This is a genomic window from Micromonospora sp. CPCC 206171, from assembly GCF_036906755.1.
Taxonomy (GTDB): domain Bacteria; phylum Actinomycetota; class Actinomycetes; order Mycobacteriales; family Micromonosporaceae; genus Micromonospora; species Micromonospora purpureochromogenes.
In genome coordinates this window covers 168,942-224,401 of sequence record NZ_JBAKHT010000004.1, presented here as the reverse complement: position 1 = coordinate 224,401, position 55,460 = coordinate 168,942, and the positions used below count along the sequence as shown (strand labels likewise).

Genomic DNA, 55,460 nt, shown 5'->3' with positions numbered 1-55,460 from the left:
TGAACTCCGCCTGCGACTGGGCCAGTTCCTGGGCCAGCGCGGCGGCGTACGGCGCCAGCCGACTGTGGTCGTACGGCGAGAGATCGATCACGTAGCGGTTGGGCACCAACGTGCGCCCACCGGCCAGGATGGCCTTGTGCGCCTCGGCCTCCCGCTGCATGGCGTTGAGGATCTCCACGGGGTGGACCACCCCTTTGAAGACCTTGGCGAAGGCCCCCTCGACCAGGCCTTCCAGACGCTTCTCGAAGCGTTGCAGCACGCTCACCGGCTCCTCCTCGGGTCCCGAGGACATGATGGTATCCGGCCGGCGCGCATGCAGCTCGCGCGCCGCTCGGCGGGCGCGTGCCGGCCCGTTCGAAAGGGGCCCTCCGGGCGTGCTAATGTTTCGTCCGCCGAGGCGGTGACTGCTCCACGGAGCGTAACCAGTCGAGGCGATGACGGAGGACACGTAGGCCCGCTGGCGACAGCGGGATCGGCACCAGCTACAGTGTTCGAGGTCAAGCCACGGGGAAGTGGCGGAATGGCAGACGCGCACGGTTCAGGTCCGTGTGTCCGAAAGGACGTGGGGGTTCAACTCCCCCCTTCCCCACCAGACAGACGAGGGCTCCGCAGCTTGCGGGGCCCTCGACTCGTATCGGGGCGTGCCGGACGTCACGCTATGCTCCGAGGGTTTCCCTGCCTCCTACTGACCAGGAGTGGCGTGTGAGTGTCGCGTTGGTGACCGGGTCGGGCGGTCTGATCGGGTCCGAGGCGGTCCGGCACTTCGCCGGCCTCGGCCTGGACGTGGTCGGCATCGACAACGACATGCGGCAGGAGTTCTTCGGCGCCGAGGCGTCGACCGCGTGGAACGTCCGGCGGCTCGCCGACGAGCTGGGGTCCGCGTACTCGCACCACAGCATCGACATCCGGGACCGGGATTCGCTGGCGAAGCTCTTCGCCCGCTACGGCCGGGACATCGCCGTGGTGATCCACACCGCCGCGCAGCCCTCGCACGACTGGGCGGTGCGCGACCCCTTCACCGACTTCGACGTGAACGCCGGCGGCACCCTCAACGTGCTGCAGAACGTGCGCGAGCACTGCATCGAGGCGCCGGTGATCCACTGCTCGACCAACAAGGTCTACGGCGACCGCCCGAACAGCCTGCCCCTGGTGGAGTTGGAGACCCGGTGGGAGATCGAGGCGGGCCACCCGTACGAGCAGGGCATCCGCGAGGACATGTCGATCGACGCCTGCCTGCACTCGGTCTTCGGCGCCTCCAAGGTCGCCGCCGACGTGATGGTGCAGGAGTACGGCCGGTACTTCGGCATGAAGACCGCCTGCTTCCGGGGCGGCACGCTGACCGGCCCGGCGCACTCCGCGACGGAGCTGCACGGCTTCCTCGGGTACGTGATGCGGGCGAACATGGAGCGCCGCACGTACAAGATCTTCGGCTACCAGGGCAAGCAGGTCCGGGACGCCATCCACAGCTCGGACGTGGTCTCCGCGTTCGAGGCGTTCTTCCGCAACCCGCGCTCCGCGGCCGTCTACAACCTGGGCGGCGGGCGGCACTCCAACACCTCGAACCGGGAGGCGTTCGCCCTGGCCGAGCAGATCACCGGCCGGGAGATGGTCACCGAGTACGTCGAGGCGAACCGGATCGGCGACCACAAGTGGTGGATCGGCTCGAACGAGGCCTTCCAGGCCGACTACCCGGACTGGAAGCAGGTCTACGACGTACCGATGATCATGCGGGAGATCTACGAGGCCAACGTCGACAAGTGGGTGCCGCAGGCATGACCGGCAAGGGCAAGCGGAACGTCCTGGGCGTCCTGGTCGACGCGACCGACTACGCCTCGGCGACCGAGCAGGTGGTGGCCGCCGCGCACGAGCGCCGCCCGCTGGCGCTGACCGCGCTGGCCGTGCACGGCGTGATGACCGGGGTGCTCGACCCGGCGCACAACGCCCGGCTGAACTCCTTCGACGTGGTCACCCCCGACGGCCAGCCGGTCCGCTGGGCGCTCAACCTGCTGCACCACGCCGGCCTGGCGGACCGGGTCTACGGCCCGACGCTGACCCTGCACGTGCTGCGCCGCTTCGCCGAGGAGGGGCTGCCGGTCTACCTCTACGGTTCCACCGAGGAGACGCTGGCCCGACTGATCCCGGCGCTGGAACGGATGTTCCCCGCGCTCAAGATCGCCGGGGTGGAGCCGTCGAAGTTCCGCGAGGTCCAGCCGGGCGAGGACGTGGAGATCGCCGACCGGATCCGGGCCAGTGGGGCCCGGCTCGTCCTGGTCGGCCTGGGCTGCCCGCGCCAGGAGGTCTTCGCGTACGCGATGCGGCCGTTGCTGGACATGCCGCTGATGGCGGTCGGCGCGGCCTTCGACTACCACGCCGGCCTGCTCAAGCAGCCGCCCCCGTGGATGCAGCGGGCCGGGCTGGAGTGGTTCTGGCGGCTCGGCCTGGAGCCGAAGCGGCTCTGGCGCCGGTACGTCATCCTCAACCCGGCGTACCTGACCCGCCTCGCCGGGCAGAAGACCGGCCTGTGGAAGGCGCAGCCTCCGGCGCCGGCCACGGAACGCCCGGCCACCTTCTCGGTCTGACCCGCGCAGCCGCGCCACCCGGCGGGTCTGCGGAGCCGGCGGGCCGGCCAGACAGGGTGCGGGGCCCCTTCCGGTGGGAAGGAGCCCCGCGGCGAGGGTGCGTCAGAGGGTCAGGGTCCAGGTGTTGAGGTAGCCGGTGTCGCCCGAGTAGACGTCGCGCACCTGGAGTCGCCAGGTGCCGTTCGCCGCCTCCGACGAGAGGTTCGCGGTGTAGGTGGCGTTGACGTTGTCGGCACCGTCGAAGAAGCTGCTGTTCTTCAGCCGGTACGCGGAGCCGTCCGGGGCGACCAGGTCGATGACCAGGTCACCGCGGTAGGTGTGGACGATGTTCACCGCGACGGTCGACGCCGACGAGGCGTTGCGGCCACACCCGGAGATCACGATCGAGCTGGACACCGTGGCGCCGGTGTCCGGGATCGCGACGTCCGTGCCGTTGCTGCCGGAGCAGCCGCCACCACCCGAGCCGGTCACCGTCAGCGAGTACGTCGCCGTACGGGTGCCCGACGCGGCCGTGCCCGTGACGGTCACGGTGTACGTGCCGGGCGGGGTGCTCGCCGAGGTGGCGATGGTGAGCGTGGACGAGCCGCCCGAGGTCACCGTGGACGGGTTGAACGAGGCGGTCGCGCCGGCCGGCAGGCCGCTGGCGGAGAGGCTGACCGACTGCGCGGAGCCGTTGGTGGTGGCGGTGGCCACGGTGGCGGTCACCGACCCGCCCGGGGCGGTGGAGCCGGAGGTCGGCGACACCGAGACCGAGAAGTCGTTGGTCGGCGGCGGGGTGGTGCCGTTGTCCACGTAGAGCAGCCGGTTCGGGGTCCCGGTGCCCACGTTGGTCACCACGTTCGGGGTCGCGGCGTTGACCAGGTTGTCGCGAACCTGCTGCGGGCTCCACGACGGGTTGGCGGAGAGGACGAGCGCGGCGGCGCCGGCGACGTGCGGCGACGCCATGGACGTGCCGCTGATGGTGTTCGTCGCGGTGGTGCCGGTGTACCAGGCGGAGGTGATGTTGACGCCCGGGGCCAGGATGTCGACGCAGGTGCCGAAGTTGGAGAAGCTCGCGGCGGCGTCGTTGTTCTGGGTGGCGCCGACGGTGATCGCCGACCCGACCCGGGCCGGGGAGTAGTTGCAGGCGTTCTGGCGGTTGCCGAAGATGTCGCCGTTGCCGGCGGCGACCGCGTACGTGATGCCGGAGTTGATGGAGTTGGTGACCGCCGTGTCGATCGAGCTGTTGGCGGAGCCACCGAGGCTCATGTTCGCCACGGCCGGCTTCACCGCGTTCGCGGTCACCCAGTCGATGCCCGCCACGACCTGGGCGTTGGTGCCGCTGCCCTGGCAGTCGAGCACCCGGACGCCGACGATCTGCACGCCCTTGGCCACGCCGTACGAAGAGCCGCCGACGGTGCCCGAGACGTGCGTGCCGTGGCCGTTGCAGTCGTCGGCGGAGCCGCCGTCCACCGCGTCGAAGCCGGAGACCGCCCGGCCGCCGAAGTCGTTGTGCCCGTACAGCACGCCGGTGTCGATGACGTAGGCGCGCACGTTGGACGCCGTGGTCGGGTAGGTGTACGAGCTGTTCAGCGGCAGGTTGCGCTGATCGATCCGGTCCAGGCCCCAGGAGGGCGGGTTGGCCTGCGTGCCGAAGATGGAGACGGTGTGGTTCTGTTCGACGTACGCCACCGCGGGGTCGGCGGCGATCCGGGCCGCCGCCGCCGCGCCGACGGTGACCTCGAAGCCGCGCAGCGCGGCGGTGTAGGTACGGGCGACCTGGCCGCCGTGCCTGCCGACCAGCCGTCGGGCGTTGTCACCCACCCGGCTCCGGCCGACGGCGCTGTCCTTGAAGACCACGATGTAGCTGTCCGGCACGGCGGTGGCCCCGCCCGCTTCCCGGATCACCCCGACGGGCTCGGCGGCCATGGCGGGTGCGGCGGTTGCCAACATCGCCAGGGTGGCCACCCCGACGAGTGCGGACCTGTGTGGAAGACCCATCTCCCTACCTCCCTCCGACCGGCAGCCGAGCGTCCACCCGCGCATCCGAGGCTGATCGATGGTTGCCGATCTATCCGAGGGTAGATCGGCGGGGTCCGGGAGTTAAACATGTCGAAACGTTCATAACGTCGGCGGGATGCCCCTACGGGTGAGGTAGGGGGCGAACGGGGGGCCGGCCCCGGATTCGCCGACGGCCGATCTGGGCAACGCTGGACCACATGGATGGCCATCTCATCGTTCTGCTGCCGATCGCCGGGGTCTGGCTGGCCGCCGGTGTGGTGGCCGATCGACTGCCCCGGCTGGACCGCGCCCGCGCACTCCGCCGGCGTACCGGATGGTTGCTCGCCCTGACCCTGACCGGCCTCGGCCTGACGGCGGCGGTGCTGGCGGTCGGCCTGACCAGTGCCGGCGCTACGCCGGTCGACCGGGCCGCCGCCGGTCTCGGCCTGGCCGCCGGCCCGGCGCTCACCGTCGCGGTCTGCACGGTACGGCGGCTGCGCCGGCTCGGAGCCGGTGCCGGCGCGTTCGCCACCGCGCCGGAGACGCCGGCGCCGCACGGCCTGCGGGCCGCCGGGGCACATCCGCTGATCGGCCTGCCGCTGCAGGCCACCGCCCTGGCCACGCTGCCGCCGGTGCTGTCCGCCGCGGGGTTGGACCTCGCCGCCGACCCGCGCCTGACCGGACCGGCCGTCACCCTGGGCGGTCTCGCGGTCATCGCGATCGGGGTACGCCTGGCACTCCGCCACAACCGGCTCGCCGAGCGGGCGTTACCGGAGGCGACGGCGACCTCAGCGCGTGCGGCTCGGCCCCTGCACGTATAGCAGCTCCAGGATCGCCCGGGTCGCCTCGAACCAGCGGTCCAGCCAACCGGGCGGCGGCACGCTGCCCTTCGGCGGCAGCTCCATCAGCAGGCCGCGCAGCAGCGGGTGGTCGACCAGCGACTCGCTCGGCTCCAACGGCCACCCGGCCGGCGGGAACGAGGGCTCGGTCAGCGGGTTCGGGTCGAGCGAGGGCAGCGTCAGCGGCGGCCCGGCCTGCTCCGGCGCGGCCGACCCGGCGTCCCGCCCGCCGACCTCGGTGTCGGTGGACACGACCTCGGTGAGCACGGTGTCCCGGCGCGCGCCGCGGTACTTGCCGCCGAAGCGCTCCGACTTGCCCGGGCCGTTGGTGAGGTTGTCTGAACCGATCGTCGTCATCCGTCTCGCCTGCCTCGCTCGGTTTCCGATCCGTGCGGCGGGTTGTCGACCAGCGCCGTATCGAGGGGTTCAACGAGACGGAACGCAAGTGGCGACGGGCCGGCCGGGGAGATCCCCGGCCGACCCGTCGTCAACGCCACGTTGCGTCGATCAGTGCTGGACGAACCCGCCGCTCCGGGTCCGGGTGACGAAGGCGTGCCAGTCTCCCGGAGCGAAGACCAGGGCCGGGCCCGTCTTGTCCTTCGAATCCCGAACGCCGACCGCCCCGGTCACGTACGCCACCTCGACGCAGTTGTCGCAGTTCGGCCCGCTCTTCGAACTCTTGAACCACGTCGCGTGCCTCAGGTCCACGGGGAACTCCTTGGTCGCCATTTCCACAGCGGCTCCTCTACCAGTTTCGCGATGTGAGCTATGGATTCCTCCGGGCGAATGGCCGCTGCTCGAATGTGATCGAAGATGAAGCTGTACTTCTGCAGTTCGTCGCTCTTCTCCAGGAAGAGCCCACCCGTGGCGTTCTCCGCGTACACGACATCGGGATCACTCGGTTCGGGGAAGCTGAGAATGGTGAAGGTGCCGTCCATGCCGGCGTGCGCGCCCACCTCGAAGGGCAGGACCTGAAGCGTCACGTTCGGCAGTTCCGCCACTTCCACCAGCCGCTGGAGCTGGCCACGCATCACCGCGTCGCCGCCCACCGGCCGGCTCAGCACCGCCTCATCGAGCACCACCCACAAATCGACCGGATCGTCCTGGGTCAACAACGACTGACGGCCCAGACGGACACGCACCCGTTGCTGCACCTGGTCGACGGTGAAGTCCGGGCGGGCTGCCCGGATCATTGCCCCGGCGTACTCCTCGGTCTCCAGCAGGCCCGGGACCACCTGCTGTTCGTACGCCCGGATCGAGCTGGCGGCCGCCTCCAGGCCGACGTACGCCCCGACCAGCACCGTGCTGTAGGGGTGCCACCAGCCCTTCTGCCGGGCCTCCCGAGCGATCTGCACCAGCTCGTCGCTCTCGACGCCCACCACGCCGTAGATCCGCAGCATGTCGCGGACGTCCCGCGGCGTCGCGGAGGTGTGGCCGGTCTCGATCCGGGAGATCTTCGACGCGCTGCACTCGAGCTGCTCGGCGACCACCTCGATCGTGATCCCCGCCGCCTCGCGCTGGCGGCGCAGTTCGGCGCCCAACCGGCGACGCCGGATGGTGGGGCTGCGCCGCTCGCTCACCGCGGCACCCCGCGGCTCACCGGGTGGTGTTCCCCGTTCCTCGCGCTCACCCGGTTACCTCCCGGTGGCTCGCGCCTGCGTCGACACCCGCCGAGGCGCGACCGACGAACGGCGGGCGATCGTTCGCGGCAGGGATGGTGCCGGTCGTCGACCGGCCGCGTCGGGCGAAACCGGCGTCCAGTGTGCCCGTCCGGGGTCGGCGTCATCAAGCGCCTCGTTCACGTGTCGCGCTCGCGTATCGGCAAAAGTCGACGTGCAACTTGCATGTCGCACGTCCCTGATGCACTCTGTCCGTATGGCTCGGGTTACTCACCGTCTCCCCACGCTTCCCCGGTACGGCGACGACACCGGCGGGACGACGGCCGGGCGACCCGGTCCAGCTGCGACGACGAGACCTGCCCCGGGGTGATGACCCCGCCGCTGCACGCCCGACGGCTGCGGCGGCGGGAGCGGTAACCGGGAGCAGCACGGTGATGGTCGGGTGGCGGTCCGCCACCAGCGGGCACGGCCCGACCACCGCCACCGATCCACCGGCCGGCGGGGCACGATCCCGTCACCGGGCCCCAGAAACCTTCCCCCATGACCTCCGGTCCGGCACCGCCGGCCATACCCTCCCCAGGAGCCCATGTGCTTCCCCGCTCCGGTGACGTACTGCACGTGACTCGCGCGGCGAGTGTCCAGTTCATCCGACCCATCACGTTCCGGGTCATCCGGGTGCTCGACTGGCCCACCTACGACGGTTGGCTCTGGCTCGACGGTTACGAGTTGAACGCGGCGGGGGACGCGATCAACCGACGGTCGATCTTCGTACAGGAGGCCGGTCTCCGGCGGCTCCAGGCGGCGCCCGTGCCGCGCCAGCACACCGTACGGACCCGACGGACGATCAACCGCGCCCCGGTGGCGGTGGGCTGACCTCCGCCATTACCCGGCCGGGGGGCGTGCCGTCGCCATAGACTCGGTACGCCCACCCCGGCGAAAGTCACCACCCCGCGCGTCCCGGACCCTGAACCTGGGATGGCCATGGTCAATATGCCCGCCGCGCGGCGGCACCACAGGTCCCGTATCGGTTATGCCTTCGGGCTGCTGGCGCTGGTCGGCGCCGTCACCACCCTCGTGGTGGTGGTGCGCTATCCGGCCGAATCGGCGACCCGGTTGGCCGAGCCCGTTCCCGCTCCCGAGATCACCGTGGTCGAGCAGAACTCACCACCTCCCGGCGTGGCCGGGTACCCAGGCTACGAGGACGACTCCGACCAGCCGGCCGACCTCGCCGCACCCGACGACCACCGGTACGGCGACACCGCACCGGGTCCCGAGACGAACGCCTCGGAGGATCCCCACAGCGACGCCGGCTCCCGGCCCGGCGACGGCGAGGCCGCCCTGGCCGGCTCGTCCACGGCCGACGCCCGGCAGGCCCTCAGCCAGTCGCTCTTCTACTCCGGCCTGCTCGGCCTGACCATCTCCCTGGCCGGGTTGGGACTGGTCGGCACGCGACGCCGGAGGTGGTGAGCCAGCCTCCTAGCCGGTGGGGGTGACCTCGGGCGTCGGCTCGACCGTCCGGGTGGGGGAAGCCGTCGGCGACGGCGCGGCGGCCACCACCAACGTCACCCGATCACCGGTGTCGACCAGCTCACCGGCCTCCGGGTCGGTCTCGATCACGGTGCCCGGCGGCTGCTCCGACGACTCCCGCGTCCGCACCCGGTACGACAGGTCGAGCCGGTCCAGGATCCGCTCCGCCGACGCCCGCGGCAGCCCCACCAGGGGCGGCACCGGAATCTGGGCGGCCGCCGTGGTGGCCGGTGTGCTGGGCGCCTCGGTGGTCGGGGCGGCGGTGGTCGCGGCCGTGGTCACCGGCGCGCTCGTCGGCGCCGGCGGGGCGGGTTCCTCGTTCCGCTCCTCGGCGGCCCGCAGCAGCAGCCAGATCCCCGTGCCGAGGGCGGCGAGCAGCAGCAGCGCCAGGATGCCCAGCAGGATCGGCATCCACCAGCGACGTCCACGCTGCTCCTCGCCGTACCACTCGACCGGCTCCCGGTAGTCGGCCGGACGCGGCGGTGGCACCCCGGCCCGCCCGGACCAGACGGGCGGCGCGGTCGGCCCGGTCTGCTCCCCGGCACCGGTCGGGGGTAGCGGCCGGGTCCGGTCCAACGGCTCGTGCCGGGCCGTGGCGTCCAGCGGCTCGTGCCGGGCGGTCGCGTCCAGCGGCTCCGGGGTGGGGCGGCCCGGCGGCTGCCCGTCGCCGGCGCGGGGCAGCGGGCGGGTCCGGTCGTCATCGGAGGGCAGCGGGCGGGTCGCGTCGTCGGCGGGCTCCTGACGGTCGTCGCTCATCGCACGTCCTCTCCCACCGGGGCAGGCGTCGTGGCCCTCGACGGTCCACGGTAACGGTCGGGGTCACCAGCCGCCGGGATCGGCGCGGCGGCCCGCCCGCGCCTACTCCTCGCCGCCGCAGGAGATGGCGACCTCGTCGTTCCAGTGCCGGGTCACGTCGGGCTCCGGATCCTGGGAGCGCACCTTGCCGACCCGACCCGTGCGGTAACGCGGGTAGAAGCCGCGCTCGACGATCGTCGCGGCGGCGTCGGCGCAGTCGTAGTCGTCCAGATCGGGCACCTCCGCCTCCGGTGCCGGCCCGGCGACGTACACCTTGACGGTGGTGCCGTGGCTCACCCGGGTGCCGGGTGCGGGGTCCAGGCGCTCGACCTTCTCACCCGACCCGGTGCCGAAGATCAGCCGCCACCCCAGCTTCCGGTCCCGCAGGTCGCTGCGTACCCCCTCGAAGCCGTCGCCGACCAGATCGGGGACGGTCACGTACCCGGTGGGGGGTGTGCTCGACGCGGCGGGCGGGGTCGGCCGGGCGGTCGTCGGTGCGACGGTCGCCGGCTGCGCCGACGGTGACGAAGCGGCCGAGGTCGGGGCGGGCGCCGAGGTCGGGGCGGTCGACGCGGCCGCGGCCGGCGGATCGGTGGCGGACGGCTCGTCCGGCCCGGCCAGCACCCAGCCGGCGGTCGCACCCACGGTGGCCAGCAGGACGAAGGCCAGCCCGCCGCCGATCAGCAGCGGGGCGCGCCCCCGCGGCCCCGGCGCCGGAGTGTCCAGAAGGGTGTGGCCGTCGCTCATCGCACTCTCCGCCTCGTCACCCGCGACCGTACCGGGCGATGCCAAGCCGTCACCGCACGTCGTCCGGGCCGTCACACGGCTCGCCGCGCCGACCAGGGGACGCTACGCTCCCCGGCATGGCCAGACTGGGCTGGGGAGGATCGGTCGCCACCGCGGTCGGCGTCGCTGCCGGCGTGGGTGCGGCACAACTGGGTTTCGCCTACGGGCTGGGCGTCATCGACTGGGCACCGGCCGAGCGCGGCGCCGCCGGCGCCGCCTGGTACGCCAGCCTCGCCTGGGCGACGTGGATCGCGGCCGTCTCCACCATCGCCGGGGCCGTCTGCGCCCAGCGGCTGGCGGAACGGGGACACGACGGCGACGCCGAGCGGGGCGGCACGCTGCGCCGGATGACGCTGGCCGTGGCCGGCGCGGTGGGCGCGCTGATCACGGTGCTGCTGGTGGCCGTGCCCGCCCGGGCGGCGACCGTGCCCGACACCTTCGCACCACAGAGCCTGGCCGCCGGGTACGCAGCGGTCGGGGTGCTGGTCGGGCTGCTGACCGCGATCTGGGCGCTGCACACGCGGGCCGTCGCGACCAATGTGATCGCCACGGTGGGCTGGATCTGGCTGCTCGCCGTGGTGTCGGTCGCGGACGGGGTGCTCGCGGGACGCGGGTTGACCACGGCTCAGCTCGGGATCTGGCAGATCAGCACGGACAGCGCCCGGTTCTGGCTGCGGGACTACGTCTACTGGCCGGGGGTGCTGCTGGCCGCCGGTTCGGCGCTGCTGATCGGCGCGCTGGCCGCGCGGCGTACCGCCCGGGTGGCGGAGCGTCGGCTCGGCGCGGCGGTGTCCGGTGCGGCGGGTCCGCTGCTGGTCGCGGTCGCCTACTTCGTCGCCGTGCCCCGGCTGGCCGAGGTCACCCCCGCGCAGGTCTCGGCGCACTTCGTCGCACCGTACGCGGTGCTCGTCGGCGCGGCCGGCTCGGTGCTGGTGGCCGCGCTCGCCCAGCGCGCCGAACGGCGCGCGGCCGCTCGCCCGGCGATGGTGCCCCGGCAGCGCACCGGCGACCTGGACGACCGCGGGTTCGACGGCGACCTGACGTCGGCCGGCGAGCCCTTCGACACCCCCGGCCCGTCCGGCGCGACGCGTCGGCCCGCCGGCCCGACGGGCGAATTGGAATCAGGCGCGGCCACCCGGCCGACGGCCGGCACGGCGACCACGACCGCCACCCGACCGGACGCGACAGGGCTCGCCGATCCGCTCGCCGAGACGAACCCGGCCCCGGCCGACAACCGGCCGGACGGGACCAGCCGCCCGGACGACGGCTCGCCCGCCACCGGCACCGGACGGACCCGACCGGCCCGCCGAGGCCGGGCCACCCCTCCCGTCCGGGATTCCGGGGCGCAGTCGACGACCTCGACCGACGAGACCGCGCCCGACCCGACGCCGGAGACCATCGACCCCTCGGACGCGTCACCCACCACCGCCCCCCGGACCCGCCCGTCCCGCCGCCCCCGCTGACCCTCACTCGCGCCCACACCCGGCCCGATGGCCAGGCACGTTCACCGAAAGAGTGGCTGTCCGACGCGGAATAGCCCCTCTTTCCGTGAAAGTGCAGTGCCATAACCGCCCGGTGTGGAGGGTGGGTCAGTCGACGGGCCAGGTGTGGACGGGTTCGTTGCTGCGCTGGAGTTCGGCGTAGCGGCGGGCCATGTGGTGCAGGGCGGCCTCGCGGTCCATGTTCCGGTGCCGCTCGGCCGCCCAGACCGCCTCGGTCTGCCAGACCGCGCCGTTGCGGCCGGTACGGCAGCGCTGCTCGATGACGCCGAGCAGCCGGTCGCGCTCGGCCGGGTCGACGCCGAACCGGTCCAGCCCGGTCGCCGCCGTCGGCAGCAGCGTGTCGAGGACCAGCTTGGCCACCGGCACGTCGCCGAGGCGGGGCCAGTGCAGGACGGCGTCCATGCCGCGCCGGGCGGCGGCGTGGAAGTTCTCCTCGGCGGAGCTGAAGGTGAGCTGGCTCCAGATCGGGCGGTCCGACTCGGCCAGCCCGCGGGCCAGCCCGAAGTAGAAGGCGGCGTTGGCCAGCATGTCCACCACGGTCGGGCCGGCCGGCAGCACCCGGTTCTCCACCCGCAGGTGGGGGCGACCGTCCATGATGTCGTAGACCGGCCGGTTCCAGCGGTAGACCGTGCCGTTGTGCAGCCGCAGCTCCGAGAGCTGGGGCACGCCGCCGGCGTGCAGCACCTCGACCGGGTCCTCGTCCTCGCAGATCGGCAGCAGCGGCGGGAAGTACCGGACGTTCTCCTCGAACAGGTCGAAGATCGAGGTGATCCAGCGCTCGCCGAACCACACCCGGGGTCGTACGCCCTGGGCCTTGAGTTCGTCGGGGCGGGTGTCGGTGGCCTGCTCGAAGAGGGCGATCCGGGTCTCGGCCCAGAGCTGCCGCCCGTAGAGGAAGGGGGAGTTCGCGCCGATCGCGACCTGGACGCCGGCGATCGCCTGGGAGGCGTTCCAGTAGTCGGCGAAGCTGTCCGGCGCGACCTGGAGGTGGAACTGGAGGCTGGTGCAGGCCGCCTCGGGGGCGATCGAGTCGGTGTGGGTCTGGAGCCGTTCCACGCCCCGGATGTCGAGCTCGATGTCCTCGCCCCGGGCGCCGACGATCTGGTCGTTGAGCACCCGGTAGCGCTCGTTGGTGGAGAGGTTGTCCACCACCAGGTGCCGCTCGGTGAGCGTGGGCAGGATGCCGACCAGGACGATCCGGGCGTCGGACTTCGCCGCCCGCTCGTCGGCGCGGGTCAGGCTGCTGCGCAGGTCGGCCTCGTACTCGGCGAACCCGCTGCCCTCGATCAGCCGGGGCGCGGCGTTCAGTTCGAGGTTGAACTGGCCGAGTTCGGTCTGGAAGAGCGGGTCGGCGATGGCGGCCAGGATCTCCTCGTTGCGCATCGCCGGCTCGCCCGCCGGGTCCATCAGGTTGAGTTCGATCTCCAGACCGGTCATCGGCCGGTCCGCGTCGAAGCCGAAGTCGTCCAGCATCAACGCGAAGACGTCCAGACTGCGCCGAACCTTCTGCCGGTAGCGGACCCGGTCTTCCCGGGAGAAGGCGCCCTGCTCGACGTCCCTACCCATGTGCCCTCCCGGCGCGAGGCGCGCGGGACCGTGTCGTCCCGCCCGCGTTGTGAACAACCACGGTAAGAGCGCCACCTCGCCAGGGCCAGTGGCCCCACGAATACGCGCTGTGGCCCTCTCTACCCAGCGGCCACCGCGGGCACCGGCCCGGCTGACGAATAATTCGTGACAATTTGCACCCGGAGACGGGGCGAGGCCCCTGCTCAGAAGAGCAGGGGCCTCGCCGGGTGGGTCCGCAGGGATCAGGCCTGGCGGACGGCCTCACCCTCGATCTCAATCTTGATCTTCTTGCCGACCAGCACGCCGCCGGTCTCCAGCGCCACGTTCCAGGTCAGACCGAAGTCCTCCCGGTCGATCTCGGTGCTCGCGGAGAAGCCGAAGATGTCCTGGCCGAACGGGCTGCGGCCGACGCCCTCGAACTCGACGTCCAGCTCCACCGACCGGGTGACGCCCTTGATGGTGAGCTCGCCGAGCAGCACGAACTCGTTGCCGTCCCGGGACTTCACACCGGTGCTGCGGTACTCCAGCGTCGGGAAGGCCTCGGCGTCCAGGAACTCCGGGCTGCGCAGGTGGGCGTCCCGGTCGGCCTGGGCGGTGTTGATGCTGGCGGCCTGGATGGTGGCGGTGACCGAGGACTGCATGGGGTCCTCGGCGATGGTGATGGTGGCCGAGGCGTCGGCGAACTCACCGCGTACCTTGCTGACCATCATGTGCCGGGCGACGAACCCGACCCGCTTGTGAGCCGCATCCAGCAGGTAGGTGCCGGCGGTAGGGACGGTGAGGCCCTCCCAGTCGCGGGTAACCGACTCGGTGCTGGTCATGGTGCGTCCTCCAGGGAAGAGATTGTTTAGAAGCCCAATGACTGACGAAGCAACTATAACCGCAGCAATATTCCCCGTGTCAAGCACTGTTAGGATGGCCAGGTGGATCAGAACGTGTTCGACGACCCCCGGATCACCGCCGTCGGCCTCCTCGTCGAGGCGTACGCCGGGCTGTCGGCCCGGTTCGCCGACCAGTACGAGGAGCACGGCCTCTCCGCCGTCGAGTTCGAGGTGCTGATGCGGCTCGCCCGATCCCCCGGGCACCAACTGCGGATGACCGACCTGGCGGCGCAGACCTCCCTGTCGACCAGCGGGGTGACCCGCGTGGTGGACCGGATGGAACGCGACGGCCTGCTGTGCCGCCGGGCCTGCCCGTCCGACCGCCGCAGCTCGTACGCGGTGGTCACCCCGTCGGGGCTGAAGCGCCTCGACGAGACCCTCCCCGGTCACCTGCGGATCATCGAGCAGTGGTTCACCGGCCAACTCGAACCCGCGGCGCTGGCGGCGATGCTCGACGGCCTGCGCCGGGTGCGGGACGCCGTCCACCCGGGGGCGACCGCCGGCAGCACCGAGCCGGCCCCCGCCAACGAACCGGCGGCCTGACACCCCGCCCCGCCCTACCGGCAGAACCACCGGCAGAACTGGCCACGCCGGCCCGGACAACCCAGTGAAGTCCCGCAAAGCGGACGTCGGGGGTGGCTAGCCTTCGTCGAGCGCGGGGGGAGCACCTGGGGGGGTGCCGGCGCGAGCGATTGAGCGAGGGGAATCACCAGGGGGCTTCTTCGCTCGCGCCTCCCCGCCCCCGCAGTTTGTGCCCCGGTAGCGATCAATTCGCCAGCCAGGCGTACCCGGCGCCCGCCGCGACGAGCAGCGCGGCGGTCAGTGCCGGTCGGTGGGAACGAGGCCGGGGGCGGTACGGAACGAGATCGCCTCCATGAGCGGCTTGCGCTTGGTGTTGTGGAACGCCGCGATCCGCCAGCACCCGTCCGCCTGACGCACCAGGACGTAGGTCTGGACCTTGCTCAGCCGTCTCGGCCGGGTGCCCTTGTAGGTGTCGCCGCGGCCGGTCACCAGGGCCGTGTCCGGGCCGGGGAAGCGGACGTCGATGACCTCGTCCGCGAGCCGGGTGCCCTTGAGGAACCTGGCGAACAGGGTGCGGTGGCTCGCCACGATGTCCCGCCGCCCCTGATAGCGGGTGCCGACGAAGGTGACGTAGGTGGCGTCGTCGGTGAACAGCTCGCCGTAGGCGTCAGCGTCGTGCCGACCCCACGCGTCGACCAGGGCGTGCAGGACGTCGGTGACGGCTGTCCGGTCATCCGCGGGCATGATTCCTCCAGTGACGTGAGACAGATGCTGCCTATGCGCAGTATCTGCATACGTGCAGATGTTATCGGAAGGGATCGACGGAATGGCAAGTCCGCAGGAGCGGCATGTGATCTTCCGGCGCTACCTGGACGCGGTCGGGCTGCACGGCATGGCGGGCGCCGAGGCCGCCGGCCTGCACGCGACCGAGTGGTACGCGCTGAGCCTGATCAGCCTCGACGGCGCGCTGACCTCAGGCGAACTGGCCACCCGGACCGGCCTGACCACCGGCGCCACGACGCGCCTGATCGACCGGCTGGAACGCGCCGGCTACGTACGCCGGGCCGCGGATCCGGCCGACCGCCGGAAGGTCGTGGTCGAACCGGTCCCCGACGCGCTCACGCGCATCGACCAGGTCGTCGCACCCGGACGCCGCAAGATCGCCGACGTCCTCGCCCGCTACACGCCCGAGCAACTCGACCTGCTCTTCGACTACTTCACCCACGCCGCACCCGCCTACCGCGAGGCCACCGAGGAGATCCGCAGACACACCCGCGGCTAGTGCGTCGACCACTCACGTTCGCCGGGTGGCCATGCCAACCCTCGCTCGCCGGCCGCGCAGGGGCCGGGTCGCGTGGACGACGCCCGGGGTCTCAGCCGACCGGGCGGAGCCCGCGGAGCAGATGCTGCTCGTCCGGCAGCAGGCGGATTCCGCCGTCCCGGCAGGCCCGGTCGAGACGGTCCAGCACGGCCGGGTCGCCCGTGCTCGCCGCCAACCCCACCAACGCCTCGACCACGTCCCGCCGGTACTGCCCGTCGACACCGGCCTCCACCGCCGCCCCGAACCACTCCGCGGCCAGCTCCCGGTCGCCCCGGTGCAGCGCCACCGTCCCCTCGATCAGGGCGACGATCCCCTCCTCCGGCTGCGGCGTCGCCACCGCCGTGCCGGCGCGCCCCTGCCCCACCGGCCACCCGAGCCGACCCGACCGGGAGGGCGACGGCACCACGGCTCCCGGCGACACCGGCCGGAAACGGGCCGCGACCACACCGGCCGGCAGCGCGGATCCGGAGGCGACCACGTCGCGGCGCGGCCCGGAGGCGGCCGCCATCGGCTCGTCGACCGGGACCGCCGGACCCGGGAGCGGCACCGGGCGGGCCTCCGACCGCAGCTCGGCCAGCACGTCGACGGCCTCGTCCAGCCGACCGTCCCGGGCCAGCGCCAGGCCGACCGTGCCGAGCACCCGGCGACGGTGTCCCGGGTCGCCCAGGTCCGCCAGCGCACCGGCGACCCGGCGGCCCTGCTCCACCGCCTCGGCGTACCGGCCCTGGAGGCGGGCCACGTCGGCCAGGTTGGCCCGGGCCAGCAGCCGCAGCCGCCGCTCGTCGCACTGGGCGGCCAGTCGGTCGACGACGGCCAGCCGCCGCCGGGCCCCGGTCAGGTCGCCGAGGCGGATCTCGTGCCAGGTGAGGTTGTTCTGGGCGACCGCCATGTCGCGGATCCGGCCGTGCCGGCTGGCCAGCGCCAGCACCGCCTGCGCCTGCTCGCGCCCCTCGTCGTGCTCGCCGGCGGCGACGAGCAGCGCGCAGAGCACCGTCCGGGCCTCCAGCTCGCCGGTGACCTCCGCGTGCGCGGCGAAGACGTCGAGCGCCGCGCGGGCCGCCGGCAGCTCCTGCGCCCCCGCGCCGTGCTCGGCGGCGAGCCGGGCCACCCCGAGCAGCGCCCAGGCCCGGAGCACCGGGTCGGCGTCGGCGGTACGCGGGTCGGCCAGCAGCCGGCGCAGCCACTGCCGCCCGGAGACGTCCCGCCCCCGCAGCCGCCACCACCGGGTCAGCGCCGCCGCCAACCGCAGCGCGGTGAGCGGGTCGTCGGTGGCGGCGTGCGCCAGGGCGGCGCTGATGTCGCTGGTCGCCTCGTCGAGCTGGCGTACGGCGGCGGGCAGCTTCGCCCCGACCAGGTCCGGTGCCGTCCGGGTGACCAGTCGGGCCACGACGACGGCGTGCCGGCGGCGGATCGCGGTCAGCTCGCCCAGGCCGGCGGCCCGCTCGACGGCGAAGTCCCGGACCGCGTCGAGCAGCCGGAACCGGAACGGACCGGACCCCCGGATGCTGACCAGCCCCAGCTCCACCAGCCGGTCCAGCAGCGGAACCGGGTCGACGACGACCGCGCCGTCCCGGTCGGCCTCGTCGGCCAGCAGTTCCTCGGCCAGCTCCACGGACCAGCGGTTGGCGAACGCGGAGAGCCGGCGCACCGCCGCGCGCTCCGAGGCGGCGAGCAGCCGGTAGCTGGTGGCCACCGCCTCGCGCAGGGTCACCGCCACCGCCGCCCGCGCCCGGCCCGACCCCGCCGACTCGGCGGCCTCCCAGCCGCGTCGGCCCAGGTCGGGGCTGGCCAGGTCGAGGACCCGATCGCCGTATCGGTTGAGCAGCTCGTCGAGGTCGAGGATCCGGCCCCGGGCCGCCATCAGCTCGATCGCGAGCGGGAGCCCGCCGAGCCGGCGCACCAGCGCGGCCAGGGCGGGCAGCTCCCGCGGGTCGGGCGGCTCGGGGCGGACCCGGGCGAGTCGCGCGGCGAAGAGCGCCGCCGCCGGGTAACGGGCCAGGTCGGCGGCGTCCACCACGTCGGCCGGGGGCACGTCCAGCGGCGCCACCGGGCGGACCAGTTCCCCGGGTACGCCCACCGGGTGCCGCCCGGTCACCAGCACCCGCAGGCTCGGCACCGCGTCGGTGAGCTGCCGCAACGCATCGGCCAGCGGGTCCGGGGCGCGCTCGGCCGCGTCCACCAGCAGCAACGTCGGCCGGTTGCGCAGCCGGACGGCCAGGTCGGGCAGGCGGGCCGCGCCGAGCACGGCGCTCATCGCGGCCAGCACGTCGGCGGCGTCGGACCCCTCGCCGACCAGCACACCGGCCACTCCGCCGGAATACGCGGTGACGACCTCGTGCGCCACCGCCAGGGCCAGCGCCGTCTTGCCGACGCCGGCCAGCCCGACCAGGGTCACCACCCGCGGCCAGTGGCCCGTGGTGAGCAGCGCGGCGAGGTCGGCCAGGTCCCGCTCCCGCCCGATCAGCTCGACCGGGGGCGGGAGCGCGATCGGCGTACCCGAGGGGCCGGGTTCGCGGGGCGCGGACCCGGCGGCCGGCGCGTGGCCCGGGTCTGCGGCGACGGCCGGAACGGTGACCCGCCCACGGGCGGTGGTGAGGAAGGCGGCGCGCGGCCCGTCGGTGAGGCCGAGCGCGTCGGCGAGCAGCTCCACGGTGGTGCGCTGCGGCCGGCTGGACCGGCCGCGCTCCAGGTCACGGACGGTCCGCACGCCGATTCCGGCCCGCTGGGCCAGCTCGGCCTGGGTGAGACCGGCCCGGAGCCGGTGCCCCCGCAACAGCTCTGCCAGCGGGGTACGACCACCCGGCGCCAACTGGTGATCATGAGCCGGTGTCATGGCCACGAAGGGTACGGACCGGCTACGACGGTCGACACGGGTGCGTCGTCCAGCCGACGCGCCGGAATCCGACAGGCCCCCGCCGTGCGGCGGCGCGGCAGGGGCCGGAGGCCGGATCAGACGCCCAGGTCGCGAGCGATGATCATGCGCTGCACCTCGGAGGTGCCCTCGCCGATCTCCAGGATCTTGGAGTCCCGCCAGAAGCGGGCGACCGGGTACTCGTTCATGAAGCCGTAGCCGCCGTGGATCTGGGTGGCCTCGCGGGCGTTGTCCACCGCGATCGTGCTGGCATGCAGCTTGGCGATCGCCGCCTGCCGCTTGAACGGCTCACCGGCCAGCATCCGCGCGGCGGCGTCGTAGTACGCCAGCCGGGCGGTGTGCGCCTTCAGCTCCATGTCGGCGATCTTGAACTGGATCGCCTGGTAGTTGCCGATCGGCTGGCCGAAGGCGTGCCGCTCCTTCGCGTACTTGATCGACTCGTCGACGCAGCCCTGGGCGAGGCCGACGGCGAGCGCGGCGATGGCGATCCGACCCTCGTCGAGGATGCGCAGGAACTGCGCGAAGCCCCGACCCCGTTCACCGAGCAGGTTCGCCGCCGGCACCCGGCAGTCGTCGAAGGTCAGCTCGTGGGTGTCCGAGGCGGTCCAGCCGACCTTGGAGTAGCCCGGCGCCACCGTGAAGCCCGGCGTCCCGGTGGGCACGATGATGGTCGACAGCTCCTTCGAGCCGTCCGGCTTGGTGCCGGTGACCGCGGTGACGGTGACCAGCGAGGTGATGTCGGTCCCCGAGTTGGTGATGAACGCCTTCGAGCCGTTGATCACCCACTCGTTCGTCGCCTCGTCCAGCACCGCGCGGGTCTGGGTTCCGCCGGCGTCGGAGCCGGTGCCCGGCTCGGTCAGCCCGAAACCGGCCAGCGCCTCGCCGCTGAGCAGCTTCGGCAGCCAGGTCGCCTGCTGCTCCTCCGTGCCGAACCGGTAGATCGGCATCGCGCCGAGGGAGACCGCGGCCTCCAGGGTGATCGCCACGCTGGAGTCGACCCGGGCCAGCTCCTCCAGGGCGAGGCAGAGCGCGAAGTAGTCGCCGCCCATGCCGCCGTGCTCCTCACCGAAGGGCAGGCCGAACAGGCCCATCTTGCCCATCTGGCGGATCACCTCGTACGGGAAGGTGTGCTTCTCGTAGTGCTCGCCGATGACCGGGGCGACGACCTCGCGGGCGAACTCCCGCACGCTCTCCCGCAGCGCCTCTTGTTCCTCGCTGAGCCGGAAGTCCATCTGATCCTCCTGGTGGGACGTCCTGGGTGGACGGGCCGCCGGGCGCTCGTGACGCCGCGTCGGGTCGGGGCTGGTCAGACCGGGGTGACGCCGTGCCGCCGCCGGGAGAAGTGCCGGTCCTTGGTACGCGCGGCGGCGAACCGGCGGACCAGCTCGGCGCGCAGCTCGTGCGGCTCGACGATGGCGTCGACCACCAGTTCGCTGGCGAGCCGGACGACGTCGATGTCCCGCTCGTACTCCTCGCGCTTCGCGGCGACGAAGGCGGCCCGCTCGGCCTCGTCGGCGATCGCGGCGATCTTGTTGGCGTAGACGGCGTTCACCGCGGCCTCCGCCCCCATCACCGCGATCTTCGCGGTGGGCAGCGCGATGGTCGCGTCCGGCTCGAAGCCCGGCCCGGCCATCGCGTAGAGCCCCGCGCCGTACGCCTTGCGGACCACCACGCAGATCTTCGGCACGGTCGCCTCGGAGATCGCGGTGATCATCTTGGCGCCGTGCCGGATGATGCCCTGCTTCTCCACCGCGCTGCCGACCATGAAGCCGGGGACGTCGCTCAGGAAGAGCAGTGGCACGTTGAACGCGTCGCAGAGCTGCACGAACCGGGTCGCCTTGTCGGCGGAGTCGACGAAGAGCACGCCGCCCTTGAACATCGAGTTGTTGCCGACCACGCCGACGACCTCGCCGTTCAGCCGGCCGAAGCCGATCGTCAGTTCCTTGGCCCAGAGCGCCTGGATCTCGAAGAACGAGCCGTCGTCGAGCAGGCCCTTGACGTACCGGCGCATGTCGAAGGCCTGCCGCTCGCTGGCCGGGACCAGGGCGGCCAGGTCGGCCTTCTCCGGCGCTTCCTGGGCGGGCGCCGACGGCGGCTGCTGCTGCCAGTTCGCCGGCAGGTAGGACAGGTAGCGCTTCACCACGTCCAGCGCGTCGGCCTCGGTCTTGCAGAGGAAGTGCCCGACCCCGGACTCGGCGCAGTGCACCTTGGCGCCGCCCATCGCCTCCAGCGTCGTCTTCTCACCGGTGACCATCTCGACCATCCGGTCCGAGCCGAGGTACATGCTGGCGTTGCCGTCCACCATGGCCACCACGTCACAGAACGCCGGGATGTACGCCCCGCCGGCCGCGCTCGGCCCGAACAGGGCGCAGACCTGCGGGATGGAACCCGAGGCGCGGACCTGGTTCCAGAAGATCTTGCCGGCGCCGCGTCGACCCGGGAACAGGTCGACCTGGTCGGTGATCCGGGCGCCGGCCGAGTCGACCAGGTAGACCATGGGCACGCCGGTCGAGTAGGCCCGCTCGATGATCCGGATGATCTTCTCGACCGTCCGGGCGCCCCAGCTGCCGGCCTTGACCGTCGAGTCGTTGGCCATCAGGCAGACCTGCCGGCCGTCGATGGTGGCGGTGCCGGTGACCACGCCGTCGGCGGGCAGCCCGTCGGCCATCGCGTTGGCGTAGAGGCCGTCCTCGACGAAGGAACCGTCGTCCACCAGGAGCGCGACCCGCTCGCGGGCGAAGAGCTTGCCCTTGGCGGCGTTCGCCGCGTGGTACTTGTCCGCACCGCCGGCCCGGGCGCGCTTGCGCAGCTGCTCCAGTGCCTCACCGTCGAGCGTCACGCCGACTCCCTCGCCGCCTGGGCCGGGCCGCCTCGTGAGCGGACCGACTTACCTGAACGATCGTTAGGCTAGCGCATCGTTCTCCGCTTCGGCGACCCATGGGTGCGGTCACCACCGCCCCCACGGGTCGACTGTCGGCGGCCATACTTCGACCATGCACCCGACCGCGCACTTCCGCCGGACGCACGGTTCGGCGGCAGCAGAGGAATGACCGTCGCCGAGGACGACTCGACTCCGTCCGCCCGGACCATGACGAGGCGAATGGCGACATCCGCCATTCTCACGATCCTCGCCGGCCTCAGCTTCGCGCCGATCGCCTGGATTCTCCTCTGGACCTCCCCGACTGCGGACAATCCGGGCTACTGGGACGCCGACTTCGGCCGGTACATACCGGACATCAGGTTGTGGTGGTGGTCCGCAACGGCCTCCTACCTGCTCGCCTTCGGCTTCCTCGTCCTCTCCGTCCGGCGGCGGCGAGCGCCCGGACGGTGGTGGATCTGGCCACTGTCCGCAGGGGTCCTCCTGGTCATCGCCTGGACGGCCATCCTGGGGATGCCGTGACCGTGCACCCGCCGCCCGCGCGGAGATCGCCGCCGGGGGCGGGGCGGGGTGGGTCAGGAGGCGGGGAGGGGGGTGAGGCGGGTACGAGGACCGGCGCGCAACACGCCGGAGGGGAGCTTCTTGCCGACCAGCTCCTCGGCCAACTCGGCCGCCTCGATCAGCGCGTCCAGGTCGATGCCGGTGTCGATGCCCATGTCGTGCAGCATGTGCACCGCCTCCTCGGTAGCCAGGTTGCCGCTGGCCCCCGGGGCGTACGGGCAGCCGCCGAGGCCGCCGACGCTGGCGTCGAACTCGGTGACGCCCAGCTCCAGGGCGGTCAGCAGGTTGGCCAGGGCGGTGCCCCGGGTGTTGTGGAAGTGCAGCAGCACCGGGATGTGCGCGTTGCGGTCCCGGACGGCGGTGACCAGCTCGCGGACCCGCCGGGGCGTACCCATGCCGGTGGTGTCGCCGAACGCGACCCGGTCGGCGCCGTCGCGGACGACCCGGTCGACGATGCCGGCCACCCGCTGCGGGTCGATGTCGCCCTCGTAGGGGCAGCCGAAGCTGGTCGCCACGATCACCTCGGCTCGGGCGCCGGCACCGTGCAGCAGGTCGATCAGCTCGGCGATGTCGTCCAGCGACTCCTCGGTCGAGCGGTTCACGTTGCGCCGGTTGTGCGTGTCGCTGGCCGAGACGACCACCTCGATCTCGGTGAACCCGGCCGCGAGGGCCCGCTGTGCACCCCGGGTGTTGGGTACCAGGGCCGAGTAGCGGACGCCGTCGGCCCGGGTGGCGCGCTGCCACACCTCGTCGGCGTCGGCCATCTGCGGGATCGCCTTCGGGTGCACGAACGACACCGCCTCGATCCGCTTGACGCCGGTGCCGGAGAGCGCGTCGAGCAGCCGCACCTTGGCGTCGGTGGGGATCGGTTCCTCGTTCTGGAGCCCGTCCCGCGGCCCGACCTCACGGATGGAGACGAAGTCCGGCAGTTCCGCCATAAGGGGTCACCTCACTGTGCCGTAGTGCTGAGCTGGTTCCCCCACCCTCCCACTCCGCACCGCCCATCTGCACCCGACCCTGTCGATCATGAAGTTGTTGCCCTCCCCCTCGGCGTGTCGGGGCAACAACTTCATGATCAACGGGGGTCGAGCGGTTCAGCGCATGCGGGAGACGATGCCGGTGTCGTAGTCGCCGGAGAGGAATTCGTCGTTCTCCAGGAGTTCGGCGAAGAAGGGGAGGTTGTTCTTCGGGCCGGCCAGTTCGAAGGCGGCGACGGCCGCCCTGGCGCGCTGGATGGCCTCGACCCGGTCCTTGCCGCTGACGATGAGCTTGGCCATCAGGCTGTCGTAGAACGGGGTGACCGTGTTGCCCTCGGTGTAGCCGGAGTCGACCCGGACGCCCTCGCCGGTCGGCTCGACCCAGGTCTTGATCGCGCCGGGTCCGGGCAGGAAGCGCTTCGGGTCCTCCGCATTGATCCGCAGCTCGATGGCGTGCCCGCGCGGGGCGAGCGCGTCCGGGTCGAATGTCGGCGCCAGGCCGGCCGCCACCCGCAGCTGCTCCTCCACCAGGTCCACGCCGTAGACCAGCTCGGTCACCGGGTGCTCGACCTGGAGGCGGGTGTTCATCTCCAGGAAGAAGAACTCGTTCGTGGCCGGGTCGAGCAGGCACTCCACCGTGCCGGCGTTGCGGTAGCCGACCGCCTCACCGGCCCGCACCGCCGCCGCCAGGAACCGCTCGCGCAGCTCCGGGGAGACCGCCGGCGACGGGGACTCCTCGACCAGCTTCTGGTTGCGCCGCTGCACCGAGCACTCCCGCTCGCCCAGCGCCACCACCCGGCCGTCGGCCAGGCCGAGGATCTGCACCTCGACGTGGCGTACCCGGGGGAAGTACCGCTCGATCAGCACCGAGCCGTCGCCGAACATCCGCTCGGCGAACGAGCGCACCTTGTCGTACTCGGTGCGCAGCGCGGTCTCGTCGGTGGCCACGCCCATGCCCATGCCGCCGCCACCCGCCGCGGCCTTGACCATCACCGGGTAGCCGATCTCCGCGGCGGCCGCGACCGCCGCGTCCAGGTCAGCCGCCGGGTCGGTGGTGCCGGGCGCGACCGGAACACCGGCCGCCGCCATCAGGTTCCGGGCATTGATCTTGTCCCCCATCGCGGTGATCGCGTCCGCGCGGGGCCCGACCCAGATCAGGCCGCTGGCCTCGACGGTACGGGCGAAGTCCGCGTTCTCGGACAGGAAGCCGTAGCCGGGGTGGATCGCCTGCGCGCCGGTCGACTTGGCGGCGGCGAGGATCGCCTCCACGTTCCGGTAGCTCTGCGCCGGGTTGGCCGGGCCGACGCAGACCGCCTCGTCGGCCTCGGTGACGAACGGCAGGCCGGCGTCGACCTCCGAGTGCACCGCGATCGCGCGGATACCGAGCCGCTTGGCGGTACGGATGATCCGGCGGGCGATCTCGCCCCGGTTGGCGACCAGCAGCGACTCGATCATGTTTCCTCCCGACGTCCAGGGGTGGGGACGGGTGCCAGGTAACCACGAGCCGCCGGTTACTCACGAGTCGCCGGCCCCCACCGGCGTGGTGATCAAGAAGTTTGCGTCGGCTTGAGCCGGATTCCTGACGCAAACTTGTTGATCACCGAAGCGGGCGGGCCGAGAGGCCCGGCGGGGGGGCGCGGCGGGCCCGGGGGTCAGGCGGGGTCGGTGGGGGCGAGGAGGGCGGCGAGGGTGGCGGCGCGGAGCAGTTCGGCACGGCGGCGGCGGTCGACCTCGCCGCCGAGGAACGGCGTGGAGTTCATCAGGCCGAACGCGGCGTGGGCCAGCACCCGCGCCTCGCCGTCGGGCAGCCCCGGGTGCAGCGCGGTCAGCACGGTCACCCACTCCTCGACGTAGAGCCGCTGGAGTCGGCGGATCTTGCGACGCGGCTCGTCGGGGAGCCGGTCCAGCTCGTGCAGGTGCAGCGCGATCACCGCCGGGTTGGCCAGCGCGAAGTCGACGTGGAAGTCGATCAGCGACTCCAGCGCGCCGCGCGGGTCGTCCGGGTGGCCGGCGGCCCGGTCCCGGCCGCCGGCGAGCAGCCCCTCGCTGACCGGGATCAGCGCGGCGACCAGCATCGCCTCCTTGCCGGCGAAGTGGTGGTACAGCGCCGGCCCGGTCACGCCCGCGGCGGCGCCGATGTCGTCCATCGACACGCCGTGGTAGCCGCGCGCGGCGAAGAGGCCGACCGCGATCTCCAGGATCTCGTCCCGACGGGACCGGCGTCGGCCCGCGCCCGTCGCGCCGTTCGCCCCGCCCCGCGCCTGCTGCTCCACCGCCACCGGGCAAGCCTAGACCGCCCGCCGGCCGTGGTGGAGGCTCGGTTACCCGTCGGTCGGTTCACCGCCCCCGCCGCCGGCCCACGGCGTGCTCCCGGCCACCGCCGCCCGGGACGGCCACCGCCGCCCGGGACGGCGACCGCGTCAGTCCTCCTCGATGCCGTGGTCGGCGCGCAGCTTCGCCGCCTCGGCGGAGCGGCCCAGCTCGTCCAGGGCCCGGGCGAGCAGCCAGGCCGCCTGGCCGGCGGGCCGGGAGCCGGGCGGCAGCCCACCCAGCACCTCACGGAGCAGGCGCTCCGCGTCGGCCGGCCGGTCACCGCGCAGCAGCAGATCACCGGTGAGCAGTTCGACCTGGGCCGCCTCGCCGAACGCCTCGATCGACCGCAGCCGGCCGGCCACGCCGTCCAGCCGGTCCAGCGCCGCGACCGTACGGCCCTCGGCGGTCAGCACCCGGGCCACCGCCTCGGCGGCCAGCGCCCGCTCGTACGTCACCACGGGCGGCTCCTCGGCCAGCCCGGTGAGCGCCGCCGCGGCCTCGTCCACCACGTCGACGAGGGCCGAGGCGGCCGGCAGGTCACCGGACCAGAAGAGCGCCAGCAGCTGCCGCCGCCGGGCCCGCAGCTCGTCCAGCGGCAGCTCGGCCAGCCGGTACGCCGACGCCGACGCGGCGAACCGCTGCGCGGCCAGCGCGTCCCGGTCGGCGTCGTAGAGGATGCCGCCGGCCTCCTCCAGCACCTGTGCCCGGTGCGGGAGGTTGTCCGGGCCGTCCAGGTTCTCGGCGAGCTGTTCCAGCAGGGCGAGCGCCGGTTCGATCTCGCCCAGGCCCGCGTAGACGCCGGCCAGCAGGTGCCGGCACCGGTCCGCCTCGGCCTGGGCGCCGAGCCGGTCCAGCCCGAGCACCGCCTCCTCGGCCACCTCGGCGGCCTCGCTCAGCCGGCCGGCCACCCGGTAGGCGTTGGCCAGCTCCCACCGCAGGAAGGCGTCCCCCTCGGCGCCCTGCTCGACGCAGAGGGTCACCGCCTCGGCCAGGTCGTCCACCGCGTCGGTGGCCCGGTCGGCGGCGAGCAGCGCCCGGCCCCGGGCCACCCGGACCGCCAGCCGGGCGTCCGCCGGGGCCACCCGCACCGCCTCGTCGCAGGCGGCGACGGCCTCGGCCGGGTCGTCGGCCCAGCGGGCGTACGCCAGGCAGGCGGCGACCAGCATGCCGGCCGAGCCCACCTCGCGGCTGAGCCGGCGGGCCCGCTCGGCCGCCTCGCTCATCTCCTCGCCCCGGTCCAACTCCTCCAGGACGTGCGCGCGGTGCAGCGCCACCCGGGCCGCCAGCCACGGGTCGACGTCCGCGTCGAAGGCGGCCCGGTCAATCTCGTCCAGCGCGTCGGCCCAGCGCTGCCGGTGCACGTACGCCAGGGCCAGCCGGTCGTGCGCGGCGGCCCGCTCCCGCTGGTCGCCGTGCCGGTCGAGCTGCTCGGCCGACTCGCGGGCCAGCGCCAACCCCTCCTCGGCGCCGTCGTCGGTCATGCAGAGCAGCGCGCCGAGGCGCCCGGCCACCACCTGTGCGCGCACCGGGTCGGGCACCGCCCGCCAGGCGGCCAGGGCGGCCCGGTTGGCTTCGATGGAGGCCGCCGGGTCGCCGTCGTCGTTCAGCTCGCCCGCCCGCAGTTCCAGTCGCCGTGCGACGGTGGCCGCCGGCAGCTCGGCGCCGCCGAACCGCTCGTCGTACGCCTTGAGCACGGTGGCGCAGTCATCGGTGCGGTGGGTGCGCCAGCACTCGTCGGCGAGGGCCAGCAGCTCCTCGGCGCTCGCCCCGGCCGGCACCCGCACCGGCTCCGCCCCGACCCCGTCGGCCGGGACCGGCTCGGGGGTGCGGGTCGGGCGGCGCCGCAGGCTGGCCGAGAGCGGCAGGTGCTCCCCGACGGGCTGCACGGCGAGCCGCCGGGCGACCACCTCCGACTGGTACGCCGTGCCGTTGCGCGCGTCGAACCGGGCGGCCAGCGCGGTCGCCGTGTCGGTCAGCTCGGCGGCGAGGCTGGCCACCGGCACCTCCCCGGCCGGCCGGTCGCCGAACGCCCGGCGGTGCACGGTCAGCTCGCCCGGCACCTGCCGCAGCGCGGCCGCGGCGGTGGCGGCGAAGTGCATGGCGGCGGCCGGGGTGGGCGCCCGGTCCAGCCAGTCCAGGTGCCGCTCGACGAGTTCCAGGGCGCGGGCGTCGTTCCCGGTCAGGGTGCAGAACTCGACGTGGTCGGCGATCTCCCACAGGTCGGAGAGGTTCGACCGCAGCCGCCGGTACGCCTCCCGGTGCGCGTCCCGCGCGGCGTCCGACCGGCCGGTATTCAGGTACGCCGGCAGCAGCGCGGTGAGGATCGCCTGCGGCTGCTCGGTGCAGCTGAGCCGGCCGGCGAGCACCGGCTCGGCCAGGGCCACCGCCTCGTCGTGCCGGCCCACCTCACACAGGTGGTGCACCTGCGTGGTCGGGTCGCAGCCGGCGCAGTCGGAGAGGGCGTCGCGGGGGGTGGTCATCCACCGGCGGTACCAGTCGGCCGCCTCGTCGTGCGCCCCGAGGTGCGACGCCACCAGGTAGCGGTGCTTGTACACGGCCTGGAGCGAGTGCCCGGTGTCCCGGTAGCGCCGCTCCATGTCGTCCAGCACCGCGTAGGTGCGGTCCAGCGGCAGCTCGGGGAACTTCAGCATGGCGCTGACCATGTACTTGAAGTGCCAGAGCAACTGGTGGGCGAAGCGCTGGTGGTAGGGCTGCGGGTCCCGGTCGAACTCGGCGAGGCACCAGGAGAAGGTCACGAAGGACTTCGCCGGCTCGCCGCCGTAGACGTAGGAGGTGGTGGCCTGCATTCGGGCGGCGAAGGCGAGGTGCCGGTCGTCGCCGGCGTCGGCCCGCCGGATCAGCTGTTCCAGCGCGGCGGTCTGCCCCGCCCCGTACGGCATGTTGTGGGCCTCGTGCAGCAGCCGCCACAGGTCGTCGTCGCTCACGGTCGGTTCACTCCCGTTCCGGTACGGCCCGGCCGAGCAGGCCGAGGAAGGAACTGTTCAGCAGGGCGGCGTCGGCCGCGCGGATGGGGTGGTGCCCGAGCAGCAGCGCCTGCCCGTAGAGCGCCTCGACGGCGAGCCCGACCAGCTCCGGGTCGGTCAGCGTGGTGACCCGGCGGACCAACGGGTTGCGGTGATTGAGCACCAGCTGCGGGCGGTCCGGCGGGGCGGAGGCGGCCAGCGCGTCCAGCACGCCGCCCCACAGCTCGTCGGCCTTCTCGCGGCTGGCGGCGAGCTGGTCGTTGAACGCCGCCGAGCGGCTGACCAGGTAGAGAGCCGGCAGCGAGACCGGGTCGTACGCCCGGACCACCACCTCGCAGCCGAGCCGTTCCAGAGCCCGCTGGGCGCCGGTCAGGAACGGCCGCAGGGCCAGCTCGACGTGCGGTTCGAGCGCGTCGAAGCGGGTGGTCAGGTCGCTCGGCTCCAGCCGTTCGATCAGCACCGACCGGTCCACCCCGGGCAGCCGCTCGATCAGCTCGGTGTCGTACGTGTAGCCGCCGTTGACCACGGCCAGGTCCTGCGCCGCCGCCACGGCGGCGAGCTGGCGGAACTCGTCGAGGCTGGCGGCGTACCGGAGCAGGCCGTGGCGCTGCCGGAACTCGGCGAGGGTGAGCGTGCCGACGTTGGTCTCCATCGGCCACCACTGGTCGACCAGGCGCAGCATCTCGTCGTCGTGCAGGGCCAGCGCCTTGACCCCCAGGTGGTGCACCTGAAGGAACTCGGCGAGCCGGCGCGGGTCGTGCTTGGCCAGCCGGACCAGCCAGCCGCGCACCTGGTCGCCGAGGGCGTCCCGGGTGCCGGTGAGCAGGGTGTCCTCGTAGAGCGCCTCGCGGCTGGCGGTGGGCCGCAGCTCGCTGGCGTCCACCACGCAGTGGGCGAAGAAGGCCCAGTCCGGCAGCAGCCCGTCGGCGTGCTCGGTGAGCAGCATCCGCTTGAGGTAGACCCGGTGCCCGGCCCGCGCCGCCGGGTTCACCGGGGTGGGCAGGATAAAGGCCACCCCGGTCAGCCCCGCCTCCGGCACCGCCAGCGGCACCACGTCGAACGGGACGAAGCCGAGGGTCTCCTGGGCGTACCGGACCAGGGCCGCCCGGTCCAGCGGAGCGCCGGGGGCGGTCGGCCAGGGCGGCGGCCCGGCGGTGGTCGGGGTGTCGCCGACCCGGACGTCGACCGGCAGCAGGCTGCCGTAGAGCCGGGCCAGCTCGGTCACCGTCGGCACGCCGAGCCACTGGTCGGCGTCGCGGCGGGGCACCAGCGTGACGGTGGTGCCGGGCTCCGGCCGGGCCTGCTCGGGCGGGGCGGGGCGGACGGCGTACCGGCCGTCGGACCAGCCCGTCCAGAGCACGGTCGGCTGGTCGGCGTGCCGGGTGACCACCCGGATCTCGTCGGCGACCAGGAAGCAGGAGAGCAGGCCGATGCCGAACTGGCCGAGGAACTCGTGCCGGGAGAAGCCCAGCTCGTCGCGCTTGGAGCTGCGACCGATGGTGGCCAGCAGTTCGTGCACCTGCGCCTCGGTGAGGCCGACGCCGGTGTCGTGCACCCGCAGGGTGCCGTCGCCGGTCAGCTCCGGCGGCTCGATCCGTACCCGGGCGGGGGCGTCCGGTTCGGTGGCGCGGCGGGCGGTGATCGCGTCGACGGCGTTCTGGAGCAGTTCCCGGACGTACACCCGGGGGCTGCCGTAGAGGTGATGACTGAGCAGGTCGACCACGCCACGGAGGTCGACCTGGAAGGTGCGGTCCACACGCTCTCCCCGGTCGGATTCGGCGCTCACCGTACCGGTGATCACCGACGCTGTCCGACCCCTTTCCGGTCGCCTTGACCCTCGACCCGGTGGAGGCGGCAGGGTCCGTCGGCATGACCGCCACCCCACTCGGCCGGGACTACCGGCTGCTCTGGTCCGCCGCCGTCTCCTCCCGGTTCGGCGACGCCCTGCGTACGCCGGCCCTGGCCCTGCTGGCCGCGACGCTGACCCGCGACCCCCGGGCGGTGGCCGTGGTGACCGTCGCCGGACAGCTCCCGCCGCTGCTGCTCGGCCTGCTCGGCGGCGTGTACGCCGACCGCTGGGACCGCCGCCGGACGATGGCGCTGGTGGACGGCCTGCGGGCGGTCGTGGTCGCCGCGCTGGCCGTCACGGTGGCCGGGGGTCTGGCCGGTGTGCCGGCGCTGGTGGCGACGGCGTTCCTGCTCGCCGCGCTCGGCGTCCTCTTCGACGCCGCCTCGTTCGCGCTGCTGCCCGCGCTGGTGCCCGCGCCGGCCCTGCCGGCCGCCAACGGCCGCCTCCAGGCCGGCACCGCGCTGGCCGGCGGCCTGCTCGGCGCCCCGCTGGCCGGGGTGCTCTTCGCGGTCTCGCCGAGCATGCCGCTCACTGTGGACGCGGCCACCTTCGCCCTCGCCGCCCTGCTCACCCTCGCCCTGTCCCGGTCCGCCGCCGGTCGGCGTCGCGGCGCCCGGCCTGGCAACGCCGGGTCGGCACCCGGTCCCGGTCGACGGGGCACCGCCGCCGGCCCGGACGGGCGCGCGGGCCGCCGCGAGCGCGGCAGCTCGGTGTGGCGGGAGGCCGCGGAAGGGGTGCGGTGGCTGCGGGGTGAGCCGACGATGTGGCGGGTCACCCTGCTCAGCGCGGGGACGAACCTGGCGATCAGCGCGCTGATGGCCGTGCTGGTCCTCTACGCGCTGGACGTGCTGCGGGTGCCGCCGGCCGGGTACGGGCTGTTCATGGCGGCGGTCGTGCTCGGCGCGTTGGCCGGGGCGCTCGCGGCGGGGCGGCTGGCCGCCCGGCTCGGCACCACCCCCGCGCTGCGCGCGGTGCTCCTCGCGCAGACCGTCGCCCTGGCCGGGTTCGCGCTGGTCCGGCACCCCGTGCCGGCCGGGCTCGCGCTGGCCGTCTTCGCGGGTGGGAGCACGGTGTGGAACAGCCTGTGGGCGGCGTACGGGCAGGGTCGGGTGCCAGCCGCGCTGCTCGGTCGGGTGGGTGCCACCCAGCGGATGGCCGCACTGCTCACCGCCCCGGTCGGCGCGACACTCGCCGGGCTGGCCGGGGCGGCGTACGGGGTGGGCCCGGTGGTCGGGGCGGCGGCGGTGGTCTTCGCGCTGGTCACGCTCGCGGCGTGGCGGGCACTGCGGCCGGCCGCGCCGGCACCGGACGGCGCCCCGCCCACCACGGCCGGGACAGCAGCCCGGCCAGGGCCGCCCCGGTCGCGTTGAGCAGCACGTCGTCGACGGAGGTGACCCGGCCGAGGTCCAGCGCGTACTGGGCGGACTCGACCAGCGCGGAGGCGGCGGCACCGAGCAGGAAGAGCCGGCCGACGCCGGCGAGGGCGGCGGAGCGTACCGGGGCGAGGAAGCCCAGCGCGGCGAAGACCAGCAGGTTGCCGACCACCTGGACCACGACGGTGGCCGGTGGGCCGGCCGCGACGAGGTCGACGAGGTCGACCAGCGGCACCAGCTTCACCTCGCCGGGCGCGGCGCGCGGCGTGAGGATCATCCACACCCAGGGCAGCGTCCCGGCGACCATGCCCACCTCGGCGGCGCTGCGCCGCCACGCCTCCCGGCGGGTCGGCGCGGCGCGGGCCCGGGCCAGCAGCGCGACCAGCAGCACCGGCACCGGCACCGCGACCAGCGTGGCGAGCAGCACGTCGCCCCACTCACGCCACACCTGCCCCATCGGGGCAGCCTAACCCGGGCGCTGGGCCAGTCCGGAGAGGCGCAGCGCCAGCCGCCGACGGACGGTGGGCGCGCCGGCGACGGCGCGGAGCACCAGGTCGCGCAGCGGGCGGGCGACCGGCGGAACGGTGGCGAGCCGGGTCAGCCGGTCGGCGAAGCCGGCGACCTCCTCGGCCAGCGGTCGGCGCGCGGCCGAGTAGTCGTCGAGCAGGGTGTCGGGTCCGCCGGCGACCACGTCGGCGAGGGTGTCGCCGAGGGCGACACCGTCGCAGATGCCGAGGTTCATTCCCTGCCCGCCGGCCGGGCTGTGCACGTGCGCGGCGTCGCCGGCCAGCAGCACCGGGCCGGCGCGGTAGGTGTCGGCCACCCGGTGGTGGATCCGGAACCGGGAACTCCAGATCACGTCGGTCACCCGGTCCGGTCGTCGGGCCGGCCCCCGCTCGTCGAGCAGCGCCTGGAAGTACGCGGCGTCCGGCGCGCGCGGGGCCTCGGCGACCGAGGCGACCACCCGGACCACCCCGTCCGGCAGCGGCGCCCAGACCAGCGGCCCCGGCCGGGCCAGGAAGAGCGCGATCTCGTCGCGGGGCAGCACGCTGCGCACCCGCACGTCGGCGAGGACGAACGACTCGCCGCGGCCGGCCGGTCCGCCGAAGCCGATCCCGGCCAGCTCCCGCACGGTGCTGTGCATGCCGTCCGCGCCGATCACCCACCGGGCGCGGACCCGGCCGCCGTCGGCGAACCCGACCACCGCGCCGGCGTCGTCGCGGTCCAGGCTGGTCACCTCGTACGGCCGGTGGACCCGGCCGCCGAGCGCGGTGAGCCGGTCGGTCAGCACGGCCTCGGTGACCGCCTGGGAGACCAGCAGCGCGTACGGGTAGCGGCTCGGCAGGTCGTCGAAGCCGACGCCGAACAGCACTCGGTCGCGGTCGCGCACGGTGAACCGGTGCGACGCCGCTCCCCGGGCGACCAGCGGCGCGGCGGCCTCGATCCGGTCCAGCACCTCCAGGGTGTACGCGTGCACGACGGCGGCCCGGGAGGTCACCGGCGGTTGCGCGGCGCGGTCGACCACGGTCACGTCGACCCCCCGGCGGGCGAGGGTGGCGGCGACGGTCAGGCCGGTCGGCCCGGCCCCCACCACGAGGACGTCGGTGCGCTCGGGCAACATGGCCCACCCCCTATGTCAACAAGCGTTTGCCAACGCTTGTAGGCAAGGCTAGGCCGGGTCGGAGCGTCGTGTCAACGCTTGTTGGCATAGAGTCGGGGACATGACCGCCGCAACCCCCGCCCGCCGCTCGGACGCCACCCGCGCCGCGATCCTGCGCGCCGCCCGGGAACGGTTCGCCGCCGACGGATACGAGCGCGCCACCATCCGCGCCATCGCCGCCGACGCCCGGATCGACCCGTCGATGGTGATGCGCTACTACGGCAACAAGGAGGGACTGTTCGCGGCGGCGGCCGAGTTCGACCTGCGGCTGCCCGACCTCGCCGCCGTACCCACCGGACAGCTCGGCGAGGTGCTGGTCCGGCACTTCCTCGACCGCTGGGAGGGCGACGAGACCCTCGCGGCCCTGCTCCGGGCGGCCAGTACCAACCCGGGTGCCGCCGAGCGGATCCGCGGCCTCTTCGCCGACCAGCTCGGCGCGGCCGTGGCCCGGTTCGGCACCGACCCGGCGACCACCGCCCGCCGCGCCGGCCTGGTGGCCAGCCAGATCCTCGGCCTGGCCTTCACCCGCTACATCGTCCGGCTGCCGCCGATGGTGGACGCGGCGCCGGCCGAGCTGGTCGCCTGGGTCGGCCCCACCCTCCAGCGCTACCTGACCGGGACGGCCCAGGACGGGCGTACCCCGTGACGACGACGGCCGTGGTCACCCAGCGGTGACCACGGCCGTCGGTGCGGCGGGAGGAATCAGCCGGCGATGCCGCCCGGCTGGTCGCCCTTGGCGACGGGCGCCCGGACCAGGTTGCCCCACTCGGTCCACGAGCCGTCGTAGTTGCGCACCTGCGGGTAGCCGAGCAGGTGCCGCAGCACGAACCAGGTGTGGCTGGACCGCTCACCGATCCGGCAGTACGCCACCACGTCGTCCGACGGGCTCAGCCCGAGCTGGTCGGCGTAGATGGCGCGCAGTTCGTCCGCGGACTTGAAGGTGCCGTCCTCGTTGGCGGCCGACTTCCACGGCTTGTTGACCGCGCCCGGGATGTGCCCGCCGCGCAGCGCGCCCTCCTGCGGGTAGTCCGGCATGTGCAGCATCTCGCCGGTGTACTCGCCGGGCGAGCGGACGTCCACCAGCGGCCGGCCGGCGGCCACGTGCGCCATGACCTGCTCCCGGTACGCCCGGATCGGCGTGTCGTCGCGCTGCGGCACCGGGTACTCGGCGCGGGGACGGGTCACCTTCTCCCGGGTCAGCTCCCGCCCCTCGGCGATCCACTTCTGCCGGCCGCCGTCGAGCAACCGTACGTCGGCGTGGCCGAAGAGCGAGAAGACCCAGAGGGCGTACGCGGCCCACCAGTTGAAGTTGTCGCCGTAGAAGACCACCGTGTCGCCCCGGCCGATGCCCTTGGCGGCGCACAGCTCGGCGAAGCTCTTCGCGTCGAGGTAGTCGCGGGTCACCTGGTCGTTCAGCTCGGTGTGCCAGTCGACCTTGACGGCGCCCGGGATGTGACCGGTGTCGTAGAGCAGCACGTCCTCGTCGGACTCCACCACGACGAGGCCCTCGTCGCCCAGGTGCTCGGCCAGCCACTCGGTGGTGACCAGGCGCTGCGGATCGGCGTACGACTGGAGGCGGGGATTCGGATCGTTCGGCACAGGCATGATCCCCAAGGTACGCCGGATCGCGGCACGGCGGCCGGCCATCGGAAATCGGGTGCGGCGGATGTGACCGCCGGCACGCGACCACTGAGGATCGACGCGCACCCCGGCGGCCCGGCCGGCCCTCAGGCGCGGCGGTGCACCAGCCGCCCGGCGACCACGGTGGCCAGGCAGCGGCCGTCGTCGGCGAAGACGGCCAGGTCGGCGCGGCCGGCCGGCACCAGCGCCGGCGGGCGTACCCGGTCGAGCACCGCGACGTCGTTGCGGGCGGCGGCGGCCCGCAGCTCCGGCTCGGTGACGTGCGCGGCGAGCACCGCGGCGACGCCGAGCCGGAACAGCGCGTGCACCCGCTCGCGCGGGCTCGGTGCCGGCGGCAGGGGCCCGTCGTGCACCAGCGCCGGCCCGAGGGTGCCGGCCCACCGCCGCACCCGCACCTGCGGGTACGCCTCCGTCAGCTCGTCCAGCGGCGCGACCGCCTCGATCCGGTCGCCGGTGACGAGCACCGCGCGGCCGGCGACCGGCTCGTCGGCCGGCGTCGACCGCAGCAGCGTGGCGGCGTGGATGGTCCGCACGGTCAGTCGCTGACCGGCCCGAGCAGCGGGCGCTTGGCGGTGACGGTGTCGCCCGACGACCGCCCGGTGAGCCGCCGCTTGATCCACGGGGCCAGGTGCTGGCCGGCCCAGCGCAGGTCGGCGGCGCGGGCGGCAAGCCAGGGCGTGGGCGCCGGCTCCTCGGGGACCAGCAGCCACTCCTCCTCGCAGCCCACCCCGAGCGCGGTCAGCACCTGGGCGGCGACCCGCCGGTGCCCGGCGGCCGACAGGTGCAGCCGGTCGGTGCTCCACAGCATCGGGTTGAGGAAGGTGTCGTCGGCGTACAGGTCGACCATGATCGCGCCGTGCCGCTCGGCGGTCTCACCGACCGCCCGGTTGAGCAGTTCCACCCGGGGAGCGACGAGGCGCTGGCCGGGCAGCCGCGCCATCACGTCGGCGAACCGGAACAGGATCACGTCGGCACCGCCCGAGCGGAGCTGCCGCACCACGTCGTCGAAGCGGGTGACCAGGGCGTCCGGGTCGAAGTTGCGGCGCAGCACGTCGTTGCCGCCGGCCGCGAAGCTGATCAGATCCGGCTTCATCGCCAGGGCGGCCGGCACCTGCTCGGCCACCACACTGGGAAAGAGACGGCCCCGGATCGCCAGGTTGGCGTACCCGAAGTCCGGACCGGCCTCGGCGGCCAGCCGGGTCGCCACCAGATCGGCCCACCCGCGATAGGTGCCGTCCGGGTACGCGTCGTCCATGCCCTCGGTGAAGCTGTCCCCCACCGCGACGAAGCTGCGCCAGCGCACGCCGCCTCCCTCACGCTCTTCGTTGCCTGCGGCGACCAGTCTGTCACCGGGTCGGTTCCCGGCGCTGCCACCCGTCGGGCGAACGTGGCGGAGGTCATCGATCCGACTTGCCGCCGCCCACCTCGCGGCACGACGACGGCAGGCCACCCCCCGTCGGTGTGGCCCGCCGTCGTTCGGGTGCCGATCAGCCGAGCAGGCGACCCCACGGGTTGCCGGCAGGCACCGGCAGGCTGCCCAGCACGCGGCCGTTGGCGGCGTACCTGACGAGGCGGTAGGCGGGGGCGTCGTCGCCGAGGGTGGCGGTGTTGACCTGGGCGACGAGCGTGCCGTCCGGGAGGAAGCGCACCTGCTCGGTCAGGCCGTGGCCGGTCGCCTTCCGCCAGGCGGCGTCGAGCGGCGCCAGCTTGGTGGCGGCGCCGGTGCCGAGGTCCACCCGGTAGTTGCGGATCCGCCAGGTGCAGCCGCACTCACCCGCGTTCGGCACGTGGGTGCTGATGACGGCGTGCTGGGCGTCCAGGGAGAAGCCGGCCAGTCCGTGGATCTTCAGGTCGGCCGGAATGCGGGGCGTCACCGTGCGGAACTGACCGCGGGCGTCACCGATGCGCAGCGACCGGTCCTGGAAGAAGCCGACCATGCTGTGTCCGGCCACCGGGCAGCTCTGCTGGTGGGTGGCGATCACCTGGCGCGCGCCCCCGTCGGCCCGGATCTCGATCACGGTCCAGTCGCCCCGCCGGCCCTCGGCGTACACCACGCTGAGGTTGTCAGACCAGTGCGGCGCGCAGTCGAGGTCGCCCGCGAGCGGGACGGTGGCGACCGCGCCGCCCTCGAACCGGCTGATCATCAGGCGGTTCGGCTTCGCCGCCAGCCAGGCCGCCCGCCGGCCGTCCGGGGAGGCCGCCACCCCGCGCTCGGCAATCCGGTCACCGGGCCGCCCCTCCCGGACGACCTCCCACCGGCCATCGGCGGTGCTGCGCCAGATCCGGGCCGGTGCCACATCCGTTCCGCCGTACACCTGGTCGGCGGACCAGGTGAGCTGCGGCCAGTTCAGCTTGCGGGCGGCGGCCGGCGGGGCGGCCGGGCGGGCGGCGGAGACGCCGGCCGCCTGCGCGACCGAGCCTCCTACACCGCCACCCGTCGTGGTCGGCGTGTCCGCGACGGTCACCAGCGGGGCAGCGTCGGCCGGGCCGGACGGCGCGGCGCAGCCGGCGACGGCGACCGGGAGCAGCACCAGGGCGGCGGCGCCCATCAGCGCACGGGGCCGCAGTGCCCGCCGCAGCGCCGGGGTGAAGACGGTACGGGGGGTGAGGATGCTGTTCATGGGGGTGGCCTCCGGTGCGCCGAACTCGCTCTGACGCCACCCAAGACGCATCCCTTGTGGATCTCAGTTGCCGCTGGTGATCGCTTTTTATTGACAAACTTTTCCGGCCCCGGACGGCAACCATCCGGGCACCTGCGAGCATCGGGCGGCGCGGCTCACCGGTCGTCGTCCGAGGGCTCGACGATCGGCCGCCGGTACGGCCCCCATGCGACGAACCGGGCGAACAGCTCCCGTGGAGTGGGCCCGTCGTGCGGGTTCAGCCGGAACAGGTCGTGGGTGGCCTCGTGATAGAGCCCGGAGAGGTAGATGGCCAGCTCGACGGGCTGATCGGCGTACTCGATCTTGAGCAGCAGCCGGGCCTCGGCGCAGGGCCACGGCAGGCCGCAGGCCCGGCACACCCAGAGCGGGCGGATCGGCAGGTGCGGTGGGCGGCCCGGCGGATACGGCCGAGGCCGATCGGCGTGCGGGCCGAGGCGGGGTACCGGGAGCTGGCTGAAGATCACCGGCTGCTCCCGTTCGCCCGCGCGGCCCGGCACCGTAACCAGCGGAACGGTTGGCGCATCTCGACCTCCTCGGGACGTGGGCGGGGCCGCCCCTGCACGGGGGGTCACGGGCGGCCCCGGGGCGGGCCGGACGGCAGGCGACCCGCTACGTGACAGTCTGGTGAGGGCGCGACTACCGTCGGAAGGCATCGACGCTGGTCGGGGCGGGGCCCGGTCAGCTCTTCCGGCCGCGGGGACGGGCCGTGGAGACGCCGAGGGAATCGTGGAGGAACTGTGGAAGGCGAGCCGACCGCCGAGCTGATCCGGGCACAACTGCGCCGGCTGCGGGTGAACGCCGAGCTGAGTCAGGAGGAGTTCGGGAAGCTCGTCCACTTCTCGGGCTCCCAGGTCTCCGCGGTTGAGCTGGGCCAGCGCCCGCTCGACCGGTTCTTCCTCAAGCGGGCGGACGAGGTGCTCGGCACGGGTGGGCTGTTGACGTCCCTGCTGAAGCTCGCCGAGCGGGACGGGCAGCCGAGCTGGTTACGGCCGTGGCTCGAGGCGGAGCGCCAGTCGCAGCAGCTCCGCTGCTACCAGCCGAGCATCATTCCCGGCCTGCTACAGACGGAGAACTATGCCCGCGCGGTGATCCGAACGAACGACATTCTGAGCGACGACGAGGTGGAGAAGCGGCTGGCAGTCCGAATGGATCGGCAGGCCATTCTCCTGCGGACGGAAGCACCTCAGTTCGTGGCCGTGATCGAGGAAGTCGTTCTCCGTCGTGCCGACGAAGGCTTCCGAGGGCTCATGACCCAGCAGCTCGCGCACCTCATCGAATGCGTCGATCGCCCGCACATCAGCGTCCATGCCATCCCGGCCGAGGTCAGCGTGCATGTTGGACTCGCCGGGCCATTCACTCTGGCGCGAACAATGGACGGCGGATGGGTTGGTCACCTGGAGAACCAGCTCGGCGGCGTAGTGGTCGACACCGATGACGATGTGGCTATCCTGCTGGCGAGGTGGGAGAGCGTCCGCAGCGAGGCCCTGCCTCGCCGGCAGTCGACCCTGCTGATGAAGGAAGTGATGACGTCATGGACCTGACCGGCGCTACCTGGCGCAAGTCCACCCGCAGCGCTCAGGGCGAGTGCGTGGAGGTGGCCGACAACCTGCCCGGCGTCATCGGCGTCCGCGACAGCAAGGACCCGGCTGGCCCCGTGCTCACCTTCGACCCGCAGACCTGGCGAGCGTTCGTCACCTTCGCCAAGCGGCGCTGACAGTCGGGGCCTCCCCACCTACTGACCGAACGTGTACCGCAGGTTCGCGTTGATCAGCTGGTTGAGGCGCTTGCGCATGTGCCCGAGCAGGGCCGGCTCCGGCAGCGGCTCGGCCAGGAACAGGGTCCAGCGCAGATCCGTCCCGCCACTGCCGTCCGACGGAAGGTCGAACCGAACTGTCGCGTCCGGCCGTTTCCGCCAGATCGAGGACCAGACGACAAGGTGCGGAGCGTCGACGCGGAGCGTCTGAGGTCGCTCCTCGTCGTCGAGCAGCAGCAACCAGGGGCGAGCCGGATCGCGATTCGGCTCCGTCAGCGCCTCGAAGATCACGTGAGGTGGTGCGGGCTGGTTCCGCTTGCGGGAGCCACCTTCGAGCATGCCCCAGGCTAGATGGTCATCTCCATGTCGCCGAAGTGGCGGGGTCGACCAGGCCGGGATACCGCCATATCCGCGAAACGGCGAGCAGGCGGGCCGCCCCGGAGGACGGCCCGCCCCTCTCGTACCCGTAGGTCAGTCGACGGCGGCGATGATCTGCATCGACGCCAGGCTGCTCGGCTCGGGCTTCTCGGCGACCTTCTTCCCGGCCTTGTCGATCAGAATCAGGGTGTACCGGCCGCCGCTGCGCACCCGGGCCACCAGCGAGCCGTCCGCCTGGAAGTACGCCTGCCGCAACTCACGGCCGCCCAGCGGGAGGCTGACCTCCTTACCCGTCCGAATGTCGAGCACGGCATTCACGATCAGTTCGCGGGCCGCGTCGCCGTAGCTCTCGCTGCTGCGCTCGATCCGGAAGAGCGCGATCCGCCGCCCGTCCGGGGAGATGCTGGCGACGTCGAAGCAGACGTACCGGCTGCCCTTGCTGCCGGGGCCCGGGATGGTGCGCCGCCCGGTGCCGGTGCGGTCGGTGACCACGACGGTGCCGTTCGAGCCGTCGGCAAAGGCCACCGTGCCGTCGGCGGCCCAGGCCGGGTGGCAGCCCTGGAAGCCGGCCACCTCGGTGAAGGCGCCCGACGTGACATCCAGCAGGCCGACCTTGCTGAAGTTCCCGTCCGCCGCGCCCAACCGCACGGTGAGCTGCCGGGAGTTCGGCGACCAGGTGGGCGACCAGCACATGTTGTCCACCAGGTCGTGGAGCTTGCGCTTGCCGGAGCCGTCGAGGGCGGCAGTCCAGAGCGCGCCGCCGTCCTCGACCCAGGCCACCCGGCGACCGTCCGGCGAGACAGCGGCGTTGAGCTGCGCCGGATTGTTCGGCAGGGCGAGCCGCCGGACGGGAGTGCCACCCGGCGTCCACGAGTAGAGGCGGGCGGTGTCGGCCCCGCCCGAGCCGAACGGGCCGTAGTAGAGCCGACCGAAGCTGGCGCTGGTGGCGGGCTGGCTGCTGGTCGACGTGGCCGGCGGGGCGATCGACGGGCTGCCGGAGGGCGACGGGGTCGGGGACGCGGTGGGCGACGGGCTGGCGGTGACCGACGGCGTGGTGCCGGGGATCGGGTCGGCGCTCCGGTTCGGCAGGAACGCGAACGCGGTACCGGTGGCCGCGCCGAACAGCACCACCGCCGCGGCCGAGGTCGCGATCGCGCGCTGGATGCCGATCCGGCGGGACGTCCGCAGGGCGCGGTCCCGCAGGTCGACCGGGGTGACCTCCTCGGCCAGGTCGGCGAGGTCGAGCCGGAGACGCTGGTCGTTCATCGGGCGCTTCCTTCCAGGACGTACAGCTCGGCGAGCTCGGGTGCGACGGTGCGCAACTTGGCCAGCGCCTTGGAGGTCTGGCTCTTGACGGTGCCGACGGTGACGCCGAGCAGCTCGGCGGCCTCGGCCTCGGTGCGGTCCTCGAAGAAGCGCAGCACCAGCACGGCCCGCTGCTTCGGGGAGAGCTTGGCCAGGGCGGCCCGCAGGGTCAGCCGCAGGGTGGTCTGGTGGGCGTGGTCGGGGCCCGAGTCGCCTCCGCGTGGTTCGGGCAGCTCGCCCGTCATCGACTCGGGCACCCGCCGGCGTCGCCACCAGGAGACCTGCAGGTGATACATGATCTTGCGGGTGTACGCCTCGGCGTTGCCGCTGTCGTGCAGCCGCCCCCACGACCGGTGGGTACGGGCCAGCGCCGACTGGACGAGATCCTCGGCGAGGTGCTGGTCACCGGTGAGCAGGTAGGCCGAGCGCAGCAGCGCCGGCGTCCGGGTACGGACGAACGAGTCGAACTCACTCAGGAGAGGGTCCACACGAGCCGATCCTTGGGTAGTCGTTGATGCCTTTCCAGACGTCACCCCGGGATCGCCGGGTTGCCGCCCGGCAGCCGATGTGCGCGACAAGTTTCGGCACCGACCCGCGTAATCGCGTCGCCGGGTCCGTCGCGCCGGTCGTACGCTGCGCGAATGCTGCTACGTACGTCGACCCTGCTGCTGCGGACCCTGCGCGAGGACCCGGCGGACGCGGAGGTGCCGAGCCACCGGCTCCTGCTGCGCGCCGGTTACATCCGTCGCGCCGCGCCGGGCGGCTACACCTGGCTGCCGCTGGGCAAGCTCGTGCTGGACCGGGTCACCGAGATCGTCCGGTCGGAGATGACCGCCATCGGCGACCAGGAGGTGCACTTCCCGGCGCTGCTGCCGGCCGAGCCCTACCGGACCAGCGGCCGGTGGACGGAGTACGGCGACGACATTTTCACCCTGGCCGACCGCAAGGGCGCCGAGCACCTGCTCGCCCCGACGCACGAGGAGATGGCCACGCTGCTGGTGAAGGATCTCTTCACCTCGTACCGGGACTTCCCGGTGACGCTGTTCCAGATCCAGACGAAGTTCCGCGACGAGGCCCGGCCCCGGGCCGGCCTGCTGCGCGGGCGCGAGTTCCTGATGAAGGACGCCTACTCGTTCGACCTCGACGACGCCGGCCTCCAGGAGTCGTACGAGCGACACCGGGCGGCGTACCGGCGGGTCTTCGACCGGCTGGGGCTCGACTACACGGTGGTGCACGCGATGTCCGGGGCGATGGGCGGCTCGGCGTCGGAGGAGTTCCTGGCCACCACGCCGGTCGGCGAGGACACCTTCGTCGGCTGCACGGAGTGCGACTACGCGGCGAACACCGAGGCGGTGACCACCCCGGCCCCGGCCGCGACCGACCCGGACGCGCAGCGGGCCAGCGAGGTGCACGACACCCCGGAGACACCCACCATCGCCTCGCTGGTCGACCTGGCGAACACCCGCCGGCTGGCCGACCGGGACGACTGGACCGCCGCCGACACCCTGAAGAACGTCGTGCTGAGCGTGCGCCGGCCGGGCGCGGAGTCGGCCGAGCTGCTGGTCATCGGGCTGCCCGGTGATCGGGAGGTGGACCTGAAGCGGGTCGAGGCGGCCCTCGCCCCGGCCACCGTGGACGTCTTCGACGACTGGGCCGCCCATCCCGAGCTGGTCCGCGGCTACATCGGACCGCAGATCATGGCCAAGCTCGGCATCCGCTACCTGGTCGACCCGCGGGTGGTCACCGGCACCGCCTGGCTGACCGGCGCGAACGAGCCGGGCCGGCACGTCACGAACGTGGTCGCCGGCCGGGACTTCACCCCGGACGGCACCATCGAGGCGGCCGAGGTGCGCCCAGGCGACCCCTGCCCGGCCTGCGGCACGGGGGAGCTGACCATGCGCCGGGGCATCGAGATCGGGCACATCTTCCAGCTCGGCCGCCGCTACACCGACGCATTCGCGCTCGACGTGCTGGGCTCGGCCGGCAAGCCGGTCCGGCCGACCATGGGCTGCTACGGCATCGGGGTGTCCCGGGCGGTGGCCGCGGTCGCCGAACAGCACCACGACGAGCGAGGACTTCGCTGGCCGGCGGCGATCGCGCCGGTCGACGTACACCTGATCGCCGCCGGCAAGGGGCCGCAGCTCGACGCGGCGCTCGACCTCGGTGGGCGGCTGTCCGCCGCCGGCCTGCGGGTGCTGGTCGACGACCGGGTGAACGTCTCCGCCGGGGTGAAGTTCACCGACGCGGAGCTGATCGGCATCCCGCGCGCCGTCGTGGTCGGCCGTCGGCTCGCCGACGGGTACGTCGAGCTGCGCGACCGGGCCGGCGGCGAGCGGGTGGAGCTGCCGGTGGACGGGCTGGTCGAGCGGCTGGTCGACGAGGTGGGCCGGGTACTCGGCAACCGGGTGTAGCGGGCGCGCCACGGGGTACCGCTGCGGGATCGACCAAGGGTGTTTTCGGAGGCTCTCATGTACCGGGTCAGTGACGTGATGACGAAGCAGGTGGTCTACCTGTCGGCGGAAACCACCCTGGACGAGGCGGCCAGGGTGATGAAGGAGGCGGACATCGGCGACGTGGTGGTCACCGACGGCGCCACCCTCGCCGGCGTGCTGACCGACCGCGACATCGTGGTACGGGCGGTGGCCGAGCGCAGCGACCCGTCGACCACCACCATCGGCTCGATCATCACCCGCGAGGTGGTGATGATCGAGCAGCACTCCACCGCCTCGGAGGCGGCGTCGCTGATGCGCGAGCGCAACATCCGGCGGGTGCTGGTCTGCGACAACGAGCGCAAGCTGGTGGGCATCGTCTCCCTGGGCGACCTGGCCATGCAGCTCGACCCGACCTCGGCGCTGGCCGACATCAGCGAGGCGGCGCCGAACGCCTGACCCATCGTCCCGGTGCCCCTCGCTCTCGTGGGCGTGGCGGCGCCGGGTCGACGGCCGCCGGCCGCGACCTTCGTCACGTCACCGGAAGCCGGGCCGCCGATCGCCGACCGCCGGGCGTCCCCGGCGGGCGGCGGTAGCCTGGCGGGATGCCCGAGATGCCGACGAAGCTGGCCGAGATCGTCGAGGAGTTTGCCGCCGCACCCCGCGACGTGGTGCTGGAGATGCTGCTCGAATACGCCGACGTCATCCCGCCCCTGCCGCCGGGCGTGGACCGGGAGGGCATGGAGCAGGTGCCCGAGTGTCAGACCTCGTTCTTCCTCCGCGCCGAGGTCAACCCGGACCGGACGGTGAGCACCATCTTCGACTGCCCGCCCGAGGCGCCGACCACCCGCGCCTTCGCCGGCATCCTCGCCGAGGGCCTGGACGGGGCGAGCGCGGAGCAGGTGCTGGCCGTGCCGGACGACCTCTACCAGCGGATGGGGTTGGCCCACGCGATCAGTCCGCTGCGGGTGCGCGGCGGCACCGCCATCCTGGCCCGGCTCAAGCGCCAGGTCCGGGAACAAGCGGGCTGAGCTGGGTGTTCTCGTCCGTTATGGAGATCGAGATCTACGCCGACGTGGTCTGCCCCTGGTGCTGGATCGGCAAGCGCCGGCTGGAGCGGGCGTTGGCGTCGTACGGCGGTGACGTGACCGTCCGCTACCGCCCCTTCCAGCTCGACCCCACGCCGGTGACCGAGCCGAAACCGCTGGTCGAGGCGATGGCCGCCAAGTTCGGTGGCCGGGAGCGGGCGGAGGCGATGTTCGCCCAGGTCACCCAGGTCGCCGCCGGGGTGGGGCTGGACCTGCGCTTCGACCGCGCGGTGCAGGCCAACACCTTCGAGGCGCACCGGCTGATCCGGTACGCCACCGAGCGCGGCCTGGCCGAGGAGATGGTCGAGGCCCTCTACGCGGCGCACTTCACCCACGGCGTGGACCTCGGCTCGCGGGACGCGTTGGTCGAGCTGGCCGGCACGGTCGGCCTGGACGAGACCGAGGCCCGCGCCCACCTCGACTCCCCGGTCGGGCGCCGCGAGGTGGCCGCCGACCTGACCGCCGCCCAGCAGCTCGGGGTGAGCAGCGTGCCCACCTTCGTGCTGGCCGGCAAGTACGCGGTCACCGGCGCGCAGGAGCCGGAGACGCTGCTGGCAGCCCTGTCCGAGGTGGAGCGCCGCGAGTCGGGCGCCTGAGCGCATATCGACACTCGTGATGTTTCACGTGCAACCACATCGACGGGCGTAACGGGTCAGGCCGGCCTGGCCAGCCCTTCGACCACCCGGGCGCCGGGCAGCGCGCCGAGCGCCGGGCCGGGCAGCGCGATCTTGCTGGGCCGGACACCGGATCCGATGATCACGTGCGGGGTCGCGATCACCCGGGAGTCGACCAGGATCGGCCAGCTCTCCGGCAGGCCGATCGGGGTGATCCCGCCGTACTCCATGCCGGTCAGCTCGACCGCGTCGGCCATCGGGGCGAAGCTCGCCTTGCGCACGTCGAGCGCCCGCCGGACCACCCCGTTGACGTCCGCCCGGGTGGTGGCGAGCACGACGCAGGCGGCGTAGCGGATCTCCCCCTCGCGCTTGCCGGCGACCACGACGCAGTTCGCCGACACCTCCAGCCCCACCTCGTACGCCGCGCAGAAGGCGGCGGTGTCGGCGAGTGTCGCGTCGATCGGGGCGACCAGTACGTCGTCGACGTCCACCGGAGCCTCGACCGGCCACTGCGCCAACGCGGCGGCGACCGGCGACGCCAGCAGGTCGAGTCGGGTGCGGGCGGGCTCGGTCTTCAACGTCCCCATCACGGTTGCGATCCTCGCACCCGCCGCACTGATCCGCCCGTCGGCACCCGCCCGGCCAGTTGATCGACCCCGCTTGCGGCGTGTCGCGGTGTCCCACGCTGCCGAAGCCGCGACACGCCGCAAGCGGGGTCGATCACACCGGAACGGCGGACTCAGCTACCGCTGAGGAAGGCGTTCTCGCGCATGAAGGCGCGGTCGTCGACGGAGGCCGACTGGGCGGCCCGCAGCACCTGCGGCCGGCGGGCCTCCAGGTCCTCCATGCCGTGCCGGACGGCGAGCCGGATCACGCCGTAGAGGAAGACGAACCCGAAGACGTAGAGGATGACGGTGGCGATGACGGTGAACATGGCGCCACGCTAAGGCGAACGTGAACGGGATGAGGTTTCATCTCCGGCCGGTTCCCCCGTACGTGTCAGCCAGGTGATCCGCCCAGGTCCGCCGGCCCGTCGGGGTGGCCGTGGTGGTCAGCCCGCCCGCCCGTAGCGCGCTGCCCAGCCGGCCGGGAATCCGCACCGGCAGCAACGGTCGGCGCGACCCCCGGGCCGTCCGCCAGGCGCGTACCGCCTCGTCGAAGCGGAGCACCTGCGGACCGCCGTACTCCTCGATGCCGCCCAGCGGGCCGGCGGTGAGCCGTTCACTGAGCCGGCCGGCGACCTCGTGCTGGTCGACCGGCTGGGCGAGCACCGCCGGGTCGCCGATCACCGGGCCGAGCCGACTCGCCGTGCGCAGCAGCGCGTCGAGGAACGGCGGGAACTGGGTGGCCCGCAGCACCGTCCAGGGCACCGGACCGGCGGCCACCACCCGCTCGGCCGCCAGCTTGTGCCGATAGTAGGCGTAGGGCACCCGGTCGACGCCGACGATCGAGACGTACACCAGGTGGGCGACGCCGGCCGCCCCGGCGGCGACGGCCAGGTCGCGGGTGCCCAGCACGTCCACCCGGTGGGTACGCCGGCTGTTCGGCAGCGACGCCAGGTGCAGCACCGCGTCCACCCCGTCCACCGCCTCGGCCAGCCCGACCCCGGTCTCCACGTCCGCGACCACCCACTCCGCCGCCGGGTCGTGCCGGGGCCGCCGGCTCATCGCCCGCACGTCGAACCCGTCCGCCCGCAGCCGGGGCAGCACCGCCCGCCCGAGCGTGCCACCGGCACCGGTGACCAGCACCTTCATTCCGACTCCCTTCGGTCGACAGCTCGACGGGGCTGGCGGGCCGATCGTGACGTCACCTGAGCAGGTCGGCCCCGGTCATCAGGATGAAGAAGCCGACGACGATCTCGCTGACGATCCACGAGTGGTGGTCGGCCCAGTCCCGCATTCTCGGCAGCGCGCGCTCGGCCCGCCGACCGAGCAGCAGCAGCGCCAGCAACGGCAGGGCGAGCAGCAGCAGGGTGAGCAGCACGAACGGCACCAGGTGCCACCACGGCAGGTCGTACCGGACGACGTTGGCCCCCACGGTGGCCATGGTGAGGTCGTCGACGGGCATCACCACCATGATCAGCATGCCGAGCCGGAACGCGGACCAGGGACCCGCGTGCTGCAGCCGGCTCATCCAGGCCGGTTGACCTCTCGAGTGCCGGCGCAGGAACACCACCACGGCCAGCGCCACGAGCAGCGCCAGCACCACCTGGCCGATGGCGGTTCTGATCCCCTCGCCGGGGCCCGCCCCGACGTCCTCGGCGAGCCCGGTCACGCGCCGGGTGACCAGCCAGGCGATCGTCGTGCCGGCGACCACCACGACCGCCGCGCCGGTCAGGAAGCCCAGCGAGGCCTGCCGCGGCCGGTCGCCGGAGGCGAGGAAGACCGCCGCGACCAGTTGCGTGCCGGCCACCATGACCACGGCCAACGGTAGGACGGTCAGGACGCTCATCGCCTTCCCATCCTCCCGGCCCACCCCGCCGGCCAGGGCCGATTCGCGGATCACCCGACCGCCCGAGGTGCGTGGCGGGTCAGCGGGGCACCACCCGCCCGACGAGCAGCAACCCCAGCAGACCGCAACCCGCCGCGACCGCCAGCATTCCCGCGTAGTCGATTGGACCGGGCGCCGCCCCGGCGGCCAGCACGGTGCCGGTGAGCGCAAGCACCGTGGCGGCGAGGAGCGAGTCGCCCAGTTGCAGCGACGAACTGTTGCGCCCCTGCTCACCGGGGGCGGACAGGTCCAGGGTGAGCACCGACAGGGACGGGAAGAGCAGGCCCATCCCGGTGCCGGCCACCGCCCAGCCCGCCACCGCGACCGCCACCGGCACGGCGGGGGCGACCGCCAGTGCGACGGTCGCGGTCCCCACCGTGATGCAGGCCAGCCCGGCCCGGGGGAACGTCGCCGAGGAGCGGGGCGCCGGCAGCCGCCCCTGCAGCCAGGAGCCGGCGGACCAGGAGACCGCCCCGACGGTGAGCACCAGACCCGCCGCGGTCGGCGTGAAGCCACGCTCGCGGGAGAGCATCAGCGGGATCACCACCTCGGCGCCGGTGAACGCCGCCGAGGCCAGGCCCCGCAGGCCGATCACCGTGGGCAGCCCACGCGCCGCGCGCAGGAAGCCCGCCGGCAACAGCCGGGGCGCGCACCAGGCCAGGCCGACCAGCGCCAGCACCACCAGCGGTACGGCGAGCGCGCCGCGCTGCTGCCCCCCGTGGTGCAGCAGTGCGGCGCTCACCCCCGCCCCCGCCGCCCAGCCGATCCTCGCCACCGCCCCGGCGGGCGCCCGACCGCCGACCGGCGCGGACAGGGTGCGCAGGCCGGAGTGGACCAGCAGCGCCGCCGGGACCGCCACCGCCGGCACCACGAGGAAGACCCAGCGCCATCCCAGGTGCTCCACGATCAGCCCGGCCACTGCCGGCCCGACCAGCGACGGTACGACCCAGGCGGCGGCGAACGCCGCGAACACCCGCCGGCGCAGCTCCTCCGGGTACGCCTGCCCGACCACCACGTACAACGCGACCGAAAGCAGCCCGGAGCCGAAGCCCTGCACGGCCCGGCCGACGACGAGCTGTCCCATGGCGGTGGCGGTGCCGGCCAGCAGCAGCCCGGCCACGAAGAGCCCGACCCCGCTCCACATCGGCACCCGGGGACCCCGGGCGTCGCACCAGATGCCGGAGAGCACCATCGCGAGCACCCCGGCGGCGAACGTGCCGCCGAAGGCGAGCGCGTACAGGGCGAGACCGTCCAGCGCGCGGGCGACCGTGGGCATCGCGGTGCCGACCGCCAGCGCCTCGAACGCCAGCAGGGAGACCAGGGCGACGCTGCCCACCGTCATCGCCCGCAGGCGCGGGTCGTACAGGCGGGCGGCCGGGGCGACCGGCGGCGTGGCGGTGGCCGTCACCGGCCCGACCGGGCCCGGCGAGATGTGATCGACATGGGCTCAGCCTGCGACCTCAACCCGGGTTGAGGTCAACCGTGAGCCCGGTCTCGTCAGGCCGACTGAAGCGCCTCGCCGAGCCCCTTGACCAGGCCGGACATGTGCTGGTCGGCGAGGACGTGACCGGCGGTCACCACCAGTGCCAGGGGCCACTCGATCACCTGGAGAGCAGCCAGCACCCCCAGCCCCGCGTAGTAGGCGAGCTTGTCCGGCGGCGGCACCGCCACCTCGCCCATCATCGGGACCTGTACCCGGCGGGTGTACGCACGGACCATCTCCTGCCCGCCGCTGAGGTGTCGCGTGATGGTGCTCATTTCCGGCCTCCCCCTGATCCGAGTCCTCCGACGTCCACCCGGATTCCACGTGCACCCCGCCTCCATGCGCCCCCACCCGGCGCAAACTTCCCTTTCCGCGACGGCATAACGAGCGGCTCGCCGGGAAGCCAGGCCGCCTGACGAGCGCGGGAGGCGAGATGGCGTACGGCAGCAGCGGCGGGCACAGCGGGGAGCGGGGCCGGCGGCTCGGCCGTACCGCTCGATGACGGCGCTGGGCCGGGTCGCCGACCGTGTGCTCCCGCCGGTGCCACCGTTGGTCGCCGACGCGTCCCGTACCGTCGGCTCGGTCGCGTCGCGGCTGGTCCGCGCGGTCGGTCTGACGCAGCGCCGGGTCTGGTCGCGCGGCGGGCGGCACCACATCGAGGTGCACGGCGTCTGCCAGGACGGCGGCGACCGGCTGGCCCGGCAGGTCGAGACGGCGCTGGAACGGATGCCCGGGGTGGCCTGGGCCCGGGTCAACGCGCCGTCCGGGCGCGTGGTGGTGGCCGTCGACGAGCCGAAGCCCCGGCTGCGCGACCTGATCGCCACGGTGGCCCGCACCGAACGGGTCTGCCCGTACGAGCCCGATCCGGAGATCCCGCCCCCGCACCCGCCCGAGGAGGGGCCGCGGACGCCCCGGACGCTCGGCGCGCTCGCCTCCGACGCGTTCGGCCTGACCATCTCGGCGGCCACCCGGATCCTGCCCTTCACACCGGTCCCCGGCGAGGTGGCCGGCCTGCTGGGCGCGATCGACCTGCACCCGAAGCTGCACGCACTGGCCGACCGGGGGCTGCGCGCCGACCCCCGCGCCGAGGTGCTGTTCCCGCTGGCCGAGGCGGTCGTCCAGGGGCTCACCGGCGGCTGGACCGGCATCGCCCTGGACAGCGTGCAGCGGATCGTGCAGTGGGGCGAGGCGCGGGCGCAACTCTCCGCCTGGAACAAGGCCGAACCGCGGCTGACCGGCGACCCGGAGCGGGCCGTGGCCCGCTCGCCCGCCACCGAGCGGGGCCAGCCGAAGGCCGACGGCCCCGTCGAGCGGTACAACAGCTGGGCGCTGGCCGCCGGAGCGGCGGCCGGGGCCGCCGCGGTGCCGGTCGTCGGCGGCAAGCGGGCCGCCGCGCTCGCCCTGTCCTCGCTGCCGAAGGCCCCGGGCAGCGGCCGCGAGGGGTACGCCGCGCAGCTCGGCCGGATGCTCGCCCGGCGTGGCGTGATCGCGATGGACCGCAGCGTGCTGCGCGAACTGGACCGGATCGACACGGTGCTGCTGGACGCGGCCGTGCTGGGCTCGGCCCGGGGCGTGCTCGCCGACCTGGCCCCGCTGGACGGCGCTGCGACCGGCGAGGTGGCCACCCGCGCGTTCGCGCTCTTCGACCCGGCCGACCCGGACGCCTCGCGGGAGGCGGACGGCTGGCGGCTCGGCCCGCTCGACGGGCTCGACGTCACCGATCCCGGGGACACCCCGGACAGCAGCCGGCTGCGCGAGGGCGGCGGCCAACTTTTGGGGCTCGCCCACCACGACACCCTCGCCGCGGTCATCCGGGTCGAACCGGAGCCGGCGCCGGGCGTCGACGCGCTGCCCACCGCCGCCCGGCAGGCCGGCCTACGGCTGGTCGTGGCCGGCGACGACCCGCAGCGGTACGCCTTCGCCGACGCCGTCCTGCCCGGCGGTGACCGCCTCGCCGAGTCGGTGCGCACCCTGCAACGCGAGGGCGCGGTGGTGCTGGTGGTGTCCGGTGACCGGGCGGCGCTCGCCGCGTCCGACTGCGGCCTCGGCGTCGCCGACCCGGAGGCGCTGCCGCCCTGGGGCGCCCACCTGCTGGTCGGCACCGACCTGCGGATCCCGGCCCTGGTCATCGAGGCGGCGGGGGTGGCCCACCGGATGACCCGGCAGAACATCCGGCTCGCCATGGCCGGCGCCGGCCTCGGCGCGCTGGGCGCCCTCACCGCCGAGCGCGAACAGCTCCCGGGCCGGGCCCTGTCGGCGGTGAACGGCACGGCCGCGCTGGCCTTCGCCCACGGCGTCTGGCGGGCGCACCGGCTGCCCCACCCGGACGGCGCGCCTACCCCGGCCACCACCGCCTGGCACCTGATGCCGGTGGACACCGTGCTGCGGCAGCTCGACACCACTCCCGGCGGGCTGGCCGACGCCGAGGCGCGCCGCCGGCACACCGCCGGCACGGGCGCGGGGCCCGGCATGGGCGGCGGCCTGCTACGCGCCTTCGTCGACGAACTGTCCAACCCGCTCACCCCGGTGCTGGTCGCCGGGGCGGTGCTCTCCACCGTGTTCGGCTCGCTGGTCGACGCCGCCCTGGTCGGCGGGGTGGTGGGCGGCTCCGCGCTGATCGGGGCGGTGCACCAGCGCAACACCGAACGGTCCCTGGCCGAGCTGCTGTCCCGTACGGAGGTCACCGCGCGAGTCCTGCGCGACGGGGCCGAGCGCGTACTCCCCGCCGAGGAACTGGTGCCGGGCGACGTGGTGACGCTCGGGCCGGGCGACGCGGTGCCGGCCGACTGCCGGGTACTCACGGCCGACGGGCTGGAGGCGGACGAGTCGTCGCTGACCGGGGAGTCGCTGCCGGTCGGCAAGACCGTCGAACCGGTGGTCGCCGCCGCCGTGGCGGACCGCCACTCGATGCTCTACGAGGGGACGACCGTCGCCGCCGGACACGGCGCCGCCGTGGTGGTGGCGACCGGCGCCGAGACCGAGTCCGGTCGCAGTCTCGCGCTGGCCGGGCAGGCGCCGCCGGCCAGCGGGGTGGAGGCCCGGCTCGGCAAGCTGACCAGCGCGGCGCTCCCACTGGCGGCCGGATCGGCGATCGCGGTGGCCGGGGCGGGGCTGCTGCGGGGCGTACCCCTGGCGGAGACGGCGGCGACCGCCGCGAACCTGGCCGTGGCCTCGGTGCCGGAGGGGCTGCCGTTCCTGGTCAGCGCCGCGCAGCTGGCCGCGGCCCGGCGGCTGGCCGAGCACGGGGCGCTGGTTCGCAACCCGCGCACCATCGAGGCGCTGGGCCGGGTCGACGTGCTCTGCTTCGACAAGACCGGCACCCTCACCGAGGGGAGCCTGCGGCTGGCCGGCGTCGGCGACGACGGCCGGTACGCCCCGGTGGACCGACTCGACGACGGGCTGCGGTCGACCCTCGCCGCCGCGCTGCGGGCCACCCCGGCCGCCGACGACCCGGACGAGCTGCCCCAGCACACCGACCGGGCGGTCCGGCACGGCGCCCGGGACGCCGGGGTGGTCGAGCAGGTCGGCGCGGACGGCTGGGCGGCGGTCGGTGGGCTGCCCTTCGAGCCGTCCCGCGGCTATCACGCCACCGTCGGGCGGACCGGTGACCGGCTGCTGCTCAGCGTCAAGGGAGCCCCGGAGACGGTGCTGCCCCGGTGCAGCGCCTGGCGTACCCCGGGTGGCCGGGACGAGCACCTGGACGACGACGGACGGGCCGGGCTGCACGCGATGCTCGCCGACCGGGCCCGGGCCGGGCACCGCATCCTCGCCGTCGCCGAGTGCCGGGTGGGCGCCGAGACGGTCACCGACGACCAGGTGGCCGACCTGGCCTTCGTCGGCTTCCTCGCCCTCGCCGACGGGGTGCGGGAGAGCGCCGCCCCGGCCGTGCGCCGGATCCGGCAGGCCGGCGTGCACACCATCATGATCACCGGAGACCATCCGGCCACCGCCGAGGCGATCGCCTCGATCATCAGCGACGGCCACGACGCACAGCGGGTGGTGACCGCCACCGAGTTGGACCAGCTCGACGACGACGCGCTCGGCGAGCGGCTGGCCCGCACCGACGTGGTCGCCCGCTGCACCCCCACCCACAAGGTGCGGATCATCCAGGCGTTGCAGAAGTGCGGCCGTACCGTGGCGATGACCGGCGACGGCGCCAACGACGCGCCGGCGATCCGGCTGGCCGACGTGGGTATCGCCCTCGGCCAGCGGGGCACCCCCGCCGCACGGGCCGCCGCCGATCTGGTGGTCACCGACGACCGGCTGGAGACCATCATCGCCACCCTGGTCGAGGGGCGGGCGATGTGGTCCTCGGTACGCCACGCGCTGAGCATCCTGGTCGGCGGCAACCTCGGCGAGATCGCGTTCAGTGTGCTGACCGCCGCGGCGACCGGCCGGTCCGCGTTGACCGGGCGGCAGCTCCTCCTGGTCAACCTGCTCACCGACCTGGCGCCGGCGCTGGCCATCGCGGTCCGACCACCCGGCGCCGACCACGCCGACGGGCTGCTGCGCGAGGGGCCGGACACCTCCCTCGGCGAGACGATGACCCGGGAGATCGGCCTGCGCGCGGCGGCCACCACCCTCGGCGCGACCGCCGGCTGGACGCTCGCCCGGTACACCGGACGGCGCAGACGGGCCGGCACGGTGGCGCTGGTGTCGCTGGTCGGCACCCAGCTCGGGCAGACGGTGCTGGCCGGCGGCACCAGCCCGATGGTGCTCGTCTCCACCGCCGTGTCCCTCGGGGTGCTGGGCGCGGTGGTGCAGACGCCCGGGGTGAGCCAGTTCTTCGGCTGCACCCCGCTCGGGCCGGTCGGGTGGGGCATCGCCGCCGGCTCGGCGCTCGGCGCCACCTTCGCCAACGGCGCGCTGACCCGACTGGTCGAGCGCTTCCCGCCGACCGGCGACGGAGCGGCCTCCGGAGACGAGACGGCCGATGCCGGCGCCGCCGCCGGGCCGGGCGGTGAAGGGTCCGCGCCGGAGTAGACGTCCCGGTCGCTGGGGCGGCGGGCCGCATGGCCGCGCCCGTCCCGGGTACGGGCCGGGTGGAGGTGGACACGTGGAGACGGACCAGCCAAACGTGACGTTCATCGGCACCGCGACGACGGTGCTGCGGATCGGGGGCTTCACCCTGTTGACCGATCCGAACTTCCTGCACCGGGGCCAGCGGGCGTACCTGGGTAAGGGGCTGTGGTCCCGTCGCAGCACCGAGCCGGCGCTGACCATCCCCGAACTGCCCGCGCTGGACGCGGTGGTCCTGTCCCACCTGCACGGCGACCACTTCGACCGGGTGGCCCGCAAGGGGCTCGACCGCGAGTTGCCGATCATCACCACCCAGGCGGCCGAGCGGAAGCTGCGCAAGTGGGGATTCCGGGCCGCCGAAGGGCTGCCCACCTGGCGGTCCCGCGAGCTGAGCCGGGGGTCCGCCACCCTGCGGCTGACCTCGTTGCCCGGTCAGCACGGCCCGGGGGCGCTGGACCGGCTGCTGCCCGACGTGATGGGCACGATGATCGACCTGGAGCGGGACGGGACGCGCCGGTTCCGCCTCTACGTCACCGGGGACACCCTGCGCCGGCCGCAGCTCGCCGAGATCCCGCAGCGCTTCCCGGACATCGACGCGATGCTGATCCACCTGGGCGGCACGAGGGTCGCCGGCATCCTGCTCACCATGGACGCGAAGCAGGGCGCCGACCTGGTCGAGCTGATCCGGCCGAAGCTGACCGTGCCGATCCACTACGACGACTACCCGGTGTTCCGGTCGCCGCTGCGGCACTTCGTCGAGGAGGCGAAGCGGCGCGGGCTGGTGTCGGGGGTGCGCACCATCCTGCGTGGCGAGACCGTGCCGCTGACCGTCTGAGCTGGACCTCCGTACACCGATCGCCGCCGTCCGGCGCGGAGCCGGAGGGCGGCGATCGATGATGGGACGGGATCAGGAGCGCTCGGAGATGGCCTCGATCAGGTCGCCCACCGGGCGCTCGGGCAGCGACCGGGCCACGTCGGCCACCGCCACGATCCCGACGAGCTCGTGCCCGTCGATCACCGGCAGCCGGCGCACCTTGTGCTGGCCCATCGTGCGCAGGATCTCCGCGGCGTCGTCGTCGGCGCCGATGGTCACCGCCTCGCCCTGGGCCAGCTCACCGGCCGTCACGTTGGCCGGGTCCTTGCCCTGCGCGAGAACCTTCACCACGATGTCGCGGTCGGTGAGCATGCCCTTCAGCTTGTTGTCGTCGCCGCAGAT

Annotated in this window: 54 protein-coding genes and 1 tRNA gene (2 of these 55 cut by a window edge); 20 read left to right on the top strand and 35 right to left on the bottom strand. The window is 73.7% G+C overall.

Features of this window, described 5'->3' with window-relative positions:
* Nucleotides 1-292, bottom strand: the start of a protein-coding gene (locus V6U89_RS08130; RefSeq protein ID WP_088959603.1) for an FhaA domain-containing protein. Its footprint begins 503 nt before the window's first position; 292 of the gene's 795 nt are visible here — the first part of the coding sequence; the start codon lies at nt 290-292; its stop codon lies off the left edge, out of view.
* Between the two features lie 214 nt (nt 293-506).
* On the opposite strand from V6U89_RS08130, the gene V6U89_RS08125 reads away from it, so the two are divergent.
* From V6U89_RS08125 to V6U89_RS08115, 3 genes are all read left to right on the top strand, one after another.
* A tRNA-Leu gene (locus V6U89_RS08125) sits at nt 507-592 on the top strand.
* 110 nt (nt 593-702) lie between these two features.
* Nucleotides 703-1,776 (top strand): NAD-dependent epimerase/dehydratase family protein, encoded by a 1,074-nt coding sequence (locus tag V6U89_RS08120; RefSeq protein ID WP_334570071.1) that lies wholly within the window; start codon nt 703-705, stop codon nt 1,774-1,776.
* Nucleotides 1,773-2,579 carry a WecB/TagA/CpsF family glycosyltransferase gene (locus V6U89_RS08115; protein ID WP_334570150.1) on the top strand — a complete coding sequence of 269 codons (807 nt, stop codon included), beginning with the start codon at nt 1,773-1,775 and terminating at the stop codon, nt 2,577-2,579. Before V6U89_RS08120 ends, V6U89_RS08115 begins: the two co-directional genes overlap by 4 nt.
* Nucleotides 2,580-2,681: 102 nt before the next feature.
* On the opposite strand, the gene V6U89_RS08110 is transcribed toward V6U89_RS08115, so the two are convergent.
* Nucleotides 2,682-4,559, bottom strand: a complete 1,878-nt coding sequence (locus tag V6U89_RS08110) for a S8 family peptidase (protein WP_334570068.1) — start codon at nt 4,557-4,559, stop codon at nt 2,682-2,684.
* Nucleotides 4,560-4,777: 218 nt separating this feature from the next.
* Between V6U89_RS08110 and V6U89_RS08105 the strand changes: the two genes are divergently transcribed.
* A complete protein-coding gene (locus V6U89_RS08105; protein WP_334570066.1) occupies nt 4,778-5,380 on the top strand; it encodes a hypothetical protein in 603 nt (200 codons plus the stop codon).
* Here V6U89_RS08105 and V6U89_RS08100 read toward each other — a convergent pair.
* From V6U89_RS08100 to V6U89_RS08090, 3 genes are all read right to left on the bottom strand, one after another.
* A complete protein-coding gene (locus tag V6U89_RS08100) occupies nt 5,348-5,755 on the bottom strand; it encodes a hypothetical protein (RefSeq protein WP_088959607.1) in 408 nt (135 codons plus the stop codon). The two genes, V6U89_RS08105 and V6U89_RS08100, sit on opposite strands and share 33 nt — an antisense overlap.
* 150 nt (nt 5,756-5,905) lie before the next feature.
* Entirely contained in the window at nt 5,906-6,127 is a 222-nt protein-coding gene (locus V6U89_RS08095) for a DUF397 domain-containing protein (protein ID WP_210777652.1), read from the bottom strand.
* Entirely contained in the window at nt 6,097-6,978 is an 882-nt protein-coding gene (locus tag V6U89_RS08090) for a helix-turn-helix domain-containing protein (RefSeq protein ID WP_334570062.1), read from the bottom strand. The genes V6U89_RS08095 and V6U89_RS08090 overlap by 31 nt, the downstream gene beginning before the upstream one ends.
* Before the next feature lie 627 nt (nt 6,979-7,605).
* On the opposite strand from V6U89_RS08090, the gene V6U89_RS08085 reads away from it, so the two are divergent.
* Both V6U89_RS08085 and V6U89_RS08080 read left to right on the top strand, forming a co-directional pair.
* On the top strand, nt 7,606-7,890 hold the full coding sequence (locus V6U89_RS08085) for a hypothetical protein (protein WP_334570059.1): 285 nt from the start codon (nt 7,606-7,608) through the stop codon (nt 7,888-7,890).
* A 102-nt stretch (nt 7,891-7,992) separates the two neighbouring features.
* Nucleotides 7,993-8,484: a hypothetical protein gene (locus tag V6U89_RS08080; protein WP_334570057.1), complete on the top strand. Its 492-nt coding sequence runs from the start codon at nt 7,993-7,995 to the stop codon at nt 8,482-8,484.
* Between the two features lie 9 nt (nt 8,485-8,493).
* On the opposite strand, the gene V6U89_RS08075 is transcribed toward V6U89_RS08080, so the two are convergent.
* Both V6U89_RS08075 and V6U89_RS08070 read right to left on the bottom strand, forming a co-directional pair.
* Nucleotides 8,494-9,300, bottom strand: a complete 807-nt coding sequence (locus tag V6U89_RS08075; RefSeq protein WP_334570054.1) for a PASTA domain-containing protein — start codon at nt 9,298-9,300, stop codon at nt 8,494-8,496.
* A 102-nt stretch (nt 9,301-9,402) separates the two neighbouring features.
* Nucleotides 9,403-10,086, bottom strand: a complete 684-nt coding sequence (locus V6U89_RS08070; RefSeq protein ID WP_334570052.1) for a PASTA domain-containing protein — start codon at nt 10,084-10,086, stop codon at nt 9,403-9,405.
* A 116-nt stretch (nt 10,087-10,202) separates the two neighbouring features.
* Here V6U89_RS08070 and V6U89_RS08065 point away from each other — a divergent pair, with 116 nt between their 5' ends.
* Entirely contained in the window at nt 10,203-11,588 is a 1,386-nt protein-coding gene (locus V6U89_RS08065; RefSeq protein WP_334570051.1) for a hypothetical protein, read from the top strand.
* Between the two features lie 126 nt (nt 11,589-11,714).
* Here the strand turns inward: V6U89_RS08065 and V6U89_RS08060 are convergent, their stop codons facing one another.
* Together V6U89_RS08060 and V6U89_RS08055 are read right to left on the bottom strand one after the other, a co-directional pair.
* Entirely contained in the window at nt 11,715-13,193 is a 1,479-nt protein-coding gene (locus V6U89_RS08060; protein ID WP_334570049.1) for a glutamate--cysteine ligase, read from the bottom strand.
* A 242-nt stretch (nt 13,194-13,435) separates the two neighbouring features.
* Complete coding sequence (locus tag V6U89_RS08055) at nt 13,436-14,014, bottom strand: YceI family protein (protein ID WP_280838927.1); 579 nt, start codon at nt 14,012-14,014, stop codon at nt 13,436-13,438.
* A gap of 102 nt (nt 14,015-14,116) precedes the next feature.
* Here V6U89_RS08055 and V6U89_RS08050 point away from each other — a divergent pair, with 102 nt between their 5' ends.
* Nucleotides 14,117-14,617 (top strand): MarR family winged helix-turn-helix transcriptional regulator, encoded by a 501-nt coding sequence (locus V6U89_RS08050; protein WP_154940908.1) that lies wholly within the window; start codon nt 14,117-14,119, stop codon nt 14,615-14,617.
* Between the two features lie 276 nt (nt 14,618-14,893).
* Here the strand turns inward: V6U89_RS08050 and V6U89_RS08045 are convergent, their stop codons facing one another.
* Nucleotides 14,894-15,340, bottom strand: a complete 447-nt coding sequence (locus V6U89_RS08045; protein WP_334570044.1) for an SgcJ/EcaC family oxidoreductase — start codon at nt 15,338-15,340, stop codon at nt 14,894-14,896.
* Between the two features lie 82 nt (nt 15,341-15,422).
* Between V6U89_RS08045 and V6U89_RS08040 the strand changes: the two genes are divergently transcribed.
* Nucleotides 15,423-15,878, top strand: coding sequence for a MarR family winged helix-turn-helix transcriptional regulator (locus V6U89_RS08040; RefSeq protein ID WP_334570041.1), 456 nt, complete (start codon nt 15,423-15,425; stop codon nt 15,876-15,878).
* Nucleotides 15,879-15,969: 91 nt separating this feature from the next.
* On the opposite strand, the gene V6U89_RS08035 is transcribed toward V6U89_RS08040, so the two are convergent.
* From V6U89_RS08035 to V6U89_RS08025, 3 genes are all read right to left on the bottom strand, one after another.
* Entirely contained in the window at nt 15,970-18,750 is a 2,781-nt protein-coding gene (locus V6U89_RS08035) for an ATP-binding protein (protein WP_442933886.1), read from the bottom strand.
* A gap of 116 nt (nt 18,751-18,866) precedes the next feature.
* Nucleotides 18,867-20,021 carry an acyl-CoA dehydrogenase family protein gene (locus V6U89_RS08030; protein ID WP_334570039.1) on the bottom strand — a complete coding sequence of 385 codons (1,155 nt, stop codon included), beginning with the start codon at nt 20,019-20,021 and terminating at the stop codon, nt 18,867-18,869.
* Between the two features lie 74 nt (nt 20,022-20,095).
* Complete coding sequence (locus tag V6U89_RS08025; RefSeq protein WP_334570038.1) at nt 20,096-21,628, bottom strand: acyl-CoA carboxylase subunit beta; 1,533 nt, start codon at nt 21,626-21,628, stop codon at nt 20,096-20,098.
* Between the two features lie 207 nt (nt 21,629-21,835).
* Here V6U89_RS08025 and V6U89_RS08020 point away from each other — a divergent pair, with 207 nt between their 5' ends.
* Nucleotides 21,836-22,189 carry a hypothetical protein gene (locus V6U89_RS08020; protein ID WP_334570037.1) on the top strand — a complete coding sequence of 118 codons (354 nt, stop codon included), beginning with the start codon at nt 21,836-21,838 and terminating at the stop codon, nt 22,187-22,189.
* 53 nt (nt 22,190-22,242) lie between these two features.
* Here the strand turns inward: V6U89_RS08020 and V6U89_RS08015 are convergent, their stop codons facing one another.
* From V6U89_RS08015 to V6U89_RS07995, 5 genes are all read right to left on the bottom strand, one after another.
* A complete protein-coding gene (locus V6U89_RS08015; RefSeq protein WP_334570036.1) occupies nt 22,243-23,166 on the bottom strand; it encodes a hydroxymethylglutaryl-CoA lyase in 924 nt (307 codons plus the stop codon).
* 156 nt (nt 23,167-23,322) lie between these two features.
* Nucleotides 23,323-24,660 carry an acetyl-CoA carboxylase biotin carboxylase subunit gene (locus V6U89_RS08010; protein ID WP_334570034.1) on the bottom strand — a complete coding sequence of 446 codons (1,338 nt, stop codon included), beginning with the start codon at nt 24,658-24,660 and terminating at the stop codon, nt 23,323-23,325.
* 197 nt (nt 24,661-24,857) lie between these two features.
* On the bottom strand, nt 24,858-25,484 hold the full coding sequence (locus tag V6U89_RS08005; RefSeq protein WP_154940922.1) for a TetR/AcrR family transcriptional regulator: 627 nt from the start codon (nt 25,482-25,484) through the stop codon (nt 24,858-24,860).
* 141 nt (nt 25,485-25,625) lie between these two features.
* On the bottom strand, nt 25,626-28,463 hold the full coding sequence (locus tag V6U89_RS08000; protein ID WP_334570032.1) for a hypothetical protein: 2,838 nt from the start codon (nt 28,461-28,463) through the stop codon (nt 25,626-25,628).
* A gap of 7 nt (nt 28,464-28,470) precedes the next feature.
* Nucleotides 28,471-30,258 carry an HSP90 family protein gene (locus V6U89_RS07995; protein WP_334570030.1) on the bottom strand — a complete coding sequence of 596 codons (1,788 nt, stop codon included), beginning with the start codon at nt 30,256-30,258 and terminating at the stop codon, nt 28,471-28,473.
* A 113-nt stretch (nt 30,259-30,371) separates the two neighbouring features.
* Between V6U89_RS07995 and V6U89_RS07990 the strand changes: the two genes are divergently transcribed.
* Complete coding sequence (locus V6U89_RS07990; protein WP_334570028.1) at nt 30,372-31,721, top strand: MFS transporter; 1,350 nt, start codon at nt 30,372-30,374, stop codon at nt 31,719-31,721.
* Here V6U89_RS07990 and V6U89_RS07985 read toward each other — a convergent pair.
* Nucleotides 31,612-32,181, bottom strand: coding sequence for a VanZ family protein (locus tag V6U89_RS07985; RefSeq protein WP_334570026.1), 570 nt, complete (start codon nt 32,179-32,181; stop codon nt 31,612-31,614). The two genes, V6U89_RS07990 and V6U89_RS07985, sit on opposite strands and share 110 nt — an antisense overlap.
* A gap of 9 nt (nt 32,182-32,190) precedes the next feature.
* Nucleotides 32,191-33,345 (bottom strand): FAD-dependent oxidoreductase, encoded by a 1,155-nt coding sequence (locus V6U89_RS07980; RefSeq protein WP_334570024.1) that lies wholly within the window; start codon nt 33,343-33,345, stop codon nt 32,191-32,193.
* 100 nt (nt 33,346-33,445) lie between these two features.
* On the opposite strand from V6U89_RS07980, the gene V6U89_RS07975 reads away from it, so the two are divergent.
* Nucleotides 33,446-34,030, top strand: a complete 585-nt coding sequence (locus V6U89_RS07975) for a TetR/AcrR family transcriptional regulator (protein WP_334570023.1) — start codon at nt 33,446-33,448, stop codon at nt 34,028-34,030.
* Between the two features lie 56 nt (nt 34,031-34,086).
* Here the strand turns inward: V6U89_RS07975 and V6U89_RS07970 are convergent, their stop codons facing one another.
* The 5 genes from V6U89_RS07970 to V6U89_RS07950 form a co-directional block, all read right to left on the bottom strand.
* Nucleotides 34,087-34,989 carry a sulfurtransferase gene (locus tag V6U89_RS07970; protein WP_334570022.1) on the bottom strand — a complete coding sequence of 301 codons (903 nt, stop codon included), beginning with the start codon at nt 34,987-34,989 and terminating at the stop codon, nt 34,087-34,089.
* 122 nt (nt 34,990-35,111) lie between these two features.
* Complete coding sequence (locus V6U89_RS07965) at nt 35,112-35,558, bottom strand: imidazolonepropionase-like domain-containing protein (protein WP_334570020.1); 447 nt, start codon at nt 35,556-35,558, stop codon at nt 35,112-35,114.
* Nucleotides 35,559-35,560: 2 nt separating this feature from the next.
* The gene (locus tag V6U89_RS07960; RefSeq protein ID WP_334570019.1) at nt 35,561-36,328 is read right to left on the bottom strand and encodes an SGNH/GDSL hydrolase family protein; all 768 of its coding nucleotides are present in this window, start codon (nt 36,326-36,328) and stop codon (nt 35,561-35,563) included.
* Between the two features lie 184 nt (nt 36,329-36,512).
* Entirely contained in the window at nt 36,513-37,646 is a 1,134-nt protein-coding gene (locus V6U89_RS07955) for a hypothetical protein (RefSeq protein WP_334570018.1), read from the bottom strand.
* Nucleotides 37,647-37,801: 155 nt separating this feature from the next.
* Complete coding sequence (locus V6U89_RS07950) at nt 37,802-38,182, bottom strand: hypothetical protein (RefSeq protein ID WP_334570017.1); 381 nt, start codon at nt 38,180-38,182, stop codon at nt 37,802-37,804.
* A 240-nt stretch (nt 38,183-38,422) separates the two neighbouring features.
* On the opposite strand from V6U89_RS07950, the gene V6U89_RS07945 reads away from it, so the two are divergent.
* Together V6U89_RS07945 and V6U89_RS07940 are read left to right on the top strand one after the other, a co-directional pair.
* Entirely contained in the window at nt 38,423-39,226 is an 804-nt protein-coding gene (locus V6U89_RS07945; RefSeq protein WP_334570016.1) for a helix-turn-helix domain-containing protein, read from the top strand.
* Nucleotides 39,217-39,399, top strand: coding sequence for a DUF397 domain-containing protein (locus tag V6U89_RS07940; RefSeq protein ID WP_334570015.1), 183 nt, complete (start codon nt 39,217-39,219; stop codon nt 39,397-39,399). The genes V6U89_RS07945 and V6U89_RS07940 overlap by 10 nt, the downstream gene beginning before the upstream one ends.
* 18 nt (nt 39,400-39,417) lie before the next feature.
* On the opposite strand, the gene V6U89_RS07935 is transcribed toward V6U89_RS07940, so the two are convergent.
* From V6U89_RS07935 to V6U89_RS07925, 3 genes are all read right to left on the bottom strand, one after another.
* Nucleotides 39,418-39,777, bottom strand: a complete 360-nt coding sequence (locus V6U89_RS07935; protein WP_334570014.1) for a hypothetical protein — start codon at nt 39,775-39,777, stop codon at nt 39,418-39,420.
* Nucleotides 39,778-39,909: 132 nt separating this feature from the next.
* Nucleotides 39,910-41,082 carry a hypothetical protein gene (locus V6U89_RS07930; RefSeq protein WP_334570013.1) on the bottom strand — a complete coding sequence of 391 codons (1,173 nt, stop codon included), beginning with the start codon at nt 41,080-41,082 and terminating at the stop codon, nt 39,910-39,912.
* Complete coding sequence (locus tag V6U89_RS07925) at nt 41,079-41,609, bottom strand: SigE family RNA polymerase sigma factor (RefSeq protein ID WP_334570012.1); 531 nt, start codon at nt 41,607-41,609, stop codon at nt 41,079-41,081. Before V6U89_RS07925 ends, V6U89_RS07930 begins: the two co-directional genes overlap by 4 nt.
* A 153-nt stretch (nt 41,610-41,762) precedes the next feature.
* Here V6U89_RS07925 and V6U89_RS07920 point away from each other — a divergent pair, with 153 nt between their 5' ends.
* From V6U89_RS07920 to V6U89_RS07905, 4 genes are all read left to right on the top strand, one after another.
* On the top strand, nt 41,763-43,532 hold the full coding sequence (locus tag V6U89_RS07920; protein WP_334570011.1) for a proline--tRNA ligase: 1,770 nt from the start codon (nt 41,763-41,765) through the stop codon (nt 43,530-43,532).
* 57 nt (nt 43,533-43,589) lie between these two features.
* Nucleotides 43,590-44,009: a CBS domain-containing protein gene (locus V6U89_RS07915; RefSeq protein ID WP_334570010.1), complete on the top strand. Its 420-nt coding sequence runs from the start codon at nt 43,590-43,592 to the stop codon at nt 44,007-44,009.
* A gap of 146 nt (nt 44,010-44,155) precedes the next feature.
* The gene (locus V6U89_RS07910) at nt 44,156-44,581 is read left to right on the top strand and encodes a SufE family protein (protein WP_334570009.1); all 426 of its coding nucleotides are present in this window, start codon (nt 44,156-44,158) and stop codon (nt 44,579-44,581) included.
* A 20-nt stretch (nt 44,582-44,601) separates the two neighbouring features.
* A complete protein-coding gene (locus V6U89_RS07905; protein WP_334570149.1) occupies nt 44,602-45,234 on the top strand; it encodes a DsbA family oxidoreductase in 633 nt (210 codons plus the stop codon).
* A gap of 56 nt (nt 45,235-45,290) precedes the next feature.
* Here the strand turns inward: V6U89_RS07905 and V6U89_RS07900 are convergent, their stop codons facing one another.
* The 6 genes from V6U89_RS07900 to V6U89_RS07875 all read right to left on the bottom strand — a co-directional run bounded on the left by V6U89_RS07900 (nt 45,291) and on the right by V6U89_RS07875 (nt 49,500).
* On the bottom strand, nt 45,291-45,839 hold the full coding sequence (locus V6U89_RS07900) for a YbaK/EbsC family protein (RefSeq protein ID WP_334570008.1): 549 nt from the start codon (nt 45,837-45,839) through the stop codon (nt 45,291-45,293).
* Nucleotides 45,840-45,991: 152 nt separating this feature from the next.
* Entirely contained in the window at nt 45,992-46,186 is a 195-nt protein-coding gene (locus V6U89_RS07895) for a hypothetical protein (RefSeq protein WP_334570006.1), read from the bottom strand.
* 37 nt (nt 46,187-46,223) lie between these two features.
* Complete coding sequence (locus V6U89_RS07890; RefSeq protein WP_334570005.1) at nt 46,224-47,006, bottom strand: SDR family oxidoreductase; 783 nt, start codon at nt 47,004-47,006, stop codon at nt 46,224-46,226.
* Nucleotides 47,007-47,058: 52 nt separating this feature from the next.
* Complete coding sequence (locus V6U89_RS07885) at nt 47,059-47,703, bottom strand: GAP family protein (protein ID WP_334570004.1); 645 nt, start codon at nt 47,701-47,703, stop codon at nt 47,059-47,061.
* 79 nt (nt 47,704-47,782) lie between these two features.
* A complete protein-coding gene (locus V6U89_RS07880; protein ID WP_334570003.1) occupies nt 47,783-49,150 on the bottom strand; it encodes an MFS transporter in 1,368 nt (455 codons plus the stop codon).
* Between the two features lie 89 nt (nt 49,151-49,239).
* Nucleotides 49,240-49,500 carry a hypothetical protein gene (locus V6U89_RS07875; protein WP_334570002.1) on the bottom strand — a complete coding sequence of 87 codons (261 nt, stop codon included), beginning with the start codon at nt 49,498-49,500 and terminating at the stop codon, nt 49,240-49,242.
* A gap of 223 nt (nt 49,501-49,723) precedes the next feature.
* Here V6U89_RS07875 and V6U89_RS07870 point away from each other — a divergent pair, with 223 nt between their 5' ends.
* Complete coding sequence (locus tag V6U89_RS07870; RefSeq protein ID WP_334570001.1) at nt 49,724-54,208, top strand: cation-translocating P-type ATPase; 4,485 nt, start codon at nt 49,724-49,726, stop codon at nt 54,206-54,208.
* Between the two features lie 73 nt (nt 54,209-54,281).
* On the top strand, nt 54,282-55,079 hold the full coding sequence (locus V6U89_RS07865; protein ID WP_334570000.1) for an MBL fold metallo-hydrolase: 798 nt from the start codon (nt 54,282-54,284) through the stop codon (nt 55,077-55,079).
* A gap of 72 nt (nt 55,080-55,151) precedes the next feature.
* Here V6U89_RS07865 and V6U89_RS07860 read toward each other — a convergent pair whose 3' ends face one another.
* Nucleotides 55,152-55,460 carry the 3' portion of a CBS domain-containing protein gene (locus V6U89_RS07860; RefSeq protein ID WP_154940985.1) on the bottom strand. It continues 111 nt past the right edge of the window, so 309 of the gene's 420 nt are visible here — the last part of the coding sequence; its start codon lies off the right edge, out of view; its stop codon occupies nt 55,152-55,154.

Bases quoted from the DNA above. Each gene is read 5' to 3' on its own strand.
- V6U89_RS08070 (WP_334570052.1), bottom strand. From the start codon at position 10,086: ATGAGCGACGGCCACACCCTTCTGGACACTCCGGCGCCGGGGCCGCGG.
- V6U89_RS07935 (WP_334570014.1), bottom strand. From the start codon at position 39,777: ATGCTCGAAGGTGGCTCCCGCAAGCGGAACCAGCCCGCACCACCTCAC.
- V6U89_RS08010 (WP_334570034.1), bottom strand. From the start codon at position 24,660: ATGATCGAGTCGCTGCTGGTCGCCAACCGGGGCGAGATCGCCCGCCGG.
- V6U89_RS07990 (WP_334570028.1), top strand. From the start codon at position 30,372: ATGACCGCCACCCCACTCGGCCGGGACTACCGGCTGCTCTGGTCCGCC.
- V6U89_RS08075 (WP_334570054.1), bottom strand. From the start codon at position 9,300: ATGAGCGACGACCGTCAGGAGCCCGCCGACGACGCGACCCGCCCGCTG.
- V6U89_RS08065 (WP_334570051.1), top strand. From the start codon at position 10,203: ATGGCCAGACTGGGCTGGGGAGGATCGGTCGCCACCGCGGTCGGCGTC.
- V6U89_RS08020 (WP_334570037.1), top strand. From the start codon at position 21,836: ATGACCGTCGCCGAGGACGACTCGACTCCGTCCGCCCGGACCATGACG.
- V6U89_RS08080 (WP_334570057.1), top strand. From the start codon at position 7,993: ATGGCCATGGTCAATATGCCCGCCGCGCGGCGGCACCACAGGTCCCGT.
- V6U89_RS07915 (WP_334570010.1), top strand. From the start codon at position 43,590: ATGTACCGGGTCAGTGACGTGATGACGAAGCAGGTGGTCTACCTGTCG.
- V6U89_RS07890 (WP_334570005.1), bottom strand. From the start codon at position 47,006: ATGAAGGTGCTGGTCACCGGTGCCGGTGGCACGCTCGGGCGGGCGGTG.
- V6U89_RS07940 (WP_334570015.1), top strand. From the start codon at position 39,217: ATGGACCTGACCGGCGCTACCTGGCGCAAGTCCACCCGCAGCGCTCAG.
- V6U89_RS08100 (WP_088959607.1), bottom strand. From the start codon at position 5,755: ATGACGACGATCGGTTCAGACAACCTCACCAACGGCCCGGGCAAGTCG.
- V6U89_RS08040 (WP_334570041.1), top strand. From the start codon at position 15,423: ATGGCAAGTCCGCAGGAGCGGCATGTGATCTTCCGGCGCTACCTGGAC.
- V6U89_RS07905 (WP_334570149.1), top strand. From the start codon at position 44,602: ATGGAGATCGAGATCTACGCCGACGTGGTCTGCCCCTGGTGCTGGATC.
- V6U89_RS07980 (WP_334570024.1), bottom strand. From the start codon at position 33,345: ATGTTGCCCGAGCGCACCGACGTCCTCGTGGTGGGGGCCGGGCCGACC.
- V6U89_RS07955 (WP_334570018.1), bottom strand. From the start codon at position 37,646: ATGAACAGCATCCTCACCCCCCGTACCGTCTTCACCCCGGCGCTGCGG.
- V6U89_RS07985 (WP_334570026.1), bottom strand. From the start codon at position 32,181: ATGGGGCAGGTGTGGCGTGAGTGGGGCGACGTGCTGCTCGCCACGCTG.
- V6U89_RS07975 (WP_334570023.1), top strand. From the start codon at position 33,446: ATGACCGCCGCAACCCCCGCCCGCCGCTCGGACGCCACCCGCGCCGCG.
- V6U89_RS08055 (WP_280838927.1), bottom strand. From the start codon at position 14,014: ATGACCAGCACCGAGTCGGTTACCCGCGACTGGGAGGGCCTCACCGTC.
- V6U89_RS07895 (WP_334570006.1), bottom strand. From the start codon at position 46,186: ATGTTCACCGTCATCGCCACCGTCATCCTCTACGTCTTCGGGTTCGTC.
- V6U89_RS07900 (WP_334570008.1), bottom strand. From the start codon at position 45,839: ATGGGGACGTTGAAGACCGAGCCCGCCCGCACCCGACTCGACCTGCTG.
- V6U89_RS07930 (WP_334570013.1), bottom strand. From the start codon at position 41,082: ATGAACGACCAGCGTCTCCGGCTCGACCTCGCCGACCTGGCCGAGGAG.
- V6U89_RS07875 (WP_334570002.1), bottom strand. From the start codon at position 49,500: ATGAGCACCATCACGCGACACCTCAGCGGCGGGCAGGAGATGGTCCGT.
- V6U89_RS07970 (WP_334570022.1), bottom strand. From the start codon at position 34,989: ATGCCTGTGCCGAACGATCCGAATCCCCGCCTCCAGTCGTACGCCGAT.
- V6U89_RS08045 (WP_334570044.1), bottom strand. From the start codon at position 15,340: ATGCCCGCGGATGACCGGACAGCCGTCACCGACGTCCTGCACGCCCTG.
- V6U89_RS08015 (WP_334570036.1), bottom strand. From the start codon at position 23,166: ATGGCGGAACTGCCGGACTTCGTCTCCATCCGTGAGGTCGGGCCGCGG.
- V6U89_RS08030 (WP_334570039.1), bottom strand. From the start codon at position 20,021: ATGGACTTCCGGCTCAGCGAGGAACAAGAGGCGCTGCGGGAGAGCGTG.
- V6U89_RS08095 (WP_210777652.1), bottom strand. From the start codon at position 6,127: ATGGCGACCAAGGAGTTCCCCGTGGACCTGAGGCACGCGACGTGGTTC.
- V6U89_RS07870 (WP_334570001.1), top strand. From the start codon at position 49,724: ATGACGGCGCTGGGCCGGGTCGCCGACCGTGTGCTCCCGCCGGTGCCA.
- V6U89_RS08105 (WP_334570066.1), top strand. From the start codon at position 4,778: ATGGATGGCCATCTCATCGTTCTGCTGCCGATCGCCGGGGTCTGGCTG.
- V6U89_RS08110 (WP_334570068.1), bottom strand. From the start codon at position 4,559: ATGGGTCTTCCACACAGGTCCGCACTCGTCGGGGTGGCCACCCTGGCG.
- V6U89_RS07920 (WP_334570011.1), top strand. From the start codon at position 41,763: ATGCTGCTACGTACGTCGACCCTGCTGCTGCGGACCCTGCGCGAGGAC.
- V6U89_RS08115 (WP_334570150.1), top strand. From the start codon at position 1,773: ATGACCGGCAAGGGCAAGCGGAACGTCCTGGGCGTCCTGGTCGACGCG.
- V6U89_RS07885 (WP_334570004.1), bottom strand. From the start codon at position 47,703: ATGAGCGTCCTGACCGTCCTACCGTTGGCCGTGGTCATGGTGGCCGGC.
- V6U89_RS08035 (WP_442933886.1), bottom strand. From the start codon at position 18,750: ATGACACCGGCTCATGATCACCAGTTGGCGCCGGGTGGTCGTACCCCG.
- V6U89_RS07910 (WP_334570009.1), top strand. From the start codon at position 44,156: ATGCCCGAGATGCCGACGAAGCTGGCCGAGATCGTCGAGGAGTTTGCC.
- V6U89_RS08060 (WP_334570049.1), bottom strand. From the start codon at position 13,193: ATGGGTAGGGACGTCGAGCAGGGCGCCTTCTCCCGGGAAGACCGGGTC.